The organism is Streptomyces sp. NPDC053673 (assembly GCF_055585225.1).
The window spans coordinates 1-57,671 of record NZ_JBVJKN010000036.1 but is presented as its reverse complement, the minus strand read 5'-3'; the positions used below and the strand labels follow the sequence as shown (position 1 = coordinate 57,671).

The following is a 57,671-nucleotide window of genomic DNA, read 5'->3' as shown; positions in this document are numbered from 1 at the left end:
TCCGTCCTGCGTATCGGCGTCCTGTTCGGCGGCGACTCGCCCGAGCGGCCCGGCTCGGTCGCCTCGGCCGAGGCAGCCTGTAAGGCTCTGACCGTGCAGGGACTGACCGCGGAGCTCATCGACCTGACCGGCCTGGACCTCACTGCCCTGAAGGGCCGGATCGACGTGGCACTCCTGGCCTCGCACGGCTTGGGCGGCGAGGACGGCAAGATCCAGGGGGCGCTCGACACACTTCGGATCCCTTACAGCGGCTCGGGGGTGAAGGCCTCTGCCGTCGGCATGCACAAGCCCACGTTCAAGACCGCGGTGCGCGCCGCGGTGATCGATACCCCCCAGTGGCTGGAGATCCATCCCACCCACTCCACCGCCACCACGGTCACATCCGTCGCGATGTCGCTGGGCTTCCCGGTCTTCCTCAAGCCCGCCTCGGGCGGCGGAAGCCTGGAAGCCGGGATCGCTCGCAACGAGTCCGAACTGACCGCGCTGCTGGAGAGGAACCGGGAGCAGCCGTACACCGAGTACCTGGTCGAAGAGTTCGTCCCCGGCATCCCGGCCACGATCGGCGTGCTGGAGATCGACGGCAGGCCGACCACCCTGCCGATCCACACCGTGGAGACGGACCGGGAGTTCTACGACTACGAGGCCAAGCACGACCTGTCGCAGCGCCGCGAAACCTGCCCAGCCATCCTGCCGGATCTGACGGCGACGCAGATGAGCCAGGTCGCGCTGCGCGTCCACCGGCTGGTTGGCGCGCACGGCGTTTCCCGGGTCGACTTCCTGGTCTCTTCCAGCGGCCGTACTCCAGTCCTGGAGATCAACACCGTGCCGGGACTGTCCGAGCTCGGGAACCTCGCCACGATGGCCCATGCTGCCGGCATCTCGTACGAGGAGCTGATCGTGCACGTGTTGGACACGGCGTTCACGAAGCCCGCGTACGTGCCATAGGAGACTGTGGGGTCATGACTGGCTCCGCGACCACGCACCCTGTCCCGTATTACTCGCAGTGGGAGTCCGCCGACCTGGTGCCCGAGTTCGTCACGGGTACCAGGTCGGCGGCCGACGATCCGCTCTGGCAGAAGTCCGGTGCCGACAGCCGAGAGGAGTACGCGTTCTGGGCGCCGCGCATGTGCGGCATGGCCTGCCTGCGGATGGCCCTGGACTTCTGGGGCCATCCGGTACCCCCCTCGGTGCCACTGCTGCACGAAGCCCTTACCGCGGGAGCCTATGTGCGTACTGGTGAGACGACAGTGAAGGGCCTCATCTACGCACCGTTCGCCGACTGGGTCAAAAGCCGCTGGAACCTGCACGCTGAGGTCCGGCCCGAGCTGGCCGCCGAGGAGATCGACGCCCAAGTCGCGCGCGGGAATCTGCTGCTGCTCTCCGTCCACAAGACGATCCGCACCCTCGATGCGGCGCCGGCCGGGCGCGGCGGGCACCTGGTGCTCGCCGTCGGCTCCGGCCCCGGCGGCGTTGTACTGCACAACCCATCCGGCTTTCCCGGACGGTCCCAGGAGTTCCACACCGTGCCCTGGCCGGACCTTGACCGGTTCTTCGCCGGCCGCGGTGTCGTGCTGGGGCCCACTGCGCAAGGAGCCTCATGATCCCCCTGACCCTCGCCGGCATCGCCCAGGTCACCCGCGGCCGACTCCATAACATCCCCGATGCCAACGCCCTGGTCACCGGCCCCATCTCGTTCGACTCCCGGGACATCGCGGACGGCGGTCTGTTCGCGTGCCTCAAGGGCCGCACCCTCGACGGGCACGACTTCGCCGCCCAGGCCGTCACCGACGGAGCCGTGGCAGTCCTCACCAACCGGCCAGTCGACGCGCCCGCCATCATCGTCCCCGACGTACTCGACGCCATGGGGCACATCGCCCACGCCGTCGCCAACGACTACACCGGCACCGTCATCGCGGTGACCGGCTCGGCGGGCAAGACCTCCACCAAGGACATCCTCGAAACGGTCCTCACCCTGGATGGCCCGACGGTGGCCAACATTAGGTCCTTCAACAACGAGATCGGCTTCCCTGTCACCGTCTCCCGCGTGCTGCCCACCAGCCGCTACCTGCTGCTGGAGATGGGCGCACGCGGCAAGGGCCACATCGCATCCCTGTGCCAGATGGTCCGCCCCCGCATCGCCACCGTTCTCGGTATCGGCTCCGCGCACGTCGGCGAGTTCGGCAGCAAGCAGGCCATCGCCGACGCCAAAGCCGAAATCGTCCGCACCCTGCCCGAGCACGGTGTCGCCGTCCTCAACGCCGACGACCCGCTGGTTGCGCCCATGGCCCGCGAAACCACGGCCCGCGTCCTCACCTTCGGCACCACCAGCACATGCGACGTGCGGGCGGACGACATCACGGCCGGCGCCGACGGCCACCCCACCTTCGTCCTCAGGCACGCCGACCAGGAAGCACACGTAACGCTCAGCCACATCTACGGGCGCCACAACGTCACCAACGCTCTCGCCGCGGCAGCGACCGCCATCGCCGCAGGCGTTCCCTTCGACCGCATCGTCCACGGACTCGCAACCGCAGCGCTGTCCTCCGGCGGACGCATGGAAGTCACCAGGCGCACCCACGACGGCGTCACCATCATCAACGACGCCTTCAACGCCAGCCCGGAATCCGTCCTCGCAGCCCTGGACGCCCTCGCCGACATCGCCGGACGTGAAAACCGCCGCATCGCCGTCCTCGGAGAGATGGCCGAACTCGGCGATCACGCACTCGACTGGCACGACAAGGTCGCCCGCAAGATCATCACCACCGGCGTCCACCACACCATCGTCATCGGCGGACACCACGCCCAGCACATGATCACCACGATCCGGAACAGTGGCCTGAACGCCACCCACGCCGACCCCGCCACCACTCTCGCGGGACACGTCAACGCCCACCTCCAGCCCGGAGATGTGATCCTCGTCAAGGGAGCAAACGCACTACGGCTGGAAGTCGTGGCCCGCGAACTGGCCACCATGACGCTCCCGACCTGAAACAGCCAGCGGACCCGTGCGGATCGCTTGCCGACTCCCGACAACGGCTTCACCCGTACGGGTGAGAACTGCTGTGCGTCACAGGGTTCGTGCCTGCCAGGTCGGCCGTATGTGCTCTGCCGATCACGGCGCTGATGTATCTACCGTGGGTCGCCAGACGTCGAGGAGGGTTCCCATGGTTGTCGTGGAGGGGAAACACCGATCACCGATCGGGGATGACGGGCATCAGCCGAACCGGCCCGTACCGCCACCGCCCCCTCCGCCGCCCGCCCCCGACAAGAAGTAGCCAGCGATGACGACCGCTCCCGCCACGTACGTCGACCAGCTGCTCGCCGACATCGCCAAGCATCTCGACCAGTCCCTCCCCGCGGAGCTCGCCCGCGCACTTCGGGCCGTACCCCGGCACCAGTTCCTGCCCGACCGGCTGTGGCTGCGCGACGGCAATGGCGGCTACGGTCCTTGCGACCGGGCCATCGATCCGGACGGCTGGATGACGGCTGCGTACTCCGACGCGCCGCTGGTCACGCAGTTCACCGACGCGGCGCCGTCGTCGGCGGCGTCGATGCCGTCGATGGTGCTGCGGACGCTGCAGCTGGCCGAACTGGGCTCACCCGCCGGGCTGCAAGAGCCGCGACGGCGGTCCGTGATCGAACTCGGGACCGGTACGGGCTTCAACGCAGCGCTGTTGTGCGAACTCCTTGGCGATGGGGCGGTCACGACCGTCGAGCTCGATGCCGCCCTCGCCGACCGCGGCGAGCGGAACCTGAAGGCCCTCGGGTACGCACCGACCGTCGTCCGTGCCGATGCGGCGGCCGGCTGGCCAGCCGCCGCGCCGTACGAACGGGTCGTGGCGACGTTCTCCGTTGACCGGATCCCCCAGGCCTGGCTCGCGCAGACGGCACCTGGCGGACTGATCGTGACGCCATGGACGTCGTCGTGGTGCCGGTACGGGACACTCGCGCTGACAGTTGGCCAGGACGGCTCCGCATCGGGGCGGTTCCATCCCTTCGCGTCGTTCATGCCCATGCGACACGTCACGACCACGCTGGACCCCCACCAGCGCGTTTCTCATGGGTCCGCCGACGGCAACCGCACCACGTCAACAACCGCCGTATCCCCGTGGGCAGTCGCAGGAGGCAACCTGGCGGCCGAATTCCACCTCGGCCTCACCGTCACAGGCGCCTCCTACTCCTGGGACACCAGCGGCGAACACGCCCCCACCCGCCTCGACATGCGGGATGACACCGGCTCGTCCTGGGCCACGGTCGACTACGACGGCCACCAGGCAGACCTGTTCACCGTCACCCAGTCCGGCCCGCGGCGCCTTTGGGATGAGATCGCCGTTGCGTACAGGCGATGGGAGAACCTCGGTAAGCCGACCGTAGACCGGTATGGACTGACCGTACAGCCCGACGCCACGACGGTGCTGTGGGTGGACAACCCTACTCAGTACCTCTGATCCGCACCGCTCTGACCGCGGTGAACTTTTCTGGCTAGCCGGCTCGCTCTCGCGTCAGCCGCTACTCCTCAGACTGTGGCTCGGCGACTGGCGTCTGAGCCGTTCCAACCAATCGAACGTCGGGGAGGCAGGGCGGGGCCGCCTGCGGAGCGCTCTATGCCGCCGAGACGGAACCCCGCTGATCGCTCTCACGGAATTTGTGCCTGATTCCCGCTGAATGATGCGCAGCTCGGTGTGGTGCTGCGGCATCTCTGCTACAGCGACGACCCGCCCTGCTCGTACCGCCGGGCCGTGGCCGCTCCGCCGCTGCGGATTCTTCGGGTCCGAGGAGCGCGTACGCCGCGTGTGGAGCGCGGAAGTCCTCACCGAGGCGACCGAGGCCGAGACCGACGAAGAGACCGAAGACAGCGACGCTGTCTGATCACACCAGCGCAGATGTGGCAGTGGCAACGGCAGTGTCAGTGCGCGATGCAAGAGTCGTATGACGATGCATGAGACGCAGGAGAACGTGAACACCCCGCCCGTCCGGCACCACCGATGCAGCCCAGCCGAAGCGTTCGGCTGGGCTGTGTCGCGACTGCCGGAAACCACGCAGTCGAGCGCAGCGCAGACCCGGCGAGCCATTCGGTGAGCAAATTCTGACTCAGTTCTGTTGCAGATCTGCAGGGCAGATCCGGAGAAGCCTGACAAATCGTCAATTTGCACTTGCATAGGCTGGTTATGATCGGGTAATTCCTTGATCCCGAAATACAGGGGGGAGTATGGGAAAGAAGAAGCAGCACCGCGACCGGCACGACGACCGTGACGAAGACATCTACGGCCACACAGCGGGCGCAATCGGCGGCCTGGTCATGGTCCTGGGAGTGCTGTTCGCCATCAAGGACAAGACGGGCCTGTCGTGGCCGGCCACGGTCATCCTCACCGCGGCCGTGCTGGTCGCCCTCGGCTACGCGGCCTGGTGGGTCAAGACCGAAGTGATGCGCAGGTGGGCCAGAAGGCCCGCTGAGGCCCCGCCCGTGGCCACGGCGCAGGCATCCCCGCCCGGGGCAACGGATGACGCTCAGGCGGCCGTTGTGACGCATCCGGAGCTGACGGCCGCCCTGGTTCGTACCGGTGCGATCGGCAAGGACGAAGTCATCCCCCTGCACGACGTCCGCGAGGACGTTCTGCCGGGCATCGGGAAGCGGTACACGTTCCTGGTGCCTGAGGGCCGCACCCATGAGGACGTCGCCAAGCAGCTCGGGCGGATCGCGTCGATGCTCGGTGTCACCCGGCTTCACCTCAAGCTGGAGACCTCCCGGCACACCGAGCGGGAAGTCACCTTGCTGAAGTTGAACGAGCCGCCGTTCAGCCGCCTTTTCGAGCCGCCGAACCGCAAGGAAATCCAGGCATTCGACGGGATCCCTCTCGGGCACGAGGTTACCGGCGCTCTGTTCGGGGTGCCGACGTTCGACAAGGCATCCATGCTCATCGCCGGTATGACCCAGATGGGTAAGACCACCCTCGCCAATGGCCTCATCACATGTCTGCTGGTCGCCTATGGCGATGACTTCGACATGGTCTTGCTGGACGGGAAGTTCGTCGGGCTGGCGAGGTTCGCACAAATCGCCCTCCGTTACGAGGCGTCCAGCGATCCGGCCGTCCTGGAAGACATCCTCGATGAACTGCTTGCCCTCGTGGACAAGCGGTACACCGAGAAGAAGAACGCCATCCTTGAGCGGAAGCCGGAGCCGAAGTTCCGGCATCTCTTCTTCATCATCGACGAAGCGGCAGACTTCTACGTCGACAACGGCACCAAGGGGTCGAAGGATCTGGTTGCGAGGGTCGAGGACAAGTCGCGGTCCCTGGTCGCGAAGGCACTGGAGTCCGGCGTTTCCGTGATCATGCTGACACAGCGGCCGGACAAGGACGCGATTCCGGTCAATGTCAGGGCTCAGTTCCAGTACCGGATGTGTCTGTACGTCGATTCGGAAGGTGCGGCGAAAGTCACCCTCGGCGACTCCTATTTCACCACGATGGCGCCGATCAATCCCGTACTGCTCAACCCTGAGATCAAGGGCCAAGCGGTCCTGTTCGCGCGCGGTGCTTCCACTCTCATCAGAGGTTTCAGCTTCCGGGATGAATTCGTCTGGGAAGTGATCGACGAAGCGTGCGAGCGGCGTAAATCGCGGTTCATGGCTGCTCCGGATTCCCCGCTCAAAAAAGCGATTGACCTGATGCGGGACAAGGGGGTTGAGTTCATGGCGACGGCCGATCTGGCACCAGCAGTCGGCATCATGGAATCCCGGCCCAGCGAGCGAGGACGTCAGCTTTCAAAGCTGTTGGGTGTTTCGCCGGGCAAGGACGAGTCGGGAGTGGTCCGCGGCTATTGGCTGTCCGACCTCACAGCCGCCCACAGGGCCGGTTCCTGACCGGGCTCCTGGTCCGCCAGGAGTCTGCTGAAAGTCCGCTGAGTACCCGCTGGAAGTCCGTCCAGCGGCGGATCATCCCGCCGCTCGGGCGGGTCGCCGGCGGACCGCCAGCGGACTCCCAGCGGACACAGAATCCTTCGCTGAACAGGGAGAACACCAAACAACTGAAGGAAGGGGGGAAGTTCGTGAGATCTGGCGCTGTGGCAGCCGCAGTCGGCGCGGGGGCGACCGCGGTCGTCATCGTGGCCGCGCTCATCCAGGCCGCCGGCGACAACCCGATCCTGAACGACGCGCTGAGTATCAGCGTGCCGGCCGAGTACCAAGAGCTGATAGAAGAGGCGGGAAGCACCTGCCCCGAAGCCACGCCGAATCTCTTAGCCGCGCTTCTCACGCAGGAATCGGGGTTCAATCCCAAGGCTCAATCACCGGTCGGTGCGCAGGGTATCGCCCAGTTCATGCCGTCCACGTGGGAGAGCAGCGGAGTCGACGGTAACGGCGACGGAAAGCGCGACGTCTGGGATCCCGAGGACGCCATCCCGTCGTCGGCGAAATACCTGTGCAGTATTGCCGAGGACGTGAAAGACGTTCCGGGCAACAAGCAGAACAACATGCTCGCCGCATACAATGCGGGCACGGGCGCCGTACTGAAATACAACGGTGTCCCTCCCTACAAGGAGACACAGAACTACGTCCGCTCAATCAGCGCCCTGGCGGGCCAGGGCAGTAAGGGCGGAAAACCCGGAACGGCCGTCACCGCACAACAGGGTGCAACGGCCCTGAACGCGGCTCAGAAAATGATCGGCACCCCGTATTCGTGGGGTGGCGGTAACGCGTCCGGACCGAGCACCGGTTCCTGCTGCTCTCCGAATGGCAGTTCCGGAGCGAATACGCTGGGCTTCGACTGCTCCGGGCTCACCGTGTACGCGTATGCCAAAGTCGGCATCACCCTGCCCCGTACCGCGGCAGCGCAATACGCCGCATCCAAGCCGGTAAAGCGCAGCGAGATGCAACCCGGCGATCTGGTGTTCTACGGCGACAGTGCGGCCAGCATTCACCACGTCGGCCTTTACGTCGGTGGCGGATGGATGCTCGATGCCCCCAAGCCGGGCGCCAAAGTCCGCTTCTCCAAGCTCAGTTCGATGTCCGACCTTTTCGGCATCGCCCGCCCCGTACACGACACGACAGAGGAGATCTGAACATGCAAAAGTCCATCATCCTGGCCAAGGGGCAGGACTTCTCCACGGGCTTCGTCGACTTCTTCGACTCCATCGGAATGACCGGGGGCGGCCTGGTCACCAAGGGAGTCGCCGCAGTCATCGCAGTGATCGCCGTCAAGATGCTGCTCGGCACGCCCAACGACCCCAAGAACGCGCTGCGCAAGGGGTCCATGGCGGTCGGCGTTCTGTTCGTGGCCGTCATCCTGGCGATCTACGGTGCCGACCTGTTCGGCACCGTCACCAACCCGGGCGCAGGCGGGAAGAACTGATGCCAGAGAAGGAGGATCCCTGCGATCTCCTGAAGGGCACGCCGGCCTACGACTACTGCGAGAGCGACGGTCACGAAGGGGTCGACCCAGACGCCCCTGATGGAGCTGACGGCGGGGTCGGGCTGACCGACGGAGCCTCCGACCACGTCCAGGACCTGGCCGAATGGCTCATCAAGAAGATCCAGAGTCTTGTCGCGCCTGGCAAGACGTGGGCTCCGGAAAACGCCGACAACGGGTTGTTTGCGCCGTTCTTGTGGCTGGGCCAACATCTGGCCGTCGCCATTTTCACCTGTGTGGTTGTCGTGTGTGCCCTGACCGCGTGGCAGGGCGCACCGCGCCTCAAGCAGATGGGCCACTCAACCGGGTGGACGCTCGTAGCCGTGGCCGGCATGGCGTCCGTCCCGGGGGTGATGACGGTCCTCAACACGGCCGTGAGCCAGGGATTCACGAAGGCCTTCAGCTCGAACGAGTCCACGCTGTTCGGCGCCATCACCAAGGACCTCAAGAACGGCGCGGACTCGGGAAACCCCCTGGCCATCCTGATCATCACCGCCGCGTTGGTGGTCGCCCTCGGCTTCGCCGCCCTGGTGTTCATGACACGGAACCTCGGGATTCTGGCGTTCGTGTGCATGGCACCGCTTGTGATTGCCTCCCTGGCCCGTGGGGGCGACATGAGTGCGGTTCAGGCGTGGGCGCAGCGGCTGTTGGGGCTCATGTTCGCCCCGTTCGCTCTGCTCCTGGTCTCGCCGTTCGTGCCCATGGTCAAGGGCGCGCTGGTGATGGACGCGGTCCTGTTGGTTGCCGCGGACGTTCTGATGTTGCGGATGATCTCCCATGGTGTGCCGTACTTCGGGCCCCGTCTGGCCCGTGCAGCGCGGTCGATGGTGGAGAACCGCGTGAGCAGCCCGCTTGCGCGGGCGGCCGTCCGGGCGGGTGTGCCGGACTTCTACGAGCAGGAGAACACCCCCCGCGGCCCGCGCACGGTGGCCACCCCGGTCCGTGCCGTGGCGCAGGACGGTGACGTCCTGGCCGCCGCGTACGGGGTCAGGATGCGCAAGCGGCCTGGGCGGATGACGACGGAGTCGGCCATCGCGCAGATCAACCGCGACGGGGAGCGTCAGGCGCAGGTGATGGCTGCGCGCCGGGATGCCCGTGCCGCCCACACCCCGCCCCGTACCAACCCCCGCGCCCCTTCCACCGGTTCGAACCCGTCCACTCCGTCCACTTCGTCGACGCCGACCAGGACCAGGACCACGCCGCCGTCGCCCAGCTCGGGCCCGGCATCCGGCCCCGGCCCGGCGTCGGGCGGGCCGACCACCCCATAGAGAAGAAGTTCGAACCCGTCCACTCCGTCGACGCCGACCAGGACCAGGACCACGCCGCCGTCGCCCAGCTCGGGCCCGGCATCCGGCTCCGGCCCGGCGTCGGGCGGGCCGACCACCCCATAGAGAAGAAGGAGGAAGTGCCGTGTACTCCCTGACCCCCGGCTATCGCGTCCCTGCCATCCAGCGCGGGCTGAGCCCTCTGGAGACCCTGCTGACGAAGGTGAACGCCGGGGCAGGGGGCGCCATCATGGCCTCGGCGATGCTCCAGCCGCCGCCGATCTGGACGTTCGGCGCGGTCGCCGCCGCAGCCGGATTCATCAACATCGCGCCGGGACCCCGCTCGCTCGCCCGATGGGCCGCGGTCGGCATCCGGCACTGGCGCGAGCGCACCACATCCCGCCTGGGCACGATCGAGGGCGCGACTAGGACGTGGACCCTGTACCCGTACCACGGCACCATGCAGGATGCCGTGCTGAGGGCAGGGTTCCATGAGACCTTCGGCCGCGCGCTGACGTATGTGGGCAACCAGTCCCGCAGTGCGGGCATTCAGGTCCACGTCACCCATCACGCGATGGTGGGTGACGTCACCACTCACACGCAGACGATCTCCGTGCACATTCCCAAGGGCGTGATCGCCCGCCCGGAGCGGGTCCTGAACACGATCGGGAGGGAGTTCAGCAAGCTCGGCGCGCTGACCGAGATCACGCCCGAACCGGTTTTGGCTGTCACCGACCGTGCCTCTGACTGGGCCGCGCTCGAAGACGGCCGGTACGCGGCGACCGCCCGGATCACCGCCTGGCCGCACACGAGCACCGGGACCTTGATGCCTGATCTCCTGTTGGAGCAGAAGAAGGACCGGATCAGGGACCGTTCCTTCTCGGTGCTGTACCGGCCGATGCCGGCGGCCCAGGCCCGCCGCTCGGCGAAGTGGACGAAGGCCGCCGGCGAGGCGTTCACCACCGACAACGTCAAGAAGGACGAGAACCAGGAATCCAGCGGCACCACGCACGACGCGTTGGTCCAGGGCGCCACGCTCGTGGATATCGACGCCTTCCTGACCGTCTGGGGCGACAGCTCCGAGGACGTCACCGAAGCACGCTGGGACACCCAACTGGATGCCGATGAACACCGTCTGCGGCTCGACTGGCTCTTCGGCCAGCAGCACCGCGCCCACGTGATGACCACCCCGCATGGCGCAGCCACCCGGAAAGGGGCGATCCTGTGATCCGTCTGCCCTCCAACCATGTCGCGATCACCGCGCCGCTCGTCGCGTCCAGCACGGCCTTTCCCGGCATCGAGATCGGCCGCTCGACCACCGACGGCCGGCCGTTCCGCCTCTCGCCCGTGCTGGTCAGCTCCGCGGTTCTGCCCTCGACCAACTCGATCGCGCTGGGCATGCTCGGCTCGGGCAAGTCGACCACCGCGAAGGTGCGGGCCCACCGCGAGATCTTGCACCACGATCACCAGTACGTGGTCATCGACAGCCGTGGGGAGCAGCAGGAGAACCAGGCCAATTCCGGCGAGTGGGCGCCCTTGACTCATTCCCTCGGCGGCAGGGTCATCGAGGCCGGCGAGTTCACGCTCAACCCCTGCTCGCCGCTGTTCCCGATCGAGGTCCGCGAGCAACTGATTCGCTCGCTGATCTCCGCGGTTGAGCCCGCGGCCCTCACCACGCAGGCTGCCCACGCACTCCAGCACGGTCTCAACAGCCCCAAGGCCTCGACCCTGGGCGGCCTGGTCGACGTCCTGCTGACCCCGGAGGACGGACGGTGGCCGGCTGCCAAGCTCGCCGAGTGGGGCGAGGGCGTCGTCATCGCCCTTGACCGCTACGTCAACGGATCACTGCGCGGCCTGTTCGACGGGCCGAATGCGGGCCTGCCAGAGACCGACCTGCCGATCGTCTCCTTCGACTTCACCCGCCTCGACCGGAACTCCCCGGCGATCCCGGCCCTGATGGCCGCTATCTCGTGCTGGGTCGAACACGTCTGGCTCAAGCAGTCGACCGCGGTGCATCGGCACCTGGTGATCGAAGAGGCCTGGCAGGTCCTGCTCTCACCGGCCACCGCCGAACTGATCCAGCGACTGCTCAAGAACTCCCGCAAGGATGCGCTCTCGGTGGACGCCGTGATGCACACCCTGTCCGACCTCGGCGACGGCCGCGCCCAGGACCTCGCCCGCCTGTGCGAGATCGCCCACATCGGCCGCCTCGGCCCCGAGGAAGCCCTCAAGGTCGGCACTCTGCTCGACCTGCCCGCCTGGGCGATTGAGAAGATCCCGACCCTCGAACCCGGCGAGGCCGTCTGGAAGGTCGGCCCTGACTACGTCGACGTCATCCAGACCGTGATCAGCGAAGACGAGGCCAAGCTCACCGACACCTCCAGCCGGCGCCGCAAGGCCCAACAGGCCGCGCTCGCCGAAGAAGAGCCCGCCCTCGAAGCAGAGCCCGCGGTGACCCTGGACGAAGCAGAGCCCCCCGTGATCCTCGACAAGGACACGGCGACCTCCCAGGACGTCTACGAGTACGACGAACCCGGCCTCGATGAGGACGGGTGGGGCTTCGAGCTGCCACCGAACACCATCGACACCGTCTACACCGGACAGCGCCTCGACCACCGGCACCAAGCCGTTCTGCTGGCCGCGCAGGCCGGCCGCCTCAACGAGGCCGCGGGCCTCGCCGCGGTCGGTGAACGGGAGGACATCACCACCCACGGCATCAACTCGCCCCAGGTGACGACCTGGCTCGTCACTCGCGCGGAGGTAGCAGAACTGTCCGGGAACAAGGACCAGGCCGCGCACCTGCGCGCTACCGTCACCCGCATGGGCAACAACGGCGAGTGGTTCGAGAGGACCGACGACTCTGCGGGACAGTGGCATCGGGTACCAGAGCCGCCGAGACCCGAACCCACAAGCGCAGTTGACGATCACCCCCGCGGACGTAGGCGCACCTGGCCCTACGTCGCCGCCATCGCAGCCCTGGCACTCACCACCGCCGGCGTACTGCAGAACGCGGACGAGAGGGAACAGCGCGAAGAGCGACAGGAGAAGGTGTCCGCCTACAAGGGACGTTCGGGCGCCAATCTGGTCATGGACTCAGTCGATGCAGACGTGGTCGCGCATTGGACCCGAGACCGAGACAGCGTGATCGTCGAACTCCGTGCCTCCTTCGACCCGAATGCTAAGTACCTACGCATCGACGGTGCCGGGAAGAGCGCCCAGAGCATCAAGGAGGATTGGTATCCGGAGGCCCCGGAGATCAAGATCCCGGTGAAAGATCCATACGCAGACGTGACGGTGCACGTAGCGATAGGCGGGAAGAGCTGGAAGGAAGGTTCTCGGGCCCCTTCCCGGACTGTCCGCCTGTCCCCGACCGGTGCCGCGTTCGACGCCGAGACCGGAGAGCGCCTGCCATCCGATCTCTGAGCGCCGCCGATCACACGAATGCGCCCTCCCGGGCTTCGGGAGGGCGCATTCGTGCGTTAGGCGTCAGATCACCCCAAGCTCCGTCAGTACCGCCGCGCGGTCGGCCGGCAGCGCGGCGCGGCGACTCCGCTGATTCGCCAGCCATACACCGAGCTTGACCGCGTGCTCCTGGTCCTCTGACGAATCTGCTAGCGATCACTAGGTGGATGATGCGTTGACCTGCGGATCTAGTGATCGTCATAGGACTTTTGCTGTGGCGTGACGCGGTTCTGAGCTGGAGCTTCCGAGGATTTTTGAGATCCGAGGGAGGCTCTGAAGTGCAGGTTTAGTGATCGTCTCGGAATGTAGTGATCGGCGCGGGATTTCCTTTTGCCTGCGTGGCCCGGGCGGCTGGGTTTGTGCTGGTCACCGAGGGGAGTAAGGGCACAGGCTGAGATAGTGGGCCGTCTATGGGCTGGACGGGAAGGCCGACAGCGACTTCCGCCTGTGTAACTCGCCGTCGGGGCTGCGTGAGCGGTGGAGGACGCGGTCATCGACTCCGGCGGCGAGACGCGGGGTAGTTCTCGGGGATGGCGAAGAAGAAGACAAGGAAGACGGGCTCTTCGGCGGGGCGGGCCCGGCTGACGCGGCAGCAGGTGCTGGACGGTGTATCCGGACCGGACGGGGTGCGGATCGGGTTCGCCGTGCCGGAGGAGGCCGGCGCGGCGGCCGCCTTGTTGAAGGCGGCCGCCGACGACCTGGAGACCGGTCACCTCGAAGCACTCGCTCGGGGGCGATGCGGGACCTGGCTGCTGGATGCCCTAGCGGGCGGTGACTTGGGTGAGCCGCTTGTACGGGCGACGGCGGCCGGTGAACTCCAGGCTGCGGCAGCCGAGTTGTCCCTGCCGTTGGTTGCTCGAGACGGCGACGGACAGGTGACCGGAGCGCTTCTGGGTGTCCCGTCCGGCACAGTCGTCTCCGGGTTATCCCGATTGCCGGTGTCCCGGCAACAGGTCCTGATGTCGATGCTGACGTTCGCGAAGATCAAGGCGATCGCGGTGTCCGAGGACGCCCGCGGCCGCGGGATCGGAGCGGCGCTGCTCAAACGGTGCGTGCAGTTGTACGAGCAACTGGACTACACGCTGCTGTTCGGCGAGTTCGACACCGGGCGCGAACTGGGGCCGTACTACACACGGCAGGGCTTCAACGTGCTGCGGCCCGAGCAGGCCATCGACGTCGGGACCCTGCTCGCCGGCATACCGCTCCATCTCGGGGCGGGACCGGGTCTGACGTTCTTCTACCGGTGGCGCGCACCCGGCAGGTGACCGCCTGACCGGGCATCCGCGAACGGGCCGAGCACGGAACCGGACGGGGCTGCTGAGTAACGCTCGGTGACACGCAGTATCAAATGGTGCCCATCGCGGCCAAGAGAGTGATCGCCCCCTCGGACACCGGCCTCCTGCGCCTCCAGCACCGACCCGTTCCTCGGCAGGCAACTGGCAGCAGCGCGAGGGCGGGGCGGTCGCCGGTGGGCGGTCCGCGCGTTGGGCCGTACCCGGTTCTCCTCGCTGGTCCGTCAGGTCGGGATGTGGCTGGCACCGGCCCCAAAAGAGTCAGGTGGTGCTGAATTCCGCTACCGCCGCCGTGGCTCGCTGGTCTGCCTCTGCTTGCAGGGTCTCCCAGTCGGCGGCTGCCTGGCGTGTTCCTGCCGCCAGGACCGCGGCGCGTACGGCGGTGCGGACATCGCCGGGACCCACCCGCAGCCCGGCTCCCCTAAGGCCCCGGATTTCCGACAGCGCCTGCGCGGCGGCCTGGCCGAGGTCGAGGGCTGCCCCGGCAGACGTGCCAGCAGCGTCCCGGCACAGCACGATGACGTCGATGCGGTTGGGCTCCGCCGCTGCGGTCTTGGCGAGACTGGTCGCCACTTCGGCGATCACGGCGCGGGTGGTGGTAACGGTGAAGCCAGCGTCGGACAGCGACCGCATCAGAGCGCACCAGCCCGTGGTCTGCGACTGGTGGAAGCTGAACAGGAGGCAGCCGCCGGGCTTGAGGACGCGCCGGCACTCGCGCCAGACACGAGCTGCGGTGGCTTGGAATCCATCAGGGGTGGCGTTCTGTACTTCTTGGACGGCCCGGGTGCTGGGCACGTCCGGGTAGCCCTGGTAGGGGCGCATGGCGCTGAGCCACGCGTGGAAGAAGTCGGCCAGTTCCGAGTAGTGGACGTTGTCGACGTAGGGGGGGTCGGTGACGATGAGGTCCACGCTGTTGTCGGGGAGATCCGTCTGCGAGGCGTCGCCGGTGGTGGTGTAGGCCGTTGCGGGATTCCGCACGAACTGCTGCCACGTCGTGCTCAGGGGGCGGGCGACAGGCAGCGAGAACTGGTCGACGGCGAGGATCCGGCCGGCCTCGGCCCTGAAGTCCAGCGGGGTGCTCTTGTACTGGGCCGCTTTGTGCAGCCGGGTGAGCACCCCGGAGAACCCGGCCGATCCCCCCTGGGCGCCCCAGGGGTCTCCTTCGACGCTGCACCGCTCCGGTCGCAGTACGTGGTTGTGGAAGACCGAGCGGACCGGGCCGGTGCCCTCCCCCTTGTAGGAGCAGAAGAGGTTGTGGTGTTCGACGGTTCTGCCGAACGATGCGATGAGCGCCTCGCGTTCCGCGGACGCCCCGGGGAGATCGCGCAGCGCCGCGCCGATCAGCCCGAGGCTGTAACGCTGGCGCTCGTTGAAGAACCGCTCCCAGGAGTCGTACCCCCAGCGGAGCGCCTGGACCGTGCTGACGCCTTCCTCCAGCGCGCCGAGCGGGCGTACGAGCTCATCAGGGGATGTGTCGGCGAGGGACTTCGCCGCCTTGTCGTACAGGCAGAGGTCGAAGTCGTCGATCGCCCGGTACTCACGCTGGCCGTCGGCGCGCAGCACCAGCTTTGCGTACATGCGCCGTTCCGGGACGGCGCCGTTCAGCGCGGCAATGACAGGGGTGCGGTGCCCGTTGCGGCACGTCATGAACCGTCCGCGAGCGGCCCCTTGGAACGGGAAGGTCATGCCGCAGGCGGGGCAGTGCCCCCTCTCGTCCTTGCTCAGGTCGGTGACGCAGATGCCCCGGCAGCCCGGGCATATGGCCTGGGCGCGGGGGAATCTGCGCGGGTACGCATGGCGGGCGAAGACCCGTGTGGTGAAGAGCTCCACGTCCTCGCCGCACTCTGGGCAGTGCGCGAGGGCCACCCAGAAGTAGTGCAGGACCGATTCATTGGAGACGGTGCGGTGCAGTTCCTGGACGGGGCGGGCGCACTTCCTGACGACCTGCCCGAAGAGGTCCGCGAGCACCTCGAGATCCCATGGCTGCAGCGCCTGCCGCTGGGTGAGCGTCGCGACGGGGTTGATGTCGCGGCCGACGATGGCGGCCCCGAGTTTGGCTGCCTCGACAAGGGTGGTGCCCGATCCGGCGAAGGGGTCGTAGACGACGAGCCCCCGGAGCCTGGCCGCGGCGTCCGCAAAGGAGTCGTCCGGCCCGGACACTGCAGCCAACAGTAAGTGGCGTGCGACGCTGCCCAGGCGCCTCGCCCACCACTTGTGCACGTAGGTCGCGGGCCGGTGCACCTCCTTGCGCCACGACTCATGCTCGGCGATCCGGCTCCACTCCACTGGCGCCGGCCCGGCCTCGAGAAGTGAGACTGGGGGGAGGTCCGCCCCTGGCTTCTCGTTCATGTGTACGCCCCCGGTGGTCCGAACCCGGATCCACCGCCCTCGGATTGGGCAGGAGCAGGTGACGGCCTGTCAACGTGCGTTACTGTAACGGCAGGTAGTGGGGGGATACCAGGTGGGTGATGGCGCGCGTGACATATTTGGACCGTCTCGTCCCTCCCGACGCAGACCCTGCCGACTTCTTCGAGCGCGTGCAGGCCCTTCGCATGACGGATTGCGGCCGCACCGTCGATCTCGGCCCGCTGGACCGCGCCACCCTGACTCTGTTGTCCCGCGCATTATCGAGTGATCAACGCAGCGTGTACCTGGGCCTCCCGCGCGGGCGCCACGACCTGGCCGTGCTGATCGGAATCTACCTCCAGCTCATACGGCGCGGGGCAGAGCTGACCGGCGGATCACCCTGCCCGGTCCCTGACGGACCGGTGGTGGTCGTCGGACTGCGCACCAACGTCACCGTACGGCTGGCACAGCTCACGATCGGCAGGCAGAACCTCTCGCGAGCCCTGCGCATGCAGAGAATCCGCGGTGACGGGCGGGTCGTTGACCTCCAGGGAAAGATCACGAGGGCTGTCGACTCGCCCTCGGGGCTGTTCTACCTCAACACCGCGCTCGGCAGGCCCTCGCTGGGGACCAGCGTCGGCACTGTCGTCATCGACCGCACCAGCATGGCCAACGACCAGTCCTGGGAGCGCGCGTTGGCCTGGGCGAGTGAGCACGACGCCGCCCGCGTCGTGGCCGTGGCCGACCTGGGCACTCAGCCGGGCAGCAGCCGGGCCTGGACGCAGTGGCCGTGGACTCCCGCGCTGCGTGCCGACGTGCGGCACACCCTCGGGCACCGCCCCGCATACGGCCCCCTGACCAGTAACGCCCTCCTTGCCCACCGTCCGGCAGCCGCACCAAGCGCGGCGGTATACCGCCATGAGCAGCTCGCCGAGCTGTACCGGACGGTCGTGGCGGGTGTGATCGCAGCACGGCGTATCCACACGTTGGAGCCCTGGCCGCAGCCGATCGCCGACGCTGTGCGTCTGCTCAACCTGCTGTGGTGCAGCTGGGGTTCGATCGGGAGGCAAGACGCCTGGCAGGTGCTGATGGGGCGCGGCAGCGGCGCACGGGCGCTGGCCCGGTCGGTGTCCCGCGGGATATTGGAGGGCCGGGCCGGGCCGTGGGGGCTGTTCCGCGAGACCCAATGGCCCGACCTCCGGCGCGGCGTGCTGGACTTGTATGAAGTGCTGTACGACGGCAATCCGCGCTGGGACCTGCTGCTTGCGCTGATCGATTGGGCGCGGGCCGATCGGGCAGGCGTCCCCGTTCTCGTCCGCACCCGCTCCCGCTCCGCCGCCGCGGCTGTCGCCGAGGAGCTGGCCGATGCACTCGGCGGTGATGCCGACTCCCTGCTGCTCGCCCCCCGGCCCGGGCCCGCTGCTGGCGGGAGAGCCGGTGCGCTGCACGTGATGCCCTATACGGAACGCCTGGCCTGGGACGCCTCGCCGAGGTTCGAGCTTCACCTCGGTGGCCCCTCGACCTTGCGCACTGGCGTGCTGTTCTCCGGTGCTGCCGATGAACACGTCGCCGTGGTGGAGCAGAGCGAGTATACGTGGCTGGAGCGTTCGGCCGGCCGCGCGCTACACGGCTGGCACGAGCAGATACGCCAGACTGCCGCGGTGCTGAGGCTGGGTGAGGTACCGGAGCCGGCGACGCCCCTGCTGCCCGTCGCGTACGGCCCCGTCGACCTCTCCGGACCGTCCTCCGCACCAGACGATTCGCCCCAGCGCGACAGCCGGCTCGCCCTCGACCTCTCGGCGCTCTTCGAGGACTACGACGCCCCGGCCAAGGCCATCAGCACCCCGGCGGCCCCCGGCCGCGGTGCCACAGTGGTGGCGGCGGACGGCCCGGTGCCGGCCACGGCCGTGCTCACCGAGCCCGAAGGGGCGGTGCTCTGGCTGCGCAGTGACGAGCAGGTCGATGTCCTCATCGGCCAGCGCTACGCCAGGGTGCCCGTGGCCGCGCTCGCCCCCGGCAGCCGGCTCCTGCGCGCACGTGGCGACGGGCAGTCCAGACTCCACGACCGGCTCGTCATGGTGATGCACGACAGCGCCGAGGTGACCGCCATGGACACGATGATCGGCTTCTTCCGCCAGGCCATCATCGCCGTGCACGAGCAGCGAGGGTCGTGGCCAAACGTGCTCATCGCCCTGAAGAACCTCGGGAGCGAGGTCTCGTCATGGCAGGCGGTGAGCAAATGGGCCGACGGCAGCGTCATCGCCCCGGAGGATCCGCAAGACATCCACCGGGTTGCCCTGCTGGCCCGGGACACCCGCCTGACCTCGGGAGGAACGTGGCAGCGCCTGGCTCGCATGGCGGAGGAACTACGTCGCTTACACCGGGCGCTGGGCCACACCGCGGCGGCGGCGATGAGCGAGGCCGCACGGGGCACGGAAGGCCCCGCGCTTCGCCAGCTGAAGACACTGTGCTCCGGGACCGACGTCTCGGAGGTCCTCGAGGAGTTCGACCTGGTCGTCGTCCGCCGCGTCGGCGGCCAGAAGAGCGTGTCCGCGGCCGTCCTGGGCCGCGTGCCAGGCCCCCGCAGCGCAAGCAGCTCACCACAGGAGGCGCCGTGAACGATGCCCGCAACAACCCGCTGGCGCTGCACCCCGACAGCGCTGTGGACAACCAGCGGGAGACGGTGCTGATCGACCACCTGACGCAGGTCCTCGCCGACAGGCTCGCCGACCGCAGCGGCGCCCCGCACAAACCCCCGTGGACACCTCGCGACCACGTGGTCGTCGGAGTGCTGCCCGCCGTCGCGGTCCCGCCGCGACACCTGTCGGCACCAGACGAGGCGACGGCCGACCCGAGCCGCCGGCCCGTCGAATCCCTGCGCGGCACACAGGCGCCCCCGGTCCTGGCACTCGACTTCCGGGTGCGCACCATCCCCGGCCGCAGGACCGCGCAACTCGCCGTCCACTGCCGATTCGCCCTCTACCTGGAGGACATCGCCAGCTACGCCGAGCACATGGAGTACCTGCGCGGCGACGAAGGCCCCTCCGGCGCACAGGCCCGGCCGGGAGAGCTGCTGGGCGTCTGGCGCCGCCACGACGTTCACGTGCCGGACCTGGTGATCGAAGTGCCGCTCGGGGAAGGCGACCTCGATCCGCACGCGCTCAGCGAGGCCCAGCAGGTGCTGGACCGGGCGGTCCGCCGCGCGGTGGACGCGCACTTCGCCCGCCCCGAGGCCCGTCGCCCGCTCACCGCGGGGCCGCAGGGTCGCCAGGGGCGGCGCAGGCGCAACGTGCTCCCCGCGGAGGCCATGGCCGACGAGGAGGCATTTCACCACCACGTCGCGGCACTGCTGGACCGCGACGCGGCCCCTTGCGCACCCCAGCTGGTGCTGTCCGCGCACGCCCAGGCCCTGGACGGCGGCGACCACCTCATACGCGTCTCCCTGCACAACCAGAGCGACACGGCGCAGAGCGACTGGCAGGACCTCTCCGTGTACGACTGCCGCTTCGCGGTCCTGCCCGGGGACGGCATCAGCATCGTGCCTCAGCGCTTCCACCTCGCCCCACGTGACTACCGCCTGGAGGAGCTGGCGGAGGTGATCGGTCGCGGCACCGGCTGCGCAGCAGTTCCCCACGGCGTCGGCCTGCGGACCGAGACCCTGCCCGTCCACGTCCAACGCACCGTCGTGCCTCGCCAAGCCGGGGTGCGGCACCCGCGGTGGCGCGAGCTCGCCGACGACCCGGCCCCGATCCTGGACTCCGTCGAGGTCGCGATGGCCCGCTACGCCCGGGAGTTCGCCACAGCCTGCCGTGCTGCTGAGCAATTGCCGCACCACAAGGCCATCGAAGCCGACCGCGCCCAGTTCGACGACGAGGCCAGGCGGTTCGGCCTCGGCCGCGAGTGCCTGGACCTGGACCCGGACCTCAAGCGCGCCTTCCAGCTCGCCAACGAGGTCTTCGCCCGCGTCAACGACGGCCGCCTATACGACAGTTGGCGTCTCTTCCAGCTGGTCTACATCGTCTCCCACCTGCCGGCACTCGCCGTGCGCGAACACCCGCAGCGGGCAGACCTGCGCGCTGAACTCGACCACACCGACGTACTGTGGTTCCCCGCAGGCGGCGGGAAGACCGAGGCATACCTGGGACTGATCCTCACGGCCCTGTTCTACGACCGGCTGCGAGGAAAACACGCAGGGGTCACCGCCTGGCTGCGCTTCCCGCTGCGCATGCTCAGCGTGCAGCAACTCGACCGCACCCTGCGCATGCTGATCGCCGCCGAAGAACTCCGCGCCGAGCGCGGGATCGGATCCCCCCACGACGACCCCTTCGCGCTCGGCTACCTGGCCGGCGGGGCGGGCAGCCCCAACGACCTCCACTGGGAGCGGGGCTGGTGGCGCGGCTGGGAGACCGAGGCCGCCGCCACCCGGACGGGGACCTTCGCCGAAGACCACCTGCGCGACCGGCTCGTGATCACCTGCCCCTACTGCGATCGCGACAGCGTACGGCTGCGCCTGGACACCGACGCGGTCCGCCTGCACCACGAGTGCGCCGCCTGCAAGCGGATCCTGCCCCTGCACGTGAGCGACGTCGAGGTCTACCGCACCCTGCCCGCGATCGTCATCTCCACCGTCGACAAACTCACCGGGCACAGCTGGTTCCCCGAGTTCACCGCGTTCCAGCACGGACCGAGACACCGCTGCGCCGAGCACGGCTACTTCTCCTTCCCTCGTTTTGGAGCCTGCCTGGCCGGGCCGAGCCACTGCACCGCGCCGAGCCAGGGCTACCCGCCGGCCCGCCCGATCAAGGACCCGGTGCCGGCACTGACGGTGCAGGACGAGATGCACCTCCTCAAGGAGGAGCTCGGCGCGTTCAACGCGCACTACGAAGGCATGATCGCCGAACTCCAGTCAGGAGCAGGCAGCGGCCTGCCCAGCAAGATACTGGGCGCCTCCGCCACCATCGAGCAGTACCAGGACCAGCTCCGCCAGCTCTACGGCCGCCGCCCCCGCGCCTTCCCCGCACCGGGATGGACACTCGGCGAGAGCTTCTACACCACCACCCGGCCCGACTTCCGGCGCGTTCACATCGGCGTGCTCCCGCACAAGCGCCGCAAAGCCGACGTCGCCGCGATCGTGCAGGGCGAGCTCCTCACCGAGATCGCCCGGCTCCAGGAGGAGCCCAAGGCCCTGCGCGAGCGCCTCGCCCTGCACGGGCTACCCGACTCGGACCTCCCACGGCTCCTCTTCCCGTACGAGGTCTCCTTGGCCTATGTGAACAGCAAGCAGCACGGCACCCAGCTCGACGAGGAGCTCGGCCAGCTCTCCGACGACCTGCAGCACGCCGGACTCGACCGCGTCGAGCACGCGGTGCTCACCGGCGAAGTCCCGGTCCCCGACCTCGCCGCGGCCATCGCCCGGGTCCAACGCGAGCACCTGGACACCCCGCGAGGGGAGCGGCTGCGCGCCCTGGTCGGCACCAGCGTGCTCAGCCACGGGGTGGATCTTGAGCGTCTCAACCTCCTGGTCCTGGCCGGCATGCCGCCGACCGCCGCCGACTACATCCAGGTCACCGCCCGGGCCGGGCGGACCCACGCAGGCCTCGTCGTCACCGTCTACGACCCCGTCTCGCGCCGCGAACGCTCCATGTTCTCCAACTTCCTGAGCTACCACCGCCTGCTCGACCGCATGGTCACCCCCGTGCCCGTCAACAAGTACGCCTACTTCGCAGCCCGACGCACCCTGCCTGGCATCGTGCTGGCGCTGCTCCACGACGCCGCCCGCGACCCCGCGCTGAAGCCACCACCGGAAGGAGCCGACTACTCCAAAGACTTCAAGCGCTGGTGGAGCGCCCAACGACCACTTCTCGACCCCTGGCTGGAACGACGCATCCCAGCCTGCTATCGCGAGCGCGTGGAGGGCGTCAACGGGCGCGGCCTGGAGAACGACCTCGTTGCGCGGATCATGGACACCTGGCGGCAGGAGGAACGCCCCAACCTCAACAAGGGCGCAGAGGAAAAGCGCACCGCCTACCTGTTCCTCCAACAGCCGCTCACCAGCTTCCGCGACATCGACAAGAGCACAGCGTTCCAGTCACTGACCAGCAGCCAGGACGCCTTCAAAGCGCTCGCCACCAACACCGCCGACAGCAAGGGGGGCGAGGATGAACCGCAGCCGTAGCCAGGCCATGACCGCCTTCCTGCCCGGTGCCGTCTTCCGCCACGAACAGCGGCTGCGAGGCAGGGTCCAGGCAGTCGACGGGGACGTGGTCAAAAAACTCAACGAAGACGTCATCTACGACGAAATCTCCCGCTACCTGGAGCGCTGGAGCGAAGACGCCAGAGCCGCCCTGCCCGTGCCGCAGGGCCGACTGCGGCAGAATTTCGTCCTGGTCAGTCCCGACCTCGTCCGCTTCGAGGTGTTCCCGCTCGTCCTCGAATGCGTCCGCCGCTCCTGCCGCCGCGTGCGCACCTACGTGAAGGCCCAGCAACTCGCGGCCGACCCCCGGTGCCGCACGTGCAGCGCACCGCTGCGGCAACTCCCGTACTTCAACGCGCACAACTGCGGACGCGTCCGCCCCATGTACGTGCCCAAGTGCCGTGTTCCCGAGCACGGCTACGACCACATCGTGTTTGAGAACACGGGAAGCTTCGTTACCGCACTCTGGCGCTGCGTTGGCCCAGGTTGCGGCGGCGCGAAGCTCCAGGGCACCTCGCAGTCCCCCTGCGGCTGCGAATGGAAGGACGCGGCCGGCCGCGCCATGATGCGGGCAAGGACGTTCAACGACACCCGCGCCTACCAGGTCCACGCCCTCCAACTCGTCAACATCGACAACTCCGAGTTCCGGCAATACCAGCGCCACCCCCAGCGCGGCCGGATCGCGGCCGCCCACTACCTCAACCTGATCCACTCCACGGCCCAGGGCCTCGGCGACGCCGCCCAGACCGTCACGGTGCCGCGCCTGTCCCCGCAGGAATGGCAGCAAAAAGAACAACAACTGCGCCAGATCCACATGGGAGAGGAGGCGATCGAGCAGATCCGCAGAATGATGGGCCCCGAGGAGAGCGGCCTGGCTGCTCTGCCCAGTACGGACGCCGACAACGCGCGGTGGGAACTGCTCGGTGCAGACCGCCCCTTCGTGGAACGCGCAGCCGTCTTCGACCCCGCCCAGATCCAGCGCATCACCCTCGACGACCAGTGTGCACGCTTCGCCGAGCTCCAGGACCGGCTGGCCCAGCAGACCACGGAGCGCGCCCGCGAGCAGGCCCGCGCCCTGGGGATCGCAGAGATCGCGGTCACCTGGGAGTTCCCCGTAGCCCGAGTCGCCTTCGGCTACACCAGAGAGGAGCACGAGCCCGAGCGGGGCGTCCTGACCGGCTTCCACAACAAGTACCACCACGACGGAAAGTACCCGGTCTACGTCGCAGCATCGGACACCGAAGCCCTCCTGGTCACCTTCTCCGCACGTTCCGTCCTGTCATTCCTGAACGCCAAAGGACTCACCGTCGGGGCGGCCGAAGACGAATCGGCGGCCCGCCAGCGGCTACTGGAACTGTTCACGGACCAGGACGACCCGGAAGCCGCCCGCGCGGCCGCAACCGTACACACGGTCATCCACACCCTCGGCCACCTCCTACTTCGGTCCCTGGACGACGGCCAAGTAGGACTGGCCGAGAACACGCTCGCCGAGTGGGTCGTCACGAAGGCGCTCACCGTCGCCATCTACGCCGACAACGTCCGTGAATTCACCCTCGGATCACTGTGGACCCTGCTCAGCAACCGCGTGCTCAGCTGGCTGGAGAGCACCGCCGACTCGGTGCTCAGCTGCGAGAACGACCCGCTGTGCCATCAGTCCTCACCACGCTGCTGCGAACGCTGCGTCTACCTCACGTTCGGCTGCCAGCTGTTCAACGACGACCTCGACCGGGGCCTCGCCGCTGAATTCCTCCGCCACACCGCCGCCTCGAGCCACACATGACCGACGAACTGCGACCGCTGGTCCCGCTCGCCCAGCTACTGGAGCGCCTCGCGGGCAGCTACGCGGCAGCCGCCGAATGGACACGGGAGATCGCCAGAGCCGACACCCTTGACGCCCTCCGCGTGCACGGGGTCGCAGACGATCACGCTACCGCCGTACGCCAGCTCGCCGCCGAGTGCGGCCTACTGGGCTCAGACCGGCACGCAGGGCTCGTCCCTGCCCGCCTCTCCCAACTCCAGGTGCTCCTGGACGTCCTGGACGGCCTTGACCCACCGCCCGCAGCACCACCATCCGAGCGCCCCCTGGTGTTCACTACCCCGCGAGCCGCCGCCCACCTGGTAGCGCCCCCCGTCCGACGCCTGGACCTGCTAGTCCAGGACGTCATCGCCGGAGCCAACAGCGAACTCCACATCGGCGGCCCCTTCTGGAACCGCCACGGCTGCGACCTACTGCGCGAGGTTCTGCTGCCCGCCGTCGCCGAGCGCCAGGTCGCCGTCCACTTCTACGCCCACGACCCGAGCAGCCGGGCCCAACCCCTGAACGACCTCGTCAAAGACTGCGCCGACTACGGAAGAACGTCCTTGTACTGGTGGACCGGGGCCAACCCCGGCATCATGCACGCCAAGTTCGTAGTCGCCGACCGCGCCACCGGCTATTTCGGCAGCGCGAACCTGTCCTCCCTCGGTCTTCAAGAGCACTTCGAGATCGGCATGGAACTGGGAAGCACCCAGGCGTCCTCACTGGTGGACTTGTGCACCCGGCTCCGCCAGGAAGGCTTCTTCGCCCAGGTCACCGAGGGGCCGGGACGCGCACCGGACCCGCTCGTCCTCGTGGAGACCGCCGACGGGAAACGTCGCTTCGGCCAGTTGCGATCCTGGCACACTACGAGGGACGGCCGCCGTGAAGCGGACGTGCTGTGCCGCCTCTCGGACGACGCTCTGCGGCCAGCCAGAGTCCGCGTCGATGAGAGCCGCATTCGGCTCTTTCCCGGCGTCGACTACGCCAACGTGCCGACAGACGGCGCCCGTGCAGACGACGGCGAAACCGGATCCACCGGGTAGTTCGTGACACGAGGCGTGGCCCGCTGCCCGCTCCGGCTCGATTCAGGGGCCGAGTTGGGCCGTTGCGGCGTCGATTTCTTTCATGGTGATGCTCTCGCTGCCGCTGCGGATCGCGATGACGGCGGCGGTGGAGATGACGTAGGCGAGGGCTTTGAAGTAGCCGCCGGTGCGCTGGTGCAGTGTGACGGCGTGTTTACTCAGGGCGTTCTCCTCCAGCCGGTACAGGCTCAGGTCGGCCTCGAAGCTCGCCAGGACGCGCCGGAAGGTCTCGTCGTCCTTGGTGTCCAGGGGCAGGGGGTGCAGCCAGGTCACCGGCAACAGGGCGGTGGGGGAGGGCGAGACGGTTTCGGCCGGCCGTCCCGACCGTTCGAGCCGTACCCGGTTCTCCTCACTGACCCGGATCAGGTCTCCGGCCAGGATGCGGGCCTGGTGCAGGCGGTGGCTGGCGCCGGTGCCGCAGAACACGATGGAGATGCCCAGCTTGTCGCGCAGGTAGTCGAAGTAGGGCAGCACGTTCGCCAGGTGCTGCGGGGAAGCGCGGTTGATGTCGTCGATGAGCAGCAGGCGGGTCTGCGCCGTCTCCAGAACGTAGTTGACCGGCAGGGTCACGTCCTGGTGCTTGCGCATGTCCAGGACTTCCTGGAGGTTCTTCGGCTCGGGGTTGAGACCCAGGTAGGAGCCGATCTCCCAGAGCCAGTTCACCCTCGGCTCCGGGTCTGCGGGGGTGGTGATGTGCACCACCGGGATGGTGTTCTTCTGCCGGCCGTTCGTGGTGGCTTCGATCTCTTTCTGGGCGGTGCGTCCCATCGCCCGCAGCAGGCAGGTCTTGCCGGTGCCCGGGGGGCCGTCGATGACTTGGTCCATGAGCCCGTCACGACCTCCGCTGTTGCGGTGGATCGCCTCGACAACCGTCTCCTGCATGTGGGTCGTCGCGTCGGTGGGCACCATCCGCAGATGCCGGTGGTAGGCGATGGCCTGTTCGTCCTTCTTCCTGTCCGTGGCGGGACTGCTGCCCGCAGCCAGGACGGGCGGCTTCACTTCCTCGTCGACGAAGTGGGTCCAGCCGGTGAGCTGGAACAGCGGCAGAGGCCGCATCGGGGTGTCCTGCAGTTGCTGACGCAGACGGGCTTCACGTTTGTCACGCAGTTCGACGGATGCCTTCATCACGCCTCTCTCTCGTCACGGTCCTGCCTCACACCGGCAGATAGCTCCGGACCGGAAAACCTGTCCGCCTCCAGGGGCTTGCAGATGCGTCGCTCACGGCTTCCTGCCCCCGGTCGTCTACATCTCCCATACGTCGGCTTCGCCCTCGTCACCTTCTTCACCCTCCGGATCGAGGTCGTCGAGGAGTTCTGCCTCGACGACCTCGTAGGCGGCTGCCGGTGTTCCGGCCGTGGAGGCATCCGGCGGACTGCCGTCGCCGTCGTCAGGGAAGAGCGCTGCCAGCGGATGCGGAGCCTGTCCGCCGTCCAAGGGCCGGTCCGCGCCGCCCGTGCCCGCAGGCAGCGCCAGCGGGGCAGGCGCGGGCGCGGGAGCCAGAGGAGAGATGGGCAGCGCCGGGTAGGGCCGCAGCGTCGACAGGTCGAACTCCTTCAGACCCGCGTAGGGGTCCTGAGAGGGCTGTTCGGTCTCCAACTCCAGTCCCTGGAAGGGCGGTTCCGCTCCGGTGCGCTTGGGCGGCGGCCTGCGGCTGCGGCGGCGCCGGTCACGCTGCGCCAGGGACAGGGCGATCGCCTCCTCGTCCTGCTCGCTGCCGCCGGCCGCCCGGTGCTGCTCGGCGTGCTCCTGCCACATGTCCGCGGTCCACGGGTCGTTCAGCAGGTGCCGCAGCCGGAAGTCGCAGGTCACCCAGGTGTCTGCGGTGTGGTCGTACAGCCACACCCGCTCGGGACGGTAGGGATTGAAGCGGCATTCCCACCGGTCGTTGCGGCCGGGCAGCTTCGAGCCGCCGCGCAGGAGGATCTCCCGGTAGCGCCCGGCGTCCTGCGCGACGGGCTGGTAGGTCCGATAGTTGATCATGAAGCCGCCCTTGCCGGGGGTGACCCACTGCGGCAGCAGAAAGAAGCGGTTCTGGGCGGGGGAGAGCGGAACGGCCCGGTAGCCGCTGCGGGCCACCTGGACGGCGTACATGTCATTGGGCGACAGCACGACGTGGGGCCGTAACGGGTCACGCAGCCCCGCGTCGGGGGTCTGTTGGTACTCCAGCGCCACCCACTCCTGGGCCATCTGCTGGAGCTCGGCAATCGTGTACAGCGGCATGCGGTCGATGCCGCGGCCGCGCCTTTTGTGGCTGCGCCCCTGCCAGCCGTGCGTGACGTGCTGGCTGAAGCGGTGCGCGAGGGTGGTGAAGAAGTGCTCGGCGAGCGGCTTGTCGGTTGGGGTCTTCTTGCGTGCCGGGCGGCGGGCGATGCGCAGCCGGTCGCAGACCTCGGTGAAGTGCTCGCTCACGTAAGGGCTGCCCTGGTCGTAGACGATCAGCTCGGGGCGGATGACCGGGCGGGCGGCGGTGGCCTCGGTGAACCGTTCGTCCGCCGCCCGCAGCGCCCCGAACGGCAGGCTGGAGGCGGCGGCCGCGCTCAGCGGGTCCCAGCCGGGCATCACCGGCCAGGGCGCGAAGGCATGGGCCAGCATCAGAGTCAGGTCGATCGCCCGGGTTGCTTGGCCTGCCTGCTTGCTCTCGGCGTCCCGGGGACGGCTGGGCGTGATCATCAGCGCGCACACGCTGTGGTTGGCAACATCGATGAGCGAGGTCATCTCCGTGGCGGTGGGCCGGCCGTCGTCGCCGCGGGCCAGGATCCGCAGCGGCGTGGTGTCGGTCTGGGTCACCTGCCCCGGCCGCAGCACGACCTCGCGCCCGCCGTGGGGGAGCGGCGGGGTGGAGGCCAGGGCGGCCCGGGCCCGTGTCGGCTGGCCCAGGGCATCGGCCAGGCCGGACTCCTTCATCCGCAGGTAGAAGGTGGAACGGGAGGGCAGCAGGGCTGCCGCGGCGGCTGGGTCGTCGAACTCGTCGCCGTACCGCGAGCGCAGCAGGTCCTCGACCTCCTCACGGACCACGTCGATGGTCACGTCCGACGCGTGGGCGCGCCTGGCCACCACCTCCTGCATGGCGGCCAGGCACCGCGGGTCGGTGAAGCCTCCCGGCCGTCCCTTCCGCGGCCCGGGCAGCAGGACGACTGGGTTCTCCCCGGCCGCTTTCCACTTGCGCCGCTTGTCGGCGAGGGTGTGTGCGGAGCAGCGGACGCCTTCGGCGGCCAGCCGCGCCGACATCGCGGCGCACCGCTGGGCCAGCGTCGTTTCCGGGCCGAACCCTCGCGCATGCTGACTTCGGCCCGGCGCCAGACCGGTGTCGATCTCCACCATGCGCGCCTGCCACAGCGCGGCCTCCTCCTCCCGGCCCGCCTGCCGCCGTTCCCCGCCAAGGGCCGCGGGCACGGCCGGTGCCGCACCGCCGCTGAGGACAGCGAAGTCTTCCGCGCCCACCAGCCACCGGTACGACACTGCCCGGGGCACCTCCTGGCCGCCGTCCTGCGGCACCAGTGTGACCTGCGCCCCCTGCCACGCCACCACCTCCCACTCGCGCTCCTGCCAGTGCACCCGCGCCCCAATGGACAGCGACCCTGCAAGCCGGCCCTTACCCGATCCCGCCATGCGCCCCCTTCCGGTCCTTCAGGCTGCCCAGGCCACGGCGTCGGGCAGCAGCGGCTGCGTGATATCGAATAGCAGCCGTCGCTGCCAGAGCATCCGGTAAGCAAGATCAAGACCCGTCAGCTCGTCCAGCCCGCTCGCCGCCACCCCCGCCCGCAGCCCCGTCGGCTCCCTGAACGCCTCCAGCAGTGCCCGCCCCCGGTCCTCCTCGTCGCCCATGGGGAACCGGTAGCAGGCCAGCCATCCCAGATTGCGCCCGCGCAGACCCGACGGCTCACGCACCTGCCGCACCCGCCACCCGGCCGCCCGCGCCACCTCCTCGAGCACCTGAAGCCTCACCACGGGCAGGCTCTTCTGGCCGGGGGGCTTCAGCACCAGCACTTCACGTACGCCATCAGCCGTGCGCGCCAGGAAGTCCGGGCGCCACCGGCATGGACGGCCTCCCGCCCGCCACCGCAGTTCCACCGGACCGGCACTGAACGCTGCCCAGGCCGGCTCGAAGTCCAGCTCCACCGCCAGCCGCCACTGCCGCAGACTGCCGCACACCACGGTCTGCTCCCGGGTCGCCACCGGCCAGTAGGTGATGATGCCCTTGCGGCCCCGATAGGGCACCGGATCGCTCACCGGCCCGAACTCCTCCAGCGTCACACCCTGAAGCGAGGCCGCGCTGCACGAGTGAACCGGTCCGTACGGCTCGCGGTACAGGGCCACGACACCCTGCCCGGCGCCCGGCGCTGCCCCGCCTTTCAGCAGGTCGCCGGGAACCTCCACCGCGCTCACGCCGTCCACCCCCCTGCCGCGCCGTCGCACGGCTCCGCACCCCTGTCAGACCGGCGATTCCTCCAGCTCCAGTCCCTGACCGTGCGCCAACCGGCCGACGAAACCGTCCGCCGCCGACTTCCCCCGGCTACCGGCAGCGGCTGACGGGGACCGAACAGCCAAGCTCCGCCACCTGCCCCCATGCCCGGCATCCCGGCGAAGAGCGCCGCCGCAACAGTCCGGCATCCTCATGCTGCTCCGCACCGCGCTGCGAGAACTTTCCTGCCCGCCGGATACGACCTGAAAGGGTGAACGAGTCTGCGATTAAGGGAAATTAGACACCCCCTTCCTGTACGGAGCATGGGGGCCCCAGGCAGGCGAGGGGGAGAGACGGATGTCTGGTGCCGCGAAGGCATCAGGCCTCGACTTCACCATCTGGCAGAGGTTGCCGACAGGGTGCTGGGGCCCCCTTCCACACGAGAGTGCGGTCAGTTGTCGGCCATGGCACCCCGTAGCCTGAGCTGCCTGAGGCTGCGCACCCCCGGCCGCACCGCACTGTTCTTGCCGCAGTGTCCCGGCGAGAATTTCATGCCTTGGGCATGCACGAGCGCTGCTGCAAGGAGCCGAGACGGGCGGCAATCCGGTTGTGCCGCTCCGTGAGTACGAGCCGTCGCCGTCCTGCAGCAGCGAGCACGGCTGCCGCGGCAGGACGGCTGTGGCGCTCGAGCCACTGCAACAGCGCGTTCCTGCCGACGGAAAAGTCGATATCCCATCCCTGCGCCTGATGCTGCACCCGGGCGAGCCACCTGGCCCGGTCCTGCGGTGTGCGCCGCCCGGCCTGCTCGAACCGCAGCATCAGCCAGGCCAGCTTGACCGCCTCGGGGAATACGACCAGCGGCACAGCACGCGCCGAACGGGCCTCCAGCCCCGCCGTCCAGGCACGGTGCACCCACACCAGGGTGTCGGGCGCATACGTCCACCACTGGTACATGACCTGGAAGGCATCGGCGAACAACTCCTCGCCGGCCGACTTGAACCTGCGCTGCAACCGCAGCCTGTCCCGCTGCGCTGTCACGCACTCCGCCAGCGCGGCAACTGACACGGCCTCCGGATCGGTACTGCGCGAGTCGTCCGTCCACCGCAGATGCCGACCGCACAAGCGCCAGCTGTCCGCCGACATCAACCACACCCGCTCACCGACCTGCCGCCGGTGTCCGCACGACGCGCACCACGGCACCAGATGGCCGCTCTCCGCTTCCCACGGCCATTGCCACACCGCCGGCCCCGTACCGGGCAGCAGCCGGTCATCCGCCAGGGACGGCAACGCCCGCTGCAGTAGCTCCACGTCCAGGCCCGACAGCACTGACAGATAGGTGCGGCCCGCCGCGTTCACCTTCATCTCGGTGTACTGCGGATACTTCTCCACCTGTTCCGGATCCTGGGACGCCTGGCCCTGCCCGACACGGGCGAGGAACGAGGCCAGGTCCAGACCGTTGGCCCGCCCCAACCGCCGCACGAACGACCCAGTCGACTCCCCGCCTACCAGCCGTACCCGCATCGGCAGCGGACGGCTCGGTCCCAGCAACCCCGTCAAGTCCATGGAACTTCCTTCCCCCGCACGCCCCACCAGGACAATCGAGCCGCTTCGCGCAGGCAGTCAAGCCCCGACAACTCCTTCGAGTGAACCTGTCATTTCCCGGCCACGGCCTGCCGAGAACCTCCTCACCCTCGGGACGAGGACTGCCACGAGACCCGGGGGAGGACCACACGTGGCAACACTGACCCTCAACGGACTCAAGACCCCGCTGCGCGGTCACCAGGACATGGCGGTGGATGCTATCGTCACCGACTTCGCCGAAGGCGCCACCCGCGTCACCACGACCATGGCCACCGGAACCGGCAAGACCCATGTCGCTCTCCACGCCGTCCAGGAGACCGCTCCACAGGGCCGGGCCCTCGTCCTTGTCCCGTCGCAGGCCCTGCTGGAACAGACCGCAGAAACCTGGCACGGGGAGGGACGCCCCGGTCGCTACCTGGGCGTCTGCTCGCCCGACGAGGCCCTCAGCCGCTCCCTGGCCAAGACGCTGACGGTGGTGAACACGCCCGAGCGCCTCGCGGAGGCCGCCGCAGACACCGACGGCCCTCTCAACGTGTTCTGTACCTACCAGTCGCTGTTCAAAGTCGTCCAGGCACACGCCGATTACCACCTGCCGGACTGGGACGTCGTCGTCGCCGACGAGGCCCACCACACCGCAGGCCGCCTCGACAAAGCCTGGGGCGCCGTCCACGACAACGACGCCCTGCCCGCCCGCCACCGCCTCTACATGACTGCCACGTTCCGCAAGTTCGAGCGCCGAGGGACGGAACCCGACGTCGAAGTCGCCTCCATGGACGACCAGAGCCTGTACGGGCCCGTCGTCTACCGCCTCTCCATGGCCGAAGCCATCCAGCAGGGCCTGCTCGCCGACTACCGCATCAGCGTCATCACGATCACCGACAAGGACCTGCGCCGAATCCTGCGCAGCACCCTCGGCTCCTACACTGCCGAAGCGCTGCGCGCCGCCGCCGCCCAGGTCGCCCTCCTGGTGGCCCAGCAGCGCTATGACCTCAGGCGCACCCTCAGCTTTCACCCCTGTATCGCGGCAGCCGAGGCCTGCGCCGAAACGCTGCCGCAGACCGCCGCCCGCATGCCCGGCTACGACACCTCACGGCTCCAGGTCAACACCGTCAACTCCAAACAGAGGCCCTTCGACCGCTACCAGAACTACGCCGCCTTCCGCACCGCCCCGCTCTCCACCCACCCGGCCGACACCCAGCCGCGCCGGGCAGTGTTGACCAACTGCCGCTGCTGCGCCGAAGGCATCGACATCCCCGCCATCGACTCCCTGCTGTTCGCCCACCCCAAGACCAGCACCATCGACATCGTCCAGTCCGTCGGCCGCACCCTGCGCCAGACCCCCGGCGACGGCAAGATCTCCACCATCATCATCCCCGTCTACACCGCACCGGGCGAGGACATCGGGCAGGCCACCCGGCGCACCCGGTTCCACCTGATCTATCAAGTCCTCATCGAACTCAGCGTCTACGACGAGCACGTCTTCCACCGCGTCGAATACCTCAACGGGGACGGCGAACCCACCCAGCCCGAACTCGCAGCCCGTCCCGAACGCGTCGACGAGATCCTCGCTGTCCTGGGCCTCGACCACGTCGACGCCCCCAACCAGGTCTGGGAGATGGGCTTCGAACAGGCCCAGCGCTACCACGCCGAACACGGCGACCTCGACGTCGCCAGCCGGCACAAGACCTCCGACCGCTTCTACCTGGGCTGGTGGCTCGGCCAGCAGCGCTCCCTGCACGCCAACCGCATGCTCCTGCCCGACCGTGTCAAACGCCTGGCCGCACTCGGCATGACCTGGCAGCACCCCTCCCGCAGCATCGAATACAAACTCGACATCGCCCGCGACTACACCGCCCAGCACGGCCACCTGGCGCCCCGCAGCAACGAACACCACGCCGGCATCGCCCTGGGCCGCCACGTCGCCGACTGGCGCCGAGAAGCCCGCCAGCGCACGCTCCCGCACTGCTACCACCGCGCCCTCAACGACATCTACCCCTGGTGGGCCTTCAGGTGGAAAGAGGAGTGGAAACGCACCTACGCCACCGCCCTCAAGGCCGCCCGACGCGGCGACCTCGCCTTTCCCGATCTCAGCCCGGACAGCGACGACAGCCCCCTCACCCGCTGGCTCGACAACCAGATCGACCGCCTCGACCGCCTCACCGAGACCCAGCACAACCTCCTCGGCGCCCTCCCGCTCGACCACCCCCTCGCCCTCCTGCTGCGCCGGCCTCGCGGCGCGTCCGCGTGCGCCTTCACCCGCGGCCTGCGCGCCGCCCGCACCTTCTGGCGCTCCCACCAGCACCTCAACGTTCCCCGCACCTACTCGTGCACGGTCGACGGCTATCCCCTCGACCTGGGCCGCTGGATCAGAGAACGTCGGCGCAACCCCGCCCAGCTCACCCGCGAACAACTGGACGCTCTGCAAGCCCTCGACATGCGATGGACCTGACCGATCCACTGGCACCGCCCGCCGCACGCAGAAGCAGGATGATCTGCGCTGGTAGCCCGACCAACCAGGCCGGTCTCCACCCGCATCCATCGCTGCCTGCCCGGTCACCGCAATGAGAGGAACGCCCTGACGGCGCGGGGGAGTTGCACACCTAGGGGAGCCGAGCGCCACGCGAGAGGTGCACTGCGCGGCGTGACGGAAATGCGGAGAGGAACACGAAGGTGAATACCGTAGAGGCCCGGGTGTGGCAGTTCCGGGTGCAGGGGCCGATGGTGGCCGTCACAGAGGTCGGGCAAGGCGATCTGCCGGTGGGACTGGCCCGCCTCATCCACATCAACGCGCTCGCCTGCGACCTGAACCGCGTCCTCGACTACCGGACCAAGCAGCTCGAGGTCCGCCTTCTGGCCAGTTATCTCGATGCTCCCGGGACGGGCGGCCCGCTCCAGGTCGATCACCGGGCGTTCGTGGCGAGTTCGCGGCACATCCGAGGCTTCGTCACCGAGAGCTCGGGCCTGGGCATGCTGACCGCGGCGAGTGAGGCGCTGTTTGCCTGGGACAGCACCGCGCATGAACTGCACAGTTTTGACGCCCTGCCCGGTCGCGTGCTGACGGACTACCGGGCCGTCGGCATCCGCCCGGACTTGCTGTTCCATCTGCCTGGCGGACGCATCGCGGGGGAGGCCCGGGGCCGGTATCGCCGCCCGAGAGCGCTCCTGCCGAAGGAGCCGCTCGCTGAGCAGAAGAGCCGTCTGTGGGAACTTGCCCTTTGGTCCGGCTCCCACCGCGACCACGCCTATTTCATGAGCTGGGTCTGGATCGGCCGCACCGGCGTCGCCGTGGACATCTTCCTTCCCCAGGACGGCCGCTGGGACGGTGCAGTGGACCCCCGCTGGCAGAGGCACAGCGAAGGCCGTCGGTGGGACTTCCCGGTGCGGGAGCAGCAGCGCAGACCATCAGCGCGTTCTTCCATGCAGGAACCAGACGGTGACCTGGGGCCGCTGCTCGACAGCCTGCCCGGCATGCACACACCGCCCTCCACTGGCCCGCTTCAGGCAGTGTCCCGCGCGCAGCCTGCCCCCGACCCGCAGGAGCAGGCCGCACAAATGGCGCAGCGGCTGTATGACACCGCCCCTGAAGCCGATGCGGAATTGGCGGGTATTCCCGTCCGCGGCACTTGGGTGCCCGCCGACGCGTTGGGATCCGTCCGGCACGAGGTGCTGTTGGCCGTCCTGGGCGAGCAGCCCCCGCGTCAGGTTGGTGTGCGGGAGCGACTGGCGCGGGCCGAAGGCCGCTTCGATGCCTGCCTCGATGGGCGGCTGCTCACCGTCGTGCGATCTGCTGCTGTGCCACCACCGCGCTGGCAGGACCTGGAAGAGGTACTACTGAGCTCTGAGTGAGGCATATCGGCCCCCAGCCCTGTCCGGTGACGGCCGGGCTGGGGGCCACCTGTCGGGGGAGGAGCATGTGTCGGGGAGGCGCGCGGTGGTTGCTGACCTGTGCGGGTCGGTGGCGTTACCGGGTGGCGAGCCGGGACACCCGTTGCCACGGACGGGGTCTGCGCTATGCCGATCCGGGCCCGGGCAGCGTACGGCGCAGACGGTCCACGATCTCCCGCCACTGGCGGGCCTGTTCCCATGACGGGAACCACGCCTCGGTCTGATCGCGGTCCAGGCTGGTGAACTCCTCCAGCTCGGCCGTCAGGTCCGAGCCGTCCGCGACCCCTTTGCGGGCCACGGCATGCACCTGCTGTGCCAGATGGTGCAGCCGGTGTGCCGCGCGGTAGTAGGCGACCTGGTCCTGGTTCAGGCGGCGTATTGCGTACCCGCCGCACTTGCTGCACGGGTCGAAGTTCTTGCTGCCCACCAGGTCCTCAAGGGTCACCAGATCGTCGTCGCGGCCGATGCCGTGCTCCGGGCGCCGGTGGGCGCAGCCGGGGGAGTGGGCCCGGCCCTGGTACTGGCCGGCCGCGTCGGAGGTGTACACCTGCACATGGGCGAGCACGCCAAGCGGCAGACCCGACCCGCGCCGCCAGCCGGTCTCGGTGTCGGGTTCGAAGGGTTGCAGGTCCAACTGCTCCATGGCCAGCAGACCGTGCCAGACCGCGGCGGCGAAGGGACGGCGCGCAAGGCCCCGGTCGTCGTACCCGGCAGTCTCCAACTGGCGCAGGTCGGCCATGCCGCGCGCCAGGGCCAGCGACCGCAGCGCGTGGCCCACGTCCCGGCGCCCCGCGCACAGCCGCACCAGCAGCCTTTCGCCTTCCGCCACACCCAGACCGGCGCCGAACGCCGCGTGATGCGGATCGTAGACACGCTCGGGCCAGATCTCCCCGTCTTCCGGCACGTCCTGACCGGGAACGGTGGGCCGGCTATCGAAGAGGGCGTCGGGCAGGTCGCTGGCGCCCGCAATGATGACGCCTCGCCATCCCGCAGCGCAGCGCTGTTCCAGGACGCTCAGCGCCACGACCTCGAGGCCGGCGTCGACGGAGAAGACGATGTAGAGCTGTTCCGCGTCCCGCATCGCGGCGCGCAGTGCGCGCAGGTGCGCGCGGGTGACCGGGCGCCTGCTGTGGACCGGAGTGTCGTCGAACACCCCTGGCCCGAAGGATAGTTCGGCCAGGGGAGAGGGTGCTGCCACAGTATCGGGCGCCGGTTCGATCCCGGCGGCCTCCCTCTGGGTGTAGCAGAGCCCGTGATGCTGCGTCAGCAGGCGCGCGGCCACGGGCTCCGGTACCCGCACGGTGATGACGGACTGCGGCTGCCAGACGGTGTCGACCGTGTACACGGCGAGGACGCCCAGCTCCCACTCGTCCAACCGGTCAAGGAGTGACCTGCGGGAGTCGCGCTCCGGCGCCGCGTCGTGGGGAAGGCGCGCGACCAGGACCTGCTCGTCATACTTCCGCTCGGCCGCCAACCGGGCACGGGTTTCCCATTCGGCCAGTACGGCCCGGGCGCGCTCGAGCATCTGGTCGCGTCCCTTGCGGCGGCTGCTCGTCCCGTCTGCCAGATGGTGGACGAGGTAGGCCTGTTCCCGTGGAGGATCCCAGCTGTCCTCGACCGTCCTTTGCCACCGCCGCCACAGCGACAACAGCTTCTTCCTCGCCTCGGCAGGAGCGCCCAGTGGAGCGAACGCCGCGTCGTCGGCGGGGACATCCGGCTCCTGCATAGCGGCTGCCGCGGCCGCCGCCACCAGCGCATCCTCCGTGACCAGCAGCCGGGCCTGGACCTGCACGGCGCGCAGCCGATCAGCCTTCATCTGCAGCGCAGCCTTGGCCCAAGACCTCAACCACGGGAACGGCTCCAGATGCTGGTGCGCACGGTGCATACTCGCCAACGCGTCGCGCAACTCACGAAACACCGCCTCGCGCACACGCCGAGCCTCCTGCAACTCCTCCCACGCGGCGTCTTCGTCGTCCTCCGCCTCGTCCTGCGCGGCGGTGTCCGTCGGCACCTCGGGCGCAGGCCGGTGAAGCAGGGCCGCCGCCTGCCGGACCTCTTCGTCACTGGAGGCGTCCTCGTCCGCGTCCCGGAAGCTGTCCAGCTCGTACAGCAGGCCCAGCCCGGTCAGCGTGTCCAGGAAGACGGCCAGACCCGTCCCGGGCCGCGCCCAGGAGCTGTATGCCCCGCACTGCGGGCACATCCGGGCGACCACCGAGGCATCCAGATGCACCTCCCGCTCGGTGGCGCGGGCGGAGCGCAGGTAGGAACACGAAGAACTGGCGTGCAGTTTGGCCTGCTTGCCCTGGGCGGACCACACGGTGATGGGCGAGCCCTCGAACGGGCCGAGCGGCACATCCGGTGTCAGCAGACCGTAGATCATGCAAACCTCCCCCTTGACCGGCTTTGAAGCCTAGCCGCGGGCACTGACAGCAACGGGCAGGCGCGGTCAACTGGCCTGAACGCGCTGGCTGGAGGGCTGGTGCCGGTGACGCGAGCCCGAGACGAGGCATCGCCTCATCTCTGCCGCTCCCGCACCACACCATGAACGATTATGAGCCGGTGAGCGGACCACCCGCGGTGGCAGGTGGCGCACACGGTTTTGCGCCAGCCGCCCGGCTCGTCATTGCGGGTACGGACGCTGCCGGGTGCCCCGCAGACCTCGCAGGTGCCCATCGCCTCCGCCTCCGCCGCAGTCACCACGGCACGCAGCGCGGAATAGTCGGCCCCTTCAGCCTCCACCTGAACCCGCAGCCCGCCGAGCTTTTCCTTGAGGCCGCTGAGCGCGTAGGCGGGGGCCAGCGTGTACAACTCCTGGTGCAGGCGGACTAGGAGCTCCTGCCAGCCCGGCCCCACCACATAAGCGCGGTCAGGGATCTGCACCGGCGCCACCACGCTCTGTTCGTCCATCCCGCCATCGTCCTGCACCCCGCCGGTCACCAGGCCTGCGGCACACGCCTTGAGGGCTCCACCTAGATCACCGCAGGAACCAAGGAAGCCGCTGCGCGGCCCAGCGAAGAGTCCCGCTTGCATCACGCTCCGCCAGGGACAGTCGCTGGCTTGGCGACGCGGGGAATGAGGGGCACAGCGTCTTTGGGGCGGACGAAGACCACCATGTGGCGGGCGCGGGTGATCGCCACCCGCAGCAGGCGCCGGTTGGCCCGGATGCGCTCCTCGTCCCAGGCCGTATCCAGCAGCCGGCTGTGGTGGGCGCCTTCGGCGATGACCACGCCGTCGAATTCCTTGCCTTTGGAGCGGTGCATGCTCATGAGGCTGACCGCTGCGGTGTTCTGCTCGGGCAGGGTCAGCTGGTCGCTGGCCAGGGCGCGACGCACGGCGGCGGCCGCATCGGCGTAGGCGTCGGATCCGTCCCAGGCATGGGTGAGGGCGAGAGCCAGTGTGTCGGTGGCGTTCAGCAGGCGCAGCATCCGCACCTGCTTGGACAGTTCTTCGAGTTCGGCGGAGCCCCGCAGATAAGCGCGGGCCTCCTGCCAGTCGGTAATGGGCTGCCCGGCCAGCTTCAGGCCGGCGTCATAGGCGGCCAGCAGGGCGTGGGCCGTCTTGGCGCGCACGGGTTTGCCCTCGGCCAGGGCGGTGATGGCCCGCTCGATAGTCTGGATCTTGGCGCGGGCGCCCGCGGTGCCGCGGGCGAACTTGGTGCGGTAGAAGTCCGCCACGGCGCGCAGGGTCTTAGCGAGCGCCTCCTCGCGGGGCAGGGCGGGCCACTCCAGGAGGGAGGCGACGACGAATCCGGCCGCGGCCGCCAGCTCGGGGTCCCAGTGCAGGTCGTGCTCCACAGGCGGCAGCACACCACGGGCGGTCACGTTCTCCACGCTGATCTTCTCCGAGATGCGGCCGACGAGGCCGTTGGTGGTGGCCAGGACGGCGAGCGTGGGCTCGCGTCCGAGCTCGCCCCGCAAATGTTCCCGGAGGGCGATCACCGCCTGATGGGTGCGGATCTCCACCGGAAGAGCTCCCCACCGCTGCACGTAGGTGAGGGTCCGTACACCGTCCGGGACAGCCAAGGGGGTGTTGTGCAGGACGGCGTTGGCGTAGCCGAGCAGGCCGCCTTCGGGGCTGCGGTGGTTGTCCTTCGACAGGTCGAAGCAGGCCGGCTGCAGGTGGGCGACGGCGTGCGCGATGCGTTCCTCGTCGACTCCGGGCAGGTGCCCGAAGATGCGCTGGTCGGGGTCGGCCAGGCAAATCACCGTGGAGGCCTGGCTGAGTGCTCTGACGGCCCGCCACTGGTCGATGTTGGTGTCCTGGAACTCGTCGACGATGACCAGCGGGTAGATGCTGCTGTACAGCCCGCGCACCGCGCTGCTGTCCTCCAGCAAGGTGGCGGCGGTGTCGGCCAGCAGGTCGAACACGTAGCGGCCCTCTTCGGCGGCCATCCGCCGGCACTCCACCGACCAGGCGTCCTTGTCGCCGCCGAAGTCGGCGCGCAGCTCCCGCTCCCGGTCGGGGGTGATGAACGCCGCGGGCCGGCCAGTGAGCAGCCGGCCGTGGCTGCGTACCAACTCCAGGAAGAAGGCGTGAAAGGTGCGTACCTCCAGCCGGGCGCGCGCGGAGGCGCTGAACAGGCCGCCCATCCGATCGGTGATCTGCCGTACCGCCGCGCGGGAGAAGCTCAGAAACAGCACCCGCTGCGCGGCTTCCAGGCCGCCCAGGGCGTCGAGGGCTTTGAGCAGGGCGATGGTGGTCTTGCCGCAGCCGGGCCCACCCTCGATCAGGACATGTCCGGTGCTGGCCAGGATCGCCCGGCGGGTGTCGTCAAGCTCCATCGGCCGCATCAGCATCGGCCTCCGGGGCCGAGGCCGGATGCGCGGGCTCGGCGCTGGTGGGCGGGCGCAGATCGCGGTCGATCTGCAGCAGGAAATCGGCTATCGAGGCTGGCAGCTCGGCCTGGCCGCTGCACTCAGCGACGAGAGCGGCGGCGTAACCGTCGCCCTTGCGAGCCTTGAGGACCTGCCAGGCCAGTGCGCGGACCGCGTCGTCGTCCATACCGTCGCGCAGATACCCGCACTTGTCCGGGTAGTCGGTCTGGCCTGCCACGGTGGTGAGGAAGCGGCGCTGCACGGCGGGCGGGACCTCCTGGGTGAGCAGGTCCTCGATCCCCTTGTACGGGAGGACCTCGTACCGGGTGAAGTCGGCTGCCTTGGCGCTGACGTCGGCGGCCAGTGGCCGCACCGGGGTGTCGTGGATGCCGTAGACCGGCTTGCCCAGGCTCTTGAAGACCGGGGCGAACAGTGGCACCGAGCCGTCGCCCTGCGCGTCGAAGACCGTGACACCGGCCAGGTCGGGGTGCAGGTAGTCGACCGCAGGATCCTGTTCCAGGACTTCAGCGACGGCGGGGACGAGGTCGGCCTCGGTGGCTCCTTCCACCACCAGGACCGCCCGGGCCAGCACTGCCTCGGCGAACTGGCGGCGGTTGTCCCGGTACCGCTTGGCCTTGAAGTCGTCCGGCAACACGACCGGTGAACTGGCCAGCTCGCCCGCCTCGTTGCGGCCCAGCACCACGATGTGGGCGGGATCGAACTTCTCGATGACATAGGGCGAGTGCGAGGTGACGATCGTCTGCCCCATGCGCTGGGTGACGAAGTCGACCAGGCGGCGCTGCGCATGCGGCGGCAGCGCGATCTCCGGCTCCTCCATCGCGAAGATCACCGAGTGGTCGCCCTTGAGCTCGGCGATGTAGGTCAGCAGCGCGAAGACGAGCAGATTCAGCGTGCCTGTGCTCAGCCGGTTGAAGGGCACGCCGTGCGTGCCCGGCTGGGTGGCGATGAACAGCCGCAGTACCTCCCGCAAATGCTCGCGTGTCTGCTCCGAGACTTGCAGATCGACCGGATCGGGTCCGGCGGCCAGGCTGACGAAGCGGTCCACCCGCTGCGTCACCTCGCTGCGGATCTTCGCGAACCCCGAGTCCTCGCCCGCGAGGACGACCGCGGCCAGGTCGGTCAGCGCCTTCTCCCACAGCGGTCCGGCCCGTTCGGCCTCCAGCCGCACGATGGTGTCCAGCAGCGACCCGCGCTGGAAGGTCAGCGCCCTGCTCCCGGTCCGGTTGGGCCGCAGGTACAAAAAACCGCAGTGCCGCTTGTCTTCCCGGGTGAAAGGGGCATGGCCCGCACCCAGGGCGGCGCTCTCCTCGGTGAGGTCGTCCGGCACGTTCTCGGGGTGGGCGAAGTAGGTGCCGCCGAAGAAGTCGTCCTCCTGCGGATCGAACCGGCCCAGAAACACCACCGGCAGGCACCACTCGCCAGCGTCCGCTTGCGCCAACGCTCCTGCATCCAGGTCGGCGAAGTCATTGGACTCGGGTGACCAGCGCCGCAGATGGGGGCCGAAGCGGCGCTCTGCCTCCAGGGACAGGTCGGTCAGCACGGCCTCCAGCCGGATCTCCGGCAGCTCACCGTCCACGGGCTGATAGCGGGCGCCGTAGAAGTCGTACTCGTCGATCACCGGCCTGCGGAACATGCGTTCCGGTCCCAGGATGAGCTCGAGGGCCTCGCAGACGGTGGACTTGCCGACGCTGTTGGAGCCCACCAGCAGCGAATGCCCGTCCAGCAGCACCGTGCCCTTGCTGACGCCGCGGAAATGCTGCAGTGTCAGCCGCCGTACCCTCACCCTGCTTGTGTCCTCTCTCGCCCTGCGCCGGACGGCCGTAGCCACTGCAGGGTGTCCGAACTCCGCACGGACACAACTGCCCGGTAGGGGAGCGGACTTACCCAGCCAGGCGAAGCCATTGATGGGATTGTATTACTTTCTCCCCGCCCGTCCCTGAAGCAGGCCAGCGCACGGGCAGGTGTGTCCAGCTGTGTTGGTGCAGGCGGCCGTTACTGACAGACGCCGGACGGCATTCCCGCTCTGTTGTCCGCGTTCCATGCGGGCGTTGTGGACGCTGCCGAGGCGCACTTGGGCTTGGCCCGCCTGTACCGCTCGGGCAAGGACGCCGACCCGTTGATCGTGCTGACCGCCTGCGCCGTCCAACGCCTGGGCCTGCCAGCCGTGCTGGAGGACCGGCGTGGTCTGCGCCTGTCCGACGACCACCCGTTGCTGAGACAACTCGCTGCGAAGCAATGGAAATTGACGAAGCGCTGCTTCGGCCCCTGGGTGCGGGTCTAGGCACGGCCAACGGCGCACGCCGTCAGTGCGTGCAGTTCGCCGTCGTGCCCTGGGGTGCGCTCGACACCCGCTCCTGGGGCACGGCGAAAAGTTGGAGTCGGCCGAACTCGCCCGACTGCTGGGCACCTACGCCACCCGCGTGATCACCCCGTGCGGCTCCACCGCCGTCACCGGACTGGAACTGATGACCGCGCTGCGCCCCCGACCCGCGCTGTGAAAGACCCGGTCAGCGGCGGGTGGATGTCCGCCCCGATGCCCGGCTCGCTGGCCGAACCGGTGGAGTGCGCCACGCCCGAGGCCCCCGACGGGAACCCGGCCGTCGCCGCCCTGTATCCCCGCTTCCATCAGCGCACCCCCGACCAGGTCCTGGACGAAGAGGTCTACCAGTGGGCCCTGCCGCTGACCGACGCTGAGTGCATGAAGCCTTAATCACGGCGTCACCTGGCGGGTGCCCTGGGATTTGGCAGCTGCCAGACAATCTCGTCGTTGTCCCGGATGGGGCGCCAGAAGGCCAGCAGGTGTGAGCGGACCAGCCGGTCGAGGAGGTCGTCCAGTTGCGGGGGCGACTGCCCGCACAGGCGGGTGAGGATGTCGAGTTCGGCGCCGCCCGCGCCGTCGGCGGTGTGGGCGGCCAGGGCGAGTGCGGTGAGCTGCAGAGCCGGTGGGGTGGCTGGCGGGAGGACCAGCGGGGCGGGTCGCAGGGCCCACTGAGCGGCACGGGCGCGCGCGGCGCGGCCGGGAGCCTGGGCGAGAACGGCGGCGTCCAGCAGGTGCGCCGTGACGGGGGAGTGCTTCCTGGATGAGCGGTACAGCCAGCCGGCGTGTTCGAGTTCGTGCCACAGTTCCGTGCGGCCGTACAGGCGCATGCCACGCAGAAAACCACCCGGCAGCCGGACCTGTCCCCGAGTGTCGGCGCGCAGCGCGCACTGCAGGGCCAACAGCCGGGCGGCGGTGCGCTGCGCCGGACAGCCGGGCTGTTGCCGGGCGGGGCCGGCAGCGTGGGAGGTACGACGGCGGTATGGCTCATCGCCGCGGCGCAGGCGGCGCAAGCGTCGGCCAGCCGCCACGCACGGCCGCCGCGGTCGCAGGTCAGGGCGAGGAGCACGGGTCCGGCGCAGCCGCGGTGGCGAGGGTGCCAGTGGCAGCCCCGGGCTCGGCACTGGCAGGTGCGCAGATGTCCGGCCAGCGCGTCGGTGCGGGCATGGTGGGCCAGATGGGCCAGCGCGGCCGACCGCGCGGATGCGGCCCTGAGGGGATGACCACGCCCGCAGCGGGGGCAGGCCAGAGCCGGGCCGCCCGGCTGCGGGCGCAGTTCCACGGTCCACAAGCGCTGGACCGCAGGATGCGTACTGGCAAGCCGCATCGGCTCCTTGCCCTCCCCACTGATCCGCGTCGTCGAAATGGCATGTGCTCCCGGTCGGCTGGAGCGGGAGCCGGGCGCACCGTAGTGCAGATCTCTGCACCTGCGCAGCAGTGACGGCCCGCGGTACTACCCGCTCAGATAGTGCAGAAGTCTGCACTGACAGGGCAGGGTTCTGCACCGTCGGATGGTGGGGTGACGATCTTGCCGCCCGACCCGGACCTCACCGCCCTGCGTGTCACACTCGCTCGGCTGAGGAGCGAGCGCGGGTGGACGTTCGACGAACTCGCCAGCCGCAGCGGCCTGGCCCGGCGCACCCTCATCGACCTCGAACACGGTCACACCACTGGCAGTGTCGCCACCTGGCACGCCCTCGCCCACACCTTCGACGTCCCCATCGAGCAGCTGCTGGGACCGCTGTGCGAGGACCACGGCCCGCCCGGCACAGCAGGCGCCTGACACCGCGCGCCGGGCGGCCCGCCAATCACCCGAACCCGCGAACACGTCTCACGCACCTATGCGACCGGTCGTGCAGGTGTTCGCCACAGCTAGGCCACCCGTGGGACACGCCCGGCCGCCGCCCCGCATCGGGGCGCACCGTCTGCCACGGTCCCCGGCATGCGCCCCACCCCCGCCTTCACCACCTGCCACTGGGACGGCAGCCCGCGTGCCGCCCGCCCAGTCCGCCCACTGCGAGTAGCCGCCACCAGCCCCAGCCGCCTGCTGCGCACCGGCCAGAACGGCCGCTGCCGCCTGTGCGGCAACCGCGTCGACGTCCACCAGCGCACCGACCAGCGGTCCATCGCCCTGCACCCCGCCGAACTGGCCGCCGCCCGGATCCCGGCCCCCTGCCGCTGGCATCTGAGCTGCGGCATCGCCCACCCTCAGGGCGACGGCAGCGCCTGGTGCCGCATCCTCCATGCGGTGCTGTGCCCGGGGCGCCCCGCATCCGCCGGGCTGAGCCCGTACATCGAGGTGATGCGCCGTGAGCTTGCCGTCCGCTCCCGGCGCCTGATCGAAACCGGCGTCTTCACCCCGCTCGCCCCCGCCGCACCCGCCTGCGAGCCGTGCCCGAGCAGCGGCCGCCCCGTCGTGCAACTACTACTCGGCCGCTACCTCGCCGACCAGCCGCTCGAGCACATCCGGTGTGTGGCCCAGACCCGCCAACGTTGCCGCTGTCCCCAGTCCGTGCTCAGCCCCCACGCCCCCGCAGGTCTGTGGAGACTGCTGCCCGCCACTGCGCATCGCGGCCAACTCGCCCTTCCCGCAGCCCCGATGGCCGTCTACGATCTCAGCCGCCTGCCCTATACCGAACAACTGCGCTGGCGCACCCAGCGCTGCCCCGCGCATGCCGCCGCCGACGGCGCAGCAGATCTGGCCCTGACCGGATGGCAGGTTTCGACCCGCTCCTGCACACCGTGCACATCCACACCCGCCTGCCGCACCCCTCGACCGGCCGCCACGGGCAGAGGTGAGAATGCCGTACCACGCCCTGGAAATCATCCTGACCCGGCCCGCCACCCCGGCCGAACTGCACCAGGCCGCCCACACATTGCCGCTCGCGGCCAACCGCGACGCCACCCGTGTCCTTGCCCTGGTGCGCGCCAAAGCCCCGGGCCGGGCCGCGCACCGTCTGCGCCGCCGCCTCGGCGCTCAGCTGCCCATCGACGTAATCACCACGCACTATCCGGACGCCGGCGGCCAGATCCTGCTTAACGTCGCCTTCCCGCCCGACGTGCACGCCACCCTCCGCCGTACCGCCGACCAGGCGGGGCAGTCCCCGGAACACTTCGTGGCGCTGGCCCTTCACCGCGCCCTTGCCCAGCACGCCGATGAGGAGACCGACCGCCTCGACCGGGCGGTGCACGGCTTGCTCGCCGGCACGACCGCCGCGCACCTTCTGGCGGCCGTCGGACGTGCCCTGACCCATCCCATCGGAGACCCGTCGTGCTGAACCCGACCGACGAACAGAGTGCCGCGGCCGACGCCTTCCACGCCGGCCAGCACCTGGCCCTGCAGGCCGGCGCAGGCACCGGCAAGACCACCACCCTGGCCCTGCTCGCCCGCACCACCCAGCGCCGCGGCCGCTACCTCGCCTATAACCGGGCCATCGCCCAGGACGCGACTGCCCGCTTCCCCAAAAACGTGCGGTGCAAGACCGCGCACGCCCTCGCCTACGCCGCCGTCGGCCACCGCTACACCCAGCGTCTCAACGCACCCCGCCGCCCGGCCTGGCAGACCGGCCAAGCCCTGGGCCTCACCCAAGCCATCCGCATCGGCGAGCGCGAGGTGTCCCAAAGAGCCCTCTCCAACGCGGTCCTGCGCACTGTCACACAGTTCTGCCACACGGCCGATCCCGAGATCTCCCGCCACCACGTCCCGCGCCTGCGCGGCCTGGAAGACCAGGACCTGCACAACCAACTCGCCGCCCAAATCGTGCCGTTCGCCCACAAGGCCTGGACCGACCTGCAAAACCCTGACGACGGCTGTGTCCGCTTCGACCACGACCACTACCTGAAGATCTGGGCGCTGACCCGGCCGAGGATCGACGCCGACTTCCTGCTGCTGGACGAGGCCCAGGACACCAACCCAGTCGTCGAACAGATCTTCCTCAACCAGCGCGACCACGCCCAACTGGTGATGGTGGGCGACTCCGCCCAGGCCATCTACCACTGGCGCGGCGCCAAGGACATCATGACCGGCTTCGACGGCACCCAGCTCGCCCTGTCGCAGTCCTTCCGCTTCGGACCCCACCTCGCCCAGGAGGCCAACCGCTGGCTGCACCTGGCCAACGCCCCCATCCGCCTGACCGGCACCCGCGCCGTTCCCACCGAACTCGGATATGTCGACCGGCCTGACGCGGTGCTGTGCCGCACCAACGTCGGATCCATGACCCAGGTCATGGATCTACTGGCCGCCGGATGCCGCACCGCCTTGGGCGGGGGAGGAGACAGCCTGCGCACCCTCGCCCAAGCCGCCCGCGACCTCAAGGAAGGCCGCCGCACCAACCACCCAGAACTGGTCCTATTCCCCTCCTGGGGCGCCCTGCAGGACTACGCCGCCCACGACCCGGCCGGGCGCGACCTGCAACCGCTGGTCGACTTGGTCGACACCCACGGCACCGACGCCATCCTCGCCGCCCTCGCCCGCCTCAGCCCGGAAAACCATGCCGAGGTGACCGTCTCTACCGCCCACAAGGCCAAGGGCCGCGAATGGGCCCGTGTGAAAATCGCCGACGACTTCACCCCGCCCAAAGACAGCGAGAGCACAGACGGCACCGGACGCTCTGTGCCCGGGCCGATCGACGATGGCGAGGCCCGCCTCGCGTATGTAGCCGTCACCCGCACCCGCCAACGACTCGACCTGGGCGGCCTGTCCTGGGTCAATGACCATCCTGACGGCTCTGAATAGTGGCTGGGGCTTGTGCCTCCACACATCAGCGCTCAAGGACACAACCGAGCCGCAGGGCGTGGCCTTGAGAACGCGGTGCACCTCCGTGACCTCAGTGACCGGGTGTTCGTCAAAGCCGGTTCTCGGTCCTGGCCGGTGGGTCGCTGCAGGCTGGGCGCTGGCCGGACGCGAGCGCGGTGCGGATTGCAACGGAGGCCGCAGCATGCGGAGGCCGCATCACCAGGCGAAGCTGTCACCGCCGCCGTAGACGCTGGTGAGCCCCTGCGGGGAAAGAAGCCATGCCTTGGTCAGCACACCGGGCCAGTCCTGGGCGATCTCGGTGAGCAGAGCGCCCAGAGCCAGCGCAGGAAGGTCGAACACCGGCTCCGGCTTTCCCTTCCCGCCCTGCATGGGTCTGCTGTCGAGGAGGAGCCCGATCGGCTTGTCGGGCTCGACCGCCCGGACGCGAGCCAGCTGCTTCTTCAACTTCCCCTCCACCGCGCGGCCGATGCTGGGCCGCAACTCGCCGACGGTGCACGTCCACCGTCCGTGGGCCGTCATCCGGCCCGACCACCCGACGACCTGGTCGTTGAAGCCGATCGTGACACGATGGTTCGCATCGGGTGGGACGCAGAAGCCGATCGTCGGCAGAGGAAACGCTCCTCGAGGCAGGTCTCGCAGATCCACGAACGGCTTGCCCCGCGCAACCGCCTTGCGGGCCATCGCGACGACACGACCGTAGAGGCGCTCGCGTTCTTCTTCCGGGCGCCGAGCCAGGGCCCCGCGCTGATCGACAGCCACAGGCCGCCGCCCGGCGCCTGGGCAGCCAACTCCTGAAGTCGGCCGATGAGTTCATGAGCGACCGTGTCCTGCGTTGCGACCCGCCGGGGATCTTCCTGTGGCGCAGGCACCACCGTGTGATCAACGAATCCGGCGACACTCTCGATCTCGATCTCCGCATCCACCGGAATCGGCGGCGTGTACAGGTACAGCCTCTCCTGCCGTTCAGGGCTTCCCCGCAGCTCAGCCCGGAGTCCCTGGGACCGCAAGCCAGCGACCAAGGACTTAAAAGCCGTCTGCTCGCGCGGTTTGTCGCTCATGAGCCCCAGGACGGACTCCGTCGTGCCGCTCTCCGTCATCCCCGCCCCCACCGTGGTCCCTCCGCATCGAGAGCAACCCTGGTCTCGCCGACAGGCTTACGGCAAGTGCCTCCGTGGTCTCTTCCGGCATCTGCGCGCCCGGAGACAAATGGGTGGCCTTGGCCCGGGCTCTTGCCCGACGACATCTGTTGGCGATGCCGGAAAACGCCGTCCCTGCCCTGCCCGTAGCCGTTCTCCGCCCCGTCCCGGGGTCGGCGTGCGGGCCGGTTGTCAGTGGCGGGTGGTACACCTGGACGTCACGGTGAAGTCATGTGCTTTACCGGCTCGTTGATCACAATGGCGTGAAGAGGTAGGACATGGTCGAGACGGAACTGCCCGAGCGGGGCGTGGTGTTCTGGCCGGTCGGCACCGGAGACTCCACCACCGTCGTGCTGGGCGACGGCCTGGTCATGCAGGTCGACCTGCGCGACATGAAGGCCGCAGACGAAGACGACGCGGTCGTGGCCGCGGTCATCGACCGCCTGGCGGACACCCTGCCGCAGCTCGACGACGAGACGCCCTACCTGGCCCTGTTCGCGCTCACCCACGCGGACCTGGACCACTGCTGCGGCTTCGGAGACCTGCTGGAGAGCTCCATCAAGATCGGCGAGATCTGGGCGACTCCGCGACTGTGGCGGGAGCTCGATGAGGACACCCCGATGTGCGAGGACGCCCAGCTCTTCCATGACGAAGTCGAACGCCGGGTGAAGGCCACCATCAAGGCCAACAAGGCTGGCAAGGAACCCAAGAGCGGCGACCGGGTCCGCATCATCGGCTACGACGACGACCGCGACCAGCACTCCTACGCCGAACTGCCCGACGCCTACTTCACCACCCCCGGCAAGGCGATCAGCACCATCGACGGCACCGACGTCTCCGACCGGTTCGAGGCATTCGTCCACGCCCCGTTCCGCGACGACTGCGCAGGCGAGCGCAACGAGACCTCGCTCGCCCTGCAGCTGAAACTGACCGCCGCAGACGGCACGGCGGGCCGCATCCTGCTCCTGGGCGACCTCGCCTACCCGACCATCAAGAAAATCCTCGACTACAGCGAATCCCACGACCGCACCGAGCGTGTCGAGTGGGACGTCCTGCTCTCCCCGCACCACTGCTCCAAGAAGGTCATGTACGCGCCCGGCGAAGACGGAACTGAGGAACTCAAGCAGGACATCCTCGACCAGCTGCAAGCCCATGCCGGCCCCGACGCCCGCGTGATAGCCAGCTCCCGGCCCTTCCGTACCAGCGACAAGAGCGGCGACAACCCGCCCCACAAGCTCGCCCGCGACGCCTACGAGACGATCACAGAACTGCCCGTCCTGTGCACCGGTGAACACCCCACTCCGGAAGACCCCCGCCCGGTGGTCTTCGCCCTCGAGCCCGGCCTGGGCCTGGACCTGGTCACCACCGGCGAACTCGAAGAGAAGTCCGCCGCCCTGGCAGGCCGCTCGCGCACGCTGCTCACCGCACTGGGCCTGACCCACAGCGTCCCCCTCACGCAGGCCGCCGCGCCAGTTCCACAGCCGCGCGGTATCGAGGCAGGCCGGGAAGCGGTCCGCCAGGCCCGCGGCGACGAGGCCGTCCCCGCAACCTCCGTCGGATTCGGTGACGCGTGAGCGACCTCCTCCTGCAGGCAGCAACCCCCGGACAGCAGCTGGCCATCACCCAGCTTGAGCGGATCGCCGCCGCCAACAACGCCCTCGAGCTGGGCCGCATCACCCCCGCCGACTCCGCCGACGGATTCCCCGGCTGGATCGAGGCCCGCCTCGGCGTGGACTGCTCCACCCTGTCCCGCAGACCCGCCGGCCTGCACTTCAAGCGGCGCGAAGCGATCACCCTGCTGATCCCGCCCACGTTCCCCTTCGCCGTCCCCCAGGTACGCACGGCCCACACCCGCTTCGCGGGCGCCCCGCACGTCAACTGGGCCCGCCATCTGTGCATGTACCGTTCACCGGCCACAGAATGGGACCCGGCCGACGGCATGTACGGCTTCATCACCCGCGTCTGGGACTGGTTCCAGGCCGCCGCCGCGGGGGAACTCGACACGCCCGGCGAGCCCCTCCACCCGCCCAACGCCCTGACCCACCAGTCCGCAGGCCTGCTGGTCGTCCGCCACGACGCCCCCACCGCACAGGGCGCACCCTGGATCGGCGCGGCCCTTATGCACCGGGTCCGCGACGACCGCCAGGACGTGGTCGGCTGGCTGCCCCTGGGCTCCTGGCCCACCAGCGCCGAACAAGCCCGCCAGACAGCCGGGCTGCCGCCAGGGTCGGAGGTCTTCCTCGCCCCCGCAGTGATCGCCACACGGCACCTGACCTTCGAATACCCCAACACCGCCCGCGAGCTGATCGGGACCCTGGCCGGCGAAGGGATCACCCCGGCCGTCATCCTCGGCCTGATCGGCGTGGCCGCCGACCGCAACCGCACCGTCCTGCTGCCCGTCGCCGACCCGGACGACGACACCCCCGTCGCCCCGCTCTACCTCCTGCTCGGCACCCCCTCCCGCGGCATCGCCGGCAGCGACCACCTGCTGCCCCACCTGGTCGCCTGGAACCTTCCCGACCTGGCCGACCTGATGGGGCGCCTGTCCGCAGCCGCCTTCGACGGCTACCCGCCCCTGGCCGAACTCGGCCAGAACTTCCTCGAGCAGACCAGCGAGAAATGGCTGGGCAGCCTGCCCACCCGGTGGGCCCGCATCCAGGAAGCCCGCCCGGAAGTCACCGTGCGCCGGGACGCCGCCACCCCGGCTGCATGGCTCAACGGCAAGCAGATCCTCGTCCTGGGCTCCGGCGCCCTGGGCGCCCCCATGGCAGAGATGTGCGTGCGCGCCGGAGCCGCCCGCGTCACCGTCGCCGACCAGTCCCTCATCCACCCCGGCATCCTGACCCGCCAGCCCTACACAGACGCCGACATCGGCCTCTCCAAGTGCCGCACGCTCGCCGACCGGCTCTCCGCCATCACCCCGCACACCACCTGCGTCGAACCGCTGCCCGGCAACATCACCACCACCCTCGACGGCGCCGACGTGCACTCCTTCGACCTGATCATCGACGCCACCGCCAACCGCATCGTGCGCGCTCACCTCGAAGCCGTCCGCGCCACCGACCCCACCACCTGGCCGCCGCTGGCCACCGTGATGATCGGCCATCAGGCGACCCGCGGCATCGCCGCCTTCTCGCCCACCCGTGCCACCGGCGCCGGCAGCGACATCCTGCGCCGCACCGGGCTCGCCGCCCGCACCAATACCACCGGCGCCCACGCCGACATCCTCGACGACTTCTTCCCCGCCCAACCGCGCACTGACCTCTTCCAGCCCGAACCCGGCTGCTCGGACGCCACCTTCACCGGCTCCGCCGCCGACGTCACCGGCCTGGCCGGCCAACTCATGACCGGCATCCTCCACGCCCTGGCCACCCCCGAGCCCCAGCAGACCATGGCCGCCCTCACCGTCCGTTCACCCACCGGCCCCAGCGACCCCGCCTCGCCAGCGGCCCGGTGGTGGACCTGGCCCAACGACACCGTCCTGACCGAGGAAGGCGGCTACCAGGTCCGCATCAGCACGGCCGCCCTCGCCGAAATGCGCGCCGAAGCCCGCCGCGGTGCCCGCGTCCGCGGCCCCCGGGTGGAAACCGGCGGCATGCTCCTGGGCGCCATCGACGACGCCACCCGCATCCTGTGGATCGACGAAGCAACTGGTCCGCCTCCAGACTCCCTGCTCAGCGAGCACCACTTCGAGCACGGCACCACCGGCATCCGAGAACACCTCGCAGCCCGCCGCACGGCTACGCAAGCCACCACCCGCTTCCTCGGCATGTGGCACACCCACCCCCACGGCCCGGCCCGCCCCAGTCCAACCGACCTCGCCGCCATGGGCACCCTCACCCTGCCCCTCGACGACACCCCGCCCCGCGCCCTGGTCCTCATCGCCGGCGGCCCCACCCACGTATGGAAGGCCTGGCTCGAGGACGACAAGCCACCCCACTTCTACGCCCGCCTCGCCGACCGCACCGATACCCCAGCGCCCACCCCGGCCCAGCCCCGCGTAACCGCGGGGCAGCCGGACATCACCTGGTGGCCCGGCGGCTACGCCACCCAGCCCCACCGACTGCCCACCCCGCGCCGATCGGACGATGCCCGCCCATGACCCGCCACATCGGCCTCGCCCTTTCCGGCGGAGGCTCACGCGCAGCCGCCTTCCACCTCGGCTGCCTGCGCGCTCTGAACGACCGCGACCTCCTCAGCCAGATCCGCGTCGTCTCCGGCATCTCCGGCGGCTCCCTCCTGGCCGCCCTGTGGGCCTACGGACCCACCGACTTTGCGGACTTCGACGCCCACACCACCGAACTGCTGCGCGCCGGCCTGCAAAAGGACATCATCCGCAAGGCATTCACCCCTGCCGCCGCCACCCGCAACCTCACCGCCGCAAGCCAGGCCGCAGCCCGGGGCCTGTTCTCCCACACTGTCACCGTCGCCCGCCCCGTCAACCGCACCGACGCCCTGGCCACTCTCCTCACCGAGCGGGCCTTCGGCACCAAGACCATGGACCAGGTCACCCATCCCGGCCTCGACACCGTCCTCACCGCCACCGACCTGGCCACCACCAACGCCGTCCGCTTCGGCAGCACCCTCAGCAGCTGCTCCCGCTACGGCACCATCACCGAACCCGTCCAGGTCGCCACCGCAGTCGCCGCCTCCGCGGCCTTCCCCGTCCTGCTGCCGGCTCTGGAACGCACCTTCACCTTCGAGCGCTCCGGCCAGCGCCAGCGCCAGACCGTTCTGCTGACCGACGGCGGCGTGTTCGACAACCTCGGCCTGTCCGTCCTCGAACCCGGCAGGAACCCCGCATTCACCCCCCAGGTCTTCGACGTTTCCTACATCATCGCCTGTGACGCCGGGCCGGGAGAACTGCCCTCCAGAGCGCCGCACTTCTTTGCCGGACGCCTGCGCCGCTCCTTCGAAGTCGTACACCGCAAGAACCAGGACGCAGGCCGTGCCCGACTGCACGAGTGGGGAGCCGCCGGGCGTATCGACGGCTTCACACTCGCCTACCTCGGCATGCAGGACCACCGACTGCCCGCCCCGCCCGCCGACCTCGTACCGCGGGAGCGAGTCGCGTCCTACCCAACCAACTTCGCGGCAATGAACCGAGCCGACTTCACTGCTGTAACCACCCGGGGTGAGCAACTCACGCGCGCCTTGCTCCCGCTCTACCTGAGCTAGCCAGCCGGCGAACAGCCGCACGGCCCACGACGAGCCCGAACTATGCAGCAGCGGCCCAGCCGATGGACCGCCTCTGACACCAGATCCCCGGCCGAGGAACTGCTCCTTGATGCGTCCCGCACAACCCGCTGGGCCAGCAACGGGCAACCAGCACCGTTATCGCAGACACGAAACGACTCGATACGCCAAACCCACATGATCCATACACTTTCATGGTGAACCACCTAAAAACCGTGAACCTAAAAGCCTTCCGATCCTGGAAGCATGACCGCACAACTGGGCACCCCCCGGGGAGCACTGCTTCCCGCCCTGAACTTCAGCGTCACCCACGTCGGCCTGCAGACCGCACAAATCGAAAGCGCGCGCCGAGAGGGCCGGCAGGTAGAGACCACCCTTGCCACCACACGCATCGTCCTCCTCGCCTTGAACCCAGTCGGCGGCATGCGAGAGGCCAGCCAGATGAAGGACTTCTTCAACTGGCCGACGTGGCAGGCTCCGGGCATCCCCAAGCCAAGCCACGAGTGGACGGCCATCTTCGGCGCCGAGACCAGAGCCTTCGAAGGCCTGCACGGCGCCGCACCCGCAGGGGGACAACCGACGATCATCCGCAACAGCGACCACACCCGGGTCACCGACGCGATGTGGCAGATGCTGCAGACACAGGAGTGCGTCGTTTTGTGCACGGGTCTGGCCGGTGACCCCACCTCAGCCGAGTTCGGTGCCGCAGCCGCCGGCGGAAAACTTCAGGCCGTCCTGGCACGAGCACTGTTCCACTGACCTCCTCCCGCCCCAGCACGGCACGACGCACCGGCCCGCCCGACCGGCCCGCGCGGCCACCCCGCCCAGCAACTCTCACGCGACCAGCCGCGCCCTACACCCACCGCATCCCCAGCTTGGACAACTCCTCGACCCGCTCGGGCGCGAGCCGCGCGCGGCGGGCGCGGCTGTTGGCGATGAACACCCCCAGTGCGCACGCATCACCCCCCACCTCCTCGACGTGCCGGTGAGGCACCTCCAGGTGCCCCTCACGCTGCTGGTACTGGCGGGCAGCCGCCACGTTCGCCGCCCAGACCTGCGCCCGCGTACGACGCGGCGCCGCGATGACCTTCTCGCTGTCCTGCAGCGGCCCGAGCCCGAGCTCTTCCCGCAGCAGCCACTGCCGCGCCGCCCCCAGCGTGTCCCACTGACGCCGCTGCGACACCGCCCACTGCCCCAGATCTTCCCCCTGGACCACCAGACACCCCGCCTCCTCCGGCAGCACCTTCCCGCTGCGCACGTGCAGCCGGGCGAGATGGAAGCACCGCTGCCAGGACACCGACCAGGAAGGACACCAGGACGGGTCGATGTTCTCCAAGGCCCGCCGCCGCTGCGCACTCAGCCCAACCGCTCCCTGCCCGCCCTTGCCCTGCCGCGCGACGGCCCGCTGGTTCTTCAGCCACAGTCCCACCGGATAGCCCTCCCACATGGCATCAGCCGGCGCCAGCAGATGCCCGTGCTCAGCCGCCCACCCCCGCGCCGCCGACAGCCCCTCGGCGAACGCGACCTCGGCATGCGCCCAGATCATGCCGAGCTCATCCAGCTGCCCCACCCGCTCCGCGCTCAGCTCCCCGCGGTTGCGCGAGGAGCGCTGCCGGGCGATCCACACCCCCAGGGCAAACCCGTCCGGAGTCCGATACTCATACGGCACCGCCAGATCACCACGGTCGCTGCGGTAGGCGAGCGCGGCAGCCAGGCCCCGCCGCCAGAACTGCGTCTCGGGCTCCAGCACCCGCAGACTGATGAACGCAGCCAGCTGCGCCGGATCCCGCGGCCGGGAGAACGACAGCAGCTCCCCGGCAGCCTGGCTCACCTCGCCCGCCGCCCGGACCGCCTCCCCGGCGGCAGCGCCGCCGGCCACCTGGGGAACAGCCAACTGCTCCACGGCCTGGGCGTCATGAGCCCGCAACGCTGCCAGAACCTTCACCAGCTCCCCATAGGCCCGAGAGACCAGCATCTCATCAGGCTGCTCACCCGGCCCGAGGAAGACCGGCACCACCAGGGAGGCCACCTTGCCCTCCCCAGGCTGCATCCGCAGCGCCCGCCCTACCGCCTGGACGATGTCGACAGCCGACCCCCGCACGTCCGCGAAGACAACCGCATCGCACTCCTTGGTATCCACCCCCTCACCCAGCACCCGCACAGACGACAGCACCCGCACCCACGCCGCCCCCAGATCACCCTCCGGCTCCGAAGCGAACTTCTCCAGCACACACCCCCGATGCGTCGGCTTGTGCTCCCCGCACAACCAGTCAGCCCACACCGCATCAGGCGCCGCATACAGCTCCGGGTCGCTCTCCCACAACTCCTTCGCCACCGCACCAAGACCACTGGAGAACGCCTCAGCCTCACTGGTGCGGTAATGAAACGTCAGCAGCCGCCTCAGCTTCCGCTCCGCGGCCGCCTTCATCACCGCCGTCTGCAAAGCCGCCAGCCGCACACCCCGAACCTGCGCCGTCCTCCCCGCACCCCCGGCCAACTCGACCACGGACAGCCCAGGATCCGCGATGTCGACACACACCACCTGGTACCGAGCTACCAGCCCCCGCTCAATCGCCTCCGACAACGACAGCCGATACACCACCGGACCGAACACGGCCTCGTCATCCATCGACGCAACCAGCTCACTACCCCCCGGCCCCTCCCGATCCGTCACCTCCCACAGCCGCGGCGTAGCCGTCATGTACAACCGCCGCAACGCCGGCACCCGCGCATTGTCATGAACCCCCGCCCACGCCTTGCCCAACGCCCCCGACGTCCGATGCGCCTCATCCACCACCACCAGATCCCAGGCGCCCAGCCCCGAGCGATGACTCCGCTCCAAGACCCCCACCCCCAACGAGGCATAGGTGGCAAAGACCGTCACCGACTCCAGACCGGAAACCCACCCCACCAACTCCGCCTCATCGGTGGTGCACTGAAGAACCTGCGCATCCTCGCCCGACAGCGAACAGGCACCGAACATCGGACCCCGGCGCCCCGCCTCACGCCACACAGACACCGTCTGCGCCAGCAGCCCGAGCGTGGGAACCAGCACCAGCACCCGCCGTGCACGCAGAGCCCGCGCCGCGTTCACGGCGATCAGGCTCTTGCCCGTTCCCGTAGCGGCGACAACCTGGGCCCGTACGTCACCTGATGATTCTTCATCAGGAACGTGCTCCAAGGCCCGCACCACCGCGTCAACAGCCTCGACCTGATGGGGACGGAGCGTCCACCGAGTCGACACAGCACATCACCTCTTACCCGGGGCCACCCGCCAGAGGCACTACCCGTTGAGCGTAGACTTTATCCGCAGCCATTTTTGATTGCGCGCCTCGGAGACCGAGCTTCCACACCACTATGACAGGGCCATCACCGACGCCGTGCGAGCTTGGGCAAGAGGACTCAGTCTGAGCCCAAGCGGAGGATAATGACCCAACCCCCGAACCCCCACCTGCTGTAGCTAGCTGCCCGCGTAGCGGGCCAGGCTTGGAGGCGAAGCCGGAAAGCCAGAGGCAGGGGAGCGAAGCGGACCTGCCGAACCGGACTGCGCAGCAGTCTGGTTGATGGGGGGCCGAGCTTCGCTCGGCCCCCCATCAACACTCCGTCAAGCAACCTCCGCGAAGCGGGGGTTGCTCCTGGGGGAGCGAAGCGAGCCCAGGCCGCCTTGCGAAGCAAGGCGGTTTCCCTTGGACGCGCGCAGCGCGTTCCTACCCGCTCCGCGGG

39 protein-coding genes and 2 pseudogenes (1 of these 41 running past the window's edge) are annotated in these 57,671 nt (G+C 69.2%); 28 read left to right on the top strand and 13 right to left on the bottom strand.

Translation table 11 applies throughout. From position 1 onward, the window contains the following. The 10 genes from ACZ6ZQ_RS32825 to ACZ6ZQ_RS32780 all read left to right on the top strand — a co-directional run. Positions 1 to 945, top strand: the 3' portion of a protein-coding gene (locus ACZ6ZQ_RS32825) for a D-alanine--D-alanine ligase family protein (RefSeq protein WP_469772159.1). The gene continues 21 nt to the left of window position 1, outside the view; the window shows 945 of its 966 coding nt (coding positions 22-966); its start codon lies beyond the left edge, outside the window; its stop codon occupies positions 943 to 945. Positions 946 to 959: 14 nt separating this feature from the next. After that, on the top strand, positions 960 to 1,601 hold the full coding sequence (locus ACZ6ZQ_RS32820; RefSeq protein ID WP_469772158.1) for a C39 family peptidase: 642 nt from the start codon (positions 960 to 962) through the stop codon (positions 1,599 to 1,601). Then, positions 1,598 to 2,989, top strand: a complete 1,392-nt coding sequence (locus ACZ6ZQ_RS32815; protein ID WP_469772157.1) for a UDP-N-acetylmuramoyl-tripeptide--D-alanyl-D-alanine ligase — start codon at positions 1,598 to 1,600, stop codon at positions 2,987 to 2,989. The genes ACZ6ZQ_RS32820 and ACZ6ZQ_RS32815 overlap by 4 nt, the downstream gene beginning before the upstream one ends. 292 nt (positions 2,990 to 3,281) lie before the next feature. After that, on the top strand, positions 3,282 to 4,448 hold the full coding sequence (locus ACZ6ZQ_RS32810; RefSeq protein ID WP_469772156.1) for a methyltransferase domain-containing protein: 1,167 nt from the start codon (positions 3,282 to 3,284) through the stop codon (positions 4,446 to 4,448). Positions 4,449 to 5,209: 761 nt separating this feature from the next. Next, on the top strand, positions 5,210 to 6,859 hold the full coding sequence (locus tag ACZ6ZQ_RS32805) for an FtsK/SpoIIIE domain-containing protein (protein ID WP_469772155.1): 1,650 nt from the start codon (positions 5,210 to 5,212) through the stop codon (positions 6,857 to 6,859). Between the two features lie 200 nt (positions 6,860 to 7,059). Beyond that, on the top strand, positions 7,060 to 8,055 hold the full coding sequence (locus ACZ6ZQ_RS32800) for a C40 family peptidase (protein WP_469772154.1): 996 nt from the start codon (positions 7,060 to 7,062) through the stop codon (positions 8,053 to 8,055). 2 nt (positions 8,056 to 8,057) lie between these two features. Continuing rightward, positions 8,058 to 8,345 (top strand): hypothetical protein, encoded by a 288-nt coding sequence (locus ACZ6ZQ_RS32795; RefSeq protein WP_469772153.1) that lies wholly within the window; start codon positions 8,058 to 8,060, stop codon positions 8,343 to 8,345. Beyond that, the gene (locus ACZ6ZQ_RS32790) at positions 8,345 to 9,670 is read left to right on the top strand and encodes a hypothetical protein (RefSeq protein WP_469772152.1); all 1,326 of its coding nucleotides are present in this window, start codon (positions 8,345 to 8,347) and stop codon (positions 9,668 to 9,670) included. Before ACZ6ZQ_RS32795 ends, ACZ6ZQ_RS32790 begins: the two co-directional genes overlap by 1 nt. 142 nt (positions 9,671 to 9,812) lie before the next feature. Beyond that, the gene (locus tag ACZ6ZQ_RS32785; protein ID WP_469772151.1) at positions 9,813 to 10,895 is read left to right on the top strand and encodes a hypothetical protein; all 1,083 of its coding nucleotides are present in this window, start codon (positions 9,813 to 9,815) and stop codon (positions 10,893 to 10,895) included. Next, positions 10,892 to 13,090 (top strand): hypothetical protein, encoded by a 2,199-nt coding sequence (locus tag ACZ6ZQ_RS32780; RefSeq protein ID WP_469772150.1) that lies wholly within the window; start codon positions 10,892 to 10,894, stop codon positions 13,088 to 13,090. Before ACZ6ZQ_RS32785 ends, ACZ6ZQ_RS32780 begins: the two co-directional genes overlap by 4 nt. 63 nt (positions 13,091 to 13,153) lie before the next feature. Here ACZ6ZQ_RS32780 and ACZ6ZQ_RS32775 read toward each other — a convergent pair. Further along, positions 13,154 to 13,252: pseudogene (locus ACZ6ZQ_RS32775) on the bottom strand (helicase associated domain-containing protein); the annotation flags it as partial. A 407-nt stretch (positions 13,253 to 13,659) separates the two neighbouring features. Here ACZ6ZQ_RS32775 and ACZ6ZQ_RS32770 point away from each other — a divergent pair. Next, the gene (locus ACZ6ZQ_RS32770) at positions 13,660 to 14,394 is read left to right on the top strand and encodes a GNAT family N-acetyltransferase (protein WP_469772149.1); all 735 of its coding nucleotides are present in this window, start codon (positions 13,660 to 13,662) and stop codon (positions 14,392 to 14,394) included. A gap of 288 nt (positions 14,395 to 14,682) precedes the next feature. Here ACZ6ZQ_RS32770 and ACZ6ZQ_RS32765 read toward each other — a convergent pair whose 3' ends face one another. Next, positions 14,683 to 16,581 carry a DNA methyltransferase gene (locus ACZ6ZQ_RS32765; RefSeq protein ID WP_469772148.1) on the bottom strand — a complete coding sequence of 633 codons (1,899 nt, stop codon included), beginning with the start codon at positions 16,579 to 16,581 and terminating at the stop codon, positions 14,683 to 14,685. 392 nt (positions 16,582 to 16,973) lie between these two features. Here ACZ6ZQ_RS32765 and ACZ6ZQ_RS32760 point away from each other — a divergent pair, with 392 nt between their 5' ends. Genes ACZ6ZQ_RS32760 through ACZ6ZQ_RS32745 form a run of 4 tightly spaced genes read left to right on the top strand, consistent with a single transcriptional unit; the run spans position 16,974 to position 25,801 of the window. Continuing rightward, positions 16,974 to 19,385: a DISARM anti-phage system protein DrmE domain-containing protein gene (locus ACZ6ZQ_RS32760; RefSeq protein ID WP_469772147.1), complete on the top strand. Its 2,412-nt coding sequence runs from the start codon at positions 16,974 to 16,976 to the stop codon at positions 19,383 to 19,385. After that, on the top strand, positions 19,382 to 22,942 hold the full coding sequence (locus tag ACZ6ZQ_RS32755; RefSeq protein ID WP_469772146.1) for a helicase-related protein: 3,561 nt from the start codon (positions 19,382 to 19,384) through the stop codon (positions 22,940 to 22,942). The genes ACZ6ZQ_RS32760 and ACZ6ZQ_RS32755 overlap by 4 nt, the downstream gene beginning before the upstream one ends. Beyond that, a complete protein-coding gene (locus tag ACZ6ZQ_RS32750) occupies positions 22,926 to 24,740 on the top strand; it encodes a hypothetical protein (protein ID WP_469772145.1) in 1,815 nt (604 codons plus the stop codon). Before ACZ6ZQ_RS32755 ends, ACZ6ZQ_RS32750 begins: the two co-directional genes overlap by 17 nt. Beyond that, positions 24,737 to 25,801: a phospholipase D-like domain-containing protein gene (locus ACZ6ZQ_RS32745; protein ID WP_469772144.1), complete on the top strand. Its 1,065-nt coding sequence runs from the start codon at positions 24,737 to 24,739 to the stop codon at positions 25,799 to 25,801. Before ACZ6ZQ_RS32750 ends, ACZ6ZQ_RS32745 begins: the two co-directional genes overlap by 4 nt. A 42-nt stretch (positions 25,802 to 25,843) precedes the next feature. Here ACZ6ZQ_RS32745 and ACZ6ZQ_RS32740 read toward each other — a convergent pair whose 3' ends face one another. The 4 genes from ACZ6ZQ_RS32740 to ACZ6ZQ_RS32725 form a co-directional block, all read right to left on the bottom strand. Next, the gene (locus ACZ6ZQ_RS32740) at positions 25,844 to 26,965 is read right to left on the bottom strand and encodes an AAA family ATPase (protein WP_469772143.1); all 1,122 of its coding nucleotides are present in this window, start codon (positions 26,963 to 26,965) and stop codon (positions 25,844 to 25,846) included. A gap of 117 nt (positions 26,966 to 27,082) precedes the next feature. Then, the gene (locus ACZ6ZQ_RS32735; RefSeq protein ID WP_469772142.1) at positions 27,083 to 29,449 is read right to left on the bottom strand and encodes a transposase; all 2,367 of its coding nucleotides are present in this window, start codon (positions 29,447 to 29,449) and stop codon (positions 27,083 to 27,085) included. A gap of 18 nt (positions 29,450 to 29,467) precedes the next feature. After that, complete coding sequence (locus ACZ6ZQ_RS32730) at positions 29,468 to 30,226, bottom strand: TnsA-like heteromeric transposase endonuclease subunit (protein WP_469772141.1); 759 nt, start codon at positions 30,224 to 30,226, stop codon at positions 29,468 to 29,470. A 565-nt stretch (positions 30,227 to 30,791) separates the two neighbouring features. Continuing rightward, positions 30,792 to 31,805 (bottom strand): TniQ family protein, encoded by a 1,014-nt coding sequence (locus ACZ6ZQ_RS32725; protein ID WP_469772140.1) that lies wholly within the window; start codon positions 31,803 to 31,805, stop codon positions 30,792 to 30,794. A 169-nt stretch (positions 31,806 to 31,974) separates the two neighbouring features. Here ACZ6ZQ_RS32725 and ACZ6ZQ_RS32720 point away from each other — a divergent pair, with 169 nt between their 5' ends. Then, positions 31,975 to 34,272 carry a helicase associated domain-containing protein gene (locus ACZ6ZQ_RS32720; RefSeq protein ID WP_469772139.1) on the top strand — a complete coding sequence of 766 codons (2,298 nt, stop codon included), beginning with the start codon at positions 31,975 to 31,977 and terminating at the stop codon, positions 34,270 to 34,272. 221 nt (positions 34,273 to 34,493) lie between these two features. Then, positions 34,494 to 35,669, top strand: coding sequence for a hypothetical protein (locus tag ACZ6ZQ_RS32715; RefSeq protein WP_469772138.1), 1,176 nt, complete (start codon positions 34,494 to 34,496; stop codon positions 35,667 to 35,669). Between the two features lie 163 nt (positions 35,670 to 35,832). Here ACZ6ZQ_RS32715 and ACZ6ZQ_RS32710 read toward each other — a convergent pair whose 3' ends face one another. The 4 genes from ACZ6ZQ_RS32710 to ACZ6ZQ_RS32695 form a co-directional block, all read right to left on the bottom strand. Continuing rightward, complete coding sequence (locus tag ACZ6ZQ_RS32710; protein ID WP_469772137.1) at positions 35,833 to 38,088, bottom strand: hypothetical protein; 2,256 nt, start codon at positions 38,086 to 38,088, stop codon at positions 35,833 to 35,835. Between the two features lie 134 nt (positions 38,089 to 38,222). Further along, the gene (locus tag ACZ6ZQ_RS32705) at positions 38,223 to 38,615 is read right to left on the bottom strand and encodes a hypothetical protein (RefSeq protein WP_469772136.1); all 393 of its coding nucleotides are present in this window, start codon (positions 38,613 to 38,615) and stop codon (positions 38,223 to 38,225) included. Between the two features lie 122 nt (positions 38,616 to 38,737). After that, positions 38,738 to 40,489 (bottom strand): UvrD-helicase domain-containing protein, encoded by a 1,752-nt coding sequence (locus tag ACZ6ZQ_RS32700; protein ID WP_469772135.1) that lies wholly within the window; start codon positions 40,487 to 40,489, stop codon positions 38,738 to 38,740. After that, on the bottom strand, positions 40,479 to 42,326 hold the full coding sequence (locus ACZ6ZQ_RS32695; RefSeq protein ID WP_469772134.1) for an ATP-dependent nuclease: 1,848 nt from the start codon (positions 42,324 to 42,326) through the stop codon (positions 40,479 to 40,481). Before ACZ6ZQ_RS32695 ends, ACZ6ZQ_RS32700 begins: the two co-directional genes overlap by 11 nt. A 267-nt stretch (positions 42,327 to 42,593) precedes the next feature. Here ACZ6ZQ_RS32695 and ACZ6ZQ_RS32690 point away from each other — a divergent pair, with 267 nt between their 5' ends. From ACZ6ZQ_RS32690 to ACZ6ZQ_RS32680, 3 genes are all read left to right on the top strand, one after another. Next, the gene (locus tag ACZ6ZQ_RS32690; RefSeq protein ID WP_469772133.1) at positions 42,594 to 42,824 is read left to right on the top strand and encodes a hypothetical protein; all 231 of its coding nucleotides are present in this window, start codon (positions 42,594 to 42,596) and stop codon (positions 42,822 to 42,824) included. 91 nt (positions 42,825 to 42,915) lie between these two features. Beyond that, positions 42,916 to 43,041, top strand: coding sequence for a hypothetical protein (locus ACZ6ZQ_RS32685; protein WP_469772132.1), 126 nt, complete (start codon positions 42,916 to 42,918; stop codon positions 43,039 to 43,041). A gap of 23 nt (positions 43,042 to 43,064) precedes the next feature. Next, positions 43,065 to 43,253, top strand: coding sequence for a hypothetical protein (locus ACZ6ZQ_RS32680; RefSeq protein ID WP_469772131.1), 189 nt, complete (start codon positions 43,065 to 43,067; stop codon positions 43,251 to 43,253). 8 nt (positions 43,254 to 43,261) lie between these two features. On the opposite strand, the gene ACZ6ZQ_RS32675 is transcribed toward ACZ6ZQ_RS32680, so the two are convergent. Further along, entirely contained in the window at positions 43,262 to 43,690 is a 429-nt protein-coding gene (locus ACZ6ZQ_RS32675) for a hypothetical protein (RefSeq protein ID WP_469772130.1), read from the bottom strand. Between the two features lie 689 nt (positions 43,691 to 44,379). Here ACZ6ZQ_RS32675 and ACZ6ZQ_RS32670 point away from each other — a divergent pair. From ACZ6ZQ_RS32670 to ACZ6ZQ_RS32655, 4 genes and pseudogenes are all read left to right on the top strand, one after another. Beyond that, complete coding sequence (locus ACZ6ZQ_RS32670) at positions 44,380 to 44,643, top strand: helix-turn-helix transcriptional regulator (protein WP_391139029.1); 264 nt, start codon at positions 44,380 to 44,382, stop codon at positions 44,641 to 44,643. Positions 44,644 to 44,802: 159 nt separating this feature from the next. Then, positions 44,803 to 45,141, top strand: a pseudogene (locus ACZ6ZQ_RS32665) (DUF6083 domain-containing protein); the annotation flags it as partial. A 520-nt stretch (positions 45,142 to 45,661) separates the two neighbouring features. Further along, positions 45,662 to 46,138, top strand: a complete 477-nt coding sequence (locus tag ACZ6ZQ_RS32660; RefSeq protein WP_469772129.1) for a hypothetical protein — start codon at positions 45,662 to 45,664, stop codon at positions 46,136 to 46,138. Further along, positions 46,135 to 47,595: a UvrD-helicase domain-containing protein gene (locus tag ACZ6ZQ_RS32655; protein WP_469772171.1), complete on the top strand. Its 1,461-nt coding sequence runs from the start codon at positions 46,135 to 46,137 to the stop codon at positions 47,593 to 47,595. Before ACZ6ZQ_RS32660 ends, ACZ6ZQ_RS32655 begins: the two co-directional genes overlap by 4 nt. 216 nt (positions 47,596 to 47,811) lie before the next feature. On the opposite strand, the gene ACZ6ZQ_RS32650 is transcribed toward ACZ6ZQ_RS32655, so the two are convergent. Continuing rightward, positions 47,812 to 48,375: a hypothetical protein gene (locus ACZ6ZQ_RS32650; protein ID WP_469772128.1), complete on the bottom strand. Its 564-nt coding sequence runs from the start codon at positions 48,373 to 48,375 to the stop codon at positions 47,812 to 47,814. A 655-nt stretch (positions 48,376 to 49,030) separates the two neighbouring features. On the opposite strand from ACZ6ZQ_RS32650, the gene ACZ6ZQ_RS32645 reads away from it, so the two are divergent. From ACZ6ZQ_RS32645 to ACZ6ZQ_RS32630, 4 genes are all read left to right on the top strand, one after another. Further along, positions 49,031 to 50,326 carry a ComEC/Rec2 family competence protein gene (locus ACZ6ZQ_RS32645; protein WP_469772127.1) on the top strand — a complete coding sequence of 432 codons (1,296 nt, stop codon included), beginning with the start codon at positions 49,031 to 49,033 and terminating at the stop codon, positions 50,324 to 50,326. Beyond that, positions 50,323 to 52,854 (top strand): ThiF family adenylyltransferase, encoded by a 2,532-nt coding sequence (locus ACZ6ZQ_RS32640; RefSeq protein WP_469772126.1) that lies wholly within the window; start codon positions 50,323 to 50,325, stop codon positions 52,852 to 52,854. The genes ACZ6ZQ_RS32645 and ACZ6ZQ_RS32640 overlap by 4 nt, the downstream gene beginning before the upstream one ends. Continuing rightward, complete coding sequence (locus tag ACZ6ZQ_RS32635) at positions 52,851 to 53,930, top strand: patatin-like phospholipase family protein (RefSeq protein WP_469772125.1); 1,080 nt, start codon at positions 52,851 to 52,853, stop codon at positions 53,928 to 53,930. Before ACZ6ZQ_RS32640 ends, ACZ6ZQ_RS32635 begins: the two co-directional genes overlap by 4 nt. A gap of 264 nt (positions 53,931 to 54,194) precedes the next feature. Beyond that, positions 54,195 to 54,707: a hypothetical protein gene (locus ACZ6ZQ_RS32630; RefSeq protein ID WP_469772124.1), complete on the top strand. Its 513-nt coding sequence runs from the start codon at positions 54,195 to 54,197 to the stop codon at positions 54,705 to 54,707. A 94-nt stretch (positions 54,708 to 54,801) separates the two neighbouring features. On the opposite strand, the gene ACZ6ZQ_RS32625 is transcribed toward ACZ6ZQ_RS32630, so the two are convergent. Continuing rightward, a complete protein-coding gene (locus ACZ6ZQ_RS32625) occupies positions 54,802 to 57,192 on the bottom strand; it encodes a helicase associated domain-containing protein (protein WP_469772123.1) in 2,391 nt (796 codons plus the stop codon). Between the last annotated feature and the right edge of the window lie 479 nt (positions 57,193 to 57,671).

Bases quoted from the DNA above. Each gene is read 5' to 3' on its own strand.
- ACZ6ZQ_RS32630 (WP_469772124.1), top strand. From the start codon at position 54,195: ATGACCGCACAACTGGGCACCCCCCGGGGAGCACTGCTTCCCGCCCTG.
- ACZ6ZQ_RS32675 (WP_469772130.1), bottom strand. From the start codon at position 43,690: ATGCGCCTGTACGGCCGCACGGAACTGTGGCACGAACTCGAACACGCC.
- ACZ6ZQ_RS32795 (WP_469772153.1), top strand. From the start codon at position 8,058: ATGCAAAAGTCCATCATCCTGGCCAAGGGGCAGGACTTCTCCACGGGC.
- ACZ6ZQ_RS32750 (WP_469772145.1), top strand. From the start codon at position 22,926: ATGAACCGCAGCCGTAGCCAGGCCATGACCGCCTTCCTGCCCGGTGCC.
- ACZ6ZQ_RS32680 (WP_469772131.1), top strand. From the start codon at position 43,065: ATGTCCGCCCCGATGCCCGGCTCGCTGGCCGAACCGGTGGAGTGCGCC.
- ACZ6ZQ_RS32820 (WP_469772158.1), top strand. From the start codon at position 960: ATGACTGGCTCCGCGACCACGCACCCTGTCCCGTATTACTCGCAGTGG.
- ACZ6ZQ_RS32740 (WP_469772143.1), bottom strand. From the start codon at position 26,965: ATGAAGGCATCCGTCGAACTGCGTGACAAACGTGAAGCCCGTCTGCGT.
- ACZ6ZQ_RS32805 (WP_469772155.1), top strand. From the start codon at position 5,210: ATGGGAAAGAAGAAGCAGCACCGCGACCGGCACGACGACCGTGACGAA.
- ACZ6ZQ_RS32635 (WP_469772125.1), top strand. From the start codon at position 52,851: ATGACCCGCCACATCGGCCTCGCCCTTTCCGGCGGAGGCTCACGCGCA.
- ACZ6ZQ_RS32735 (WP_469772142.1), bottom strand. From the start codon at position 29,449: ATGGCGGGATCGGGTAAGGGCCGGCTTGCAGGGTCGCTGTCCATTGGG.
- ACZ6ZQ_RS32705 (WP_469772136.1), bottom strand. From the start codon at position 38,615: ATGGACGAACAGAGCGTGGTGGCGCCGGTGCAGATCCCTGACCGCGCT.
- ACZ6ZQ_RS32660 (WP_469772129.1), top strand. From the start codon at position 45,662: ATGCCGTACCACGCCCTGGAAATCATCCTGACCCGGCCCGCCACCCCG.
- ACZ6ZQ_RS32810 (WP_469772156.1), top strand. From the start codon at position 3,282: ATGACGACCGCTCCCGCCACGTACGTCGACCAGCTGCTCGCCGACATC.
- ACZ6ZQ_RS32790 (WP_469772152.1), top strand. From the start codon at position 8,345: ATGCCAGAGAAGGAGGATCCCTGCGATCTCCTGAAGGGCACGCCGGCC.
- ACZ6ZQ_RS32745 (WP_469772144.1), top strand. From the start codon at position 24,737: ATGACCGACGAACTGCGACCGCTGGTCCCGCTCGCCCAGCTACTGGAG.
- ACZ6ZQ_RS32815 (WP_469772157.1), top strand. From the start codon at position 1,598: ATGATCCCCCTGACCCTCGCCGGCATCGCCCAGGTCACCCGCGGCCGA.
- ACZ6ZQ_RS32770 (WP_469772149.1), top strand. From the start codon at position 13,660: ATGGCGAAGAAGAAGACAAGGAAGACGGGCTCTTCGGCGGGGCGGGCC.
- ACZ6ZQ_RS32725 (WP_469772140.1), bottom strand. From the start codon at position 31,805: ATGGACTTGACGGGGTTGCTGGGACCGAGCCGTCCGCTGCCGATGCGG.
- ACZ6ZQ_RS32710 (WP_469772137.1), bottom strand. From the start codon at position 38,088: ATGATCTACGGTCTGCTGACACCGGATGTGCCGCTCGGCCCGTTCGAG.
- ACZ6ZQ_RS32700 (WP_469772135.1), bottom strand. From the start codon at position 40,489: ATGGAGCTTGACGACACCCGCCGGGCGATCCTGGCCAGCACCGGACAT.
- ACZ6ZQ_RS32760 (WP_469772147.1), top strand. From the start codon at position 16,974: ATGACGGATTGCGGCCGCACCGTCGATCTCGGCCCGCTGGACCGCGCC.
- ACZ6ZQ_RS32645 (WP_469772127.1), top strand. From the start codon at position 49,031: ATGGTCGAGACGGAACTGCCCGAGCGGGGCGTGGTGTTCTGGCCGGTC.